Source organism: Streptomyces sp. NPDC041129, from assembly GCF_055592265.1.
Map to the genome: position 1 here is coordinate 167,683 of NZ_JBVIYV010000011.1, position 55,441 is coordinate 223,123.

General features: G+C 73.1%; 49 protein-coding genes and 2 pseudogenes (2 of these 51 running past the window's edge). 27 read left to right on the plus strand and 24 right to left on the minus strand.

The genetic code is table 11. From position 1 onward, the window contains the following. Nucleotides 1-173, minus strand: partial view of a cysteine hydrolase family protein gene (locus ACZ6B1_RS29615; RefSeq protein ID WP_468783320.1) — the beginning only. The gene continues 364 nt to the left of window position 1, outside the view; 173 of the gene's 537 nt are visible here — the first part of the coding sequence; the start codon lies at nucleotides 171-173; its stop codon lies beyond the left edge, outside the window. A gap of 102 nt (nucleotides 174-275) precedes the next feature. Between ACZ6B1_RS29615 and ACZ6B1_RS29620 the strand changes: the two genes are divergently transcribed. Next, nucleotides 276-1,232 (plus strand): hypothetical protein, encoded by a 957-nt coding sequence (locus ACZ6B1_RS29620; protein WP_468783322.1) that lies wholly within the window; start codon nucleotides 276-278, stop codon nucleotides 1,230-1,232. A gap of 18 nt (nucleotides 1,233-1,250) precedes the next feature. Here the strand turns inward: ACZ6B1_RS29620 and ACZ6B1_RS29625 are convergent, their stop codons facing one another. Then, entirely contained in the window at nucleotides 1,251-2,060 is an 810-nt protein-coding gene (locus tag ACZ6B1_RS29625) for an SGNH/GDSL hydrolase family protein (protein ID WP_468783324.1), read from the minus strand. A gap of 348 nt (nucleotides 2,061-2,408) precedes the next feature. Between ACZ6B1_RS29625 and ACZ6B1_RS29630 the strand changes: the two genes are divergently transcribed. After that, complete coding sequence (locus ACZ6B1_RS29630) at nucleotides 2,409-3,581, plus strand: S1 family peptidase (RefSeq protein ID WP_468783326.1); 1,173 nt, start codon at nucleotides 2,409-2,411, stop codon at nucleotides 3,579-3,581. Nucleotides 3,582-3,683: 102 nt separating this feature from the next. Here ACZ6B1_RS29630 and ACZ6B1_RS29635 read toward each other — a convergent pair. Further along, nucleotides 3,684-4,127 (minus strand): annotated as a pseudogene (locus ACZ6B1_RS29635) (carbohydrate ABC transporter permease); the annotation flags it as partial. An 88-nt stretch (nucleotides 4,128-4,215) separates the two neighbouring features. On the opposite strand from ACZ6B1_RS29635, the pseudogene ACZ6B1_RS29640 reads away from it, so the two are divergent. Next, a pseudogene (locus ACZ6B1_RS29640) lies at nucleotides 4,216-4,544 on the plus strand (substrate-binding domain-containing protein); the annotation flags it as partial. 216 nt (nucleotides 4,545-4,760) lie between these two features. On the opposite strand, the gene ACZ6B1_RS29645 reads toward ACZ6B1_RS29640, so the two are convergent. From ACZ6B1_RS29645 to ACZ6B1_RS29665, 5 genes are all read right to left on the minus strand, one after another. Continuing rightward, on the minus strand, nucleotides 4,761-5,768 hold the full coding sequence (locus tag ACZ6B1_RS29645) for an ABC transporter permease (RefSeq protein ID WP_468783328.1): 1,008 nt from the start codon (nucleotides 5,766-5,768) through the stop codon (nucleotides 4,761-4,763). A gap of 23 nt (nucleotides 5,769-5,791) precedes the next feature. After that, a complete protein-coding gene (locus ACZ6B1_RS29650; RefSeq protein ID WP_468783330.1) occupies nucleotides 5,792-6,754 on the minus strand; it encodes an ABC transporter permease in 963 nt (320 codons plus the stop codon). After that, complete coding sequence (locus ACZ6B1_RS29655; protein ID WP_468783332.1) at nucleotides 6,747-8,264, minus strand: sugar ABC transporter ATP-binding protein; 1,518 nt, start codon at nucleotides 8,262-8,264, stop codon at nucleotides 6,747-6,749. Before ACZ6B1_RS29655 ends, ACZ6B1_RS29650 begins: the two co-directional genes overlap by 8 nt. A gap of 1 nt (nucleotide 8,265) precedes the next feature. Next, nucleotides 8,266-9,363 carry an ABC transporter substrate-binding protein gene (locus ACZ6B1_RS29660; protein WP_468783333.1) on the minus strand — a complete coding sequence of 366 codons (1,098 nt, stop codon included), beginning with the start codon at nucleotides 9,361-9,363 and terminating at the stop codon, nucleotides 8,266-8,268. A 167-nt stretch (nucleotides 9,364-9,530) separates the two neighbouring features. After that, nucleotides 9,531-10,544 carry a LacI family DNA-binding transcriptional regulator gene (locus tag ACZ6B1_RS29665; RefSeq protein WP_468783502.1) on the minus strand — a complete coding sequence of 338 codons (1,014 nt, stop codon included), beginning with the start codon at nucleotides 10,542-10,544 and terminating at the stop codon, nucleotides 9,531-9,533. Nucleotides 10,545-10,703: 159 nt separating this feature from the next. Here ACZ6B1_RS29665 and ACZ6B1_RS29670 point away from each other — a divergent pair, with 159 nt between their 5' ends. Beyond that, nucleotides 10,704-13,307 (plus strand): PA14 domain-containing protein, encoded by a 2,604-nt coding sequence (locus ACZ6B1_RS29670; protein ID WP_468783335.1) that lies wholly within the window; start codon nucleotides 10,704-10,706, stop codon nucleotides 13,305-13,307. Between the two features lie 221 nt (nucleotides 13,308-13,528). Next, complete coding sequence (locus tag ACZ6B1_RS29675; RefSeq protein WP_358934114.1) at nucleotides 13,529-13,696, plus strand: hypothetical protein; 168 nt, start codon at nucleotides 13,529-13,531, stop codon at nucleotides 13,694-13,696. Between the two features lie 51 nt (nucleotides 13,697-13,747). Here the strand turns inward: ACZ6B1_RS29675 and ACZ6B1_RS29680 are convergent, their stop codons facing one another. Then, nucleotides 13,748-14,560 (minus strand): class I SAM-dependent methyltransferase, encoded by an 813-nt coding sequence (locus tag ACZ6B1_RS29680; RefSeq protein WP_468783337.1) that lies wholly within the window; start codon nucleotides 14,558-14,560, stop codon nucleotides 13,748-13,750. Between the two features lie 305 nt (nucleotides 14,561-14,865). Here ACZ6B1_RS29680 and msrA point away from each other — a divergent pair, with 305 nt between their 5' ends. Continuing rightward, entirely contained in the window at nucleotides 14,866-15,387 is a 522-nt protein-coding gene (gene msrA / locus ACZ6B1_RS29685; RefSeq protein ID WP_468783339.1) for a peptide-methionine (S)-S-oxide reductase MsrA, read from the plus strand. A gap of 255 nt (nucleotides 15,388-15,642) precedes the next feature. On the opposite strand, the gene ACZ6B1_RS29690 is transcribed toward msrA, so the two are convergent. Both ACZ6B1_RS29690 and ACZ6B1_RS29695 read right to left on the minus strand, forming a co-directional pair. Continuing rightward, nucleotides 15,643-16,635: an asparaginase gene (locus tag ACZ6B1_RS29690; protein WP_468783341.1), complete on the minus strand. Its 993-nt coding sequence runs from the start codon at nucleotides 16,633-16,635 to the stop codon at nucleotides 15,643-15,645. Nucleotides 16,636-16,837: 202 nt separating this feature from the next. Next, entirely contained in the window at nucleotides 16,838-17,452 is a 615-nt protein-coding gene (locus ACZ6B1_RS29695; protein ID WP_468783343.1) for a TetR/AcrR family transcriptional regulator, read from the minus strand. 275 nt (nucleotides 17,453-17,727) lie between these two features. Between ACZ6B1_RS29695 and ACZ6B1_RS29700 the strand changes: the two genes are divergently transcribed. Genes ACZ6B1_RS29700 through ACZ6B1_RS29715 form a run of 4 tightly spaced genes read left to right on the plus strand, consistent with a single transcriptional unit; the run spans nucleotide 17,728 to nucleotide 22,571 of the window. After that, complete coding sequence (locus ACZ6B1_RS29700) at nucleotides 17,728-18,312, plus strand: (2Fe-2S)-binding protein (RefSeq protein ID WP_468783345.1); 585 nt, start codon at nucleotides 17,728-17,730, stop codon at nucleotides 18,310-18,312. Continuing rightward, a complete protein-coding gene (locus ACZ6B1_RS29705) occupies nucleotides 18,309-19,301 on the plus strand; it encodes an FAD binding domain-containing protein (RefSeq protein ID WP_468783347.1) in 993 nt (330 codons plus the stop codon). Before ACZ6B1_RS29700 ends, ACZ6B1_RS29705 begins: the two co-directional genes overlap by 4 nt. Beyond that, a complete protein-coding gene (locus tag ACZ6B1_RS29710) occupies nucleotides 19,298-21,436 on the plus strand; it encodes a xanthine dehydrogenase family protein molybdopterin-binding subunit (protein WP_468783349.1) in 2,139 nt (712 codons plus the stop codon). The genes ACZ6B1_RS29705 and ACZ6B1_RS29710 overlap by 4 nt, the downstream gene beginning before the upstream one ends. Then, nucleotides 21,429-22,571 (plus strand): XdhC family protein, encoded by a 1,143-nt coding sequence (locus tag ACZ6B1_RS29715; RefSeq protein ID WP_468783351.1) that lies wholly within the window; start codon nucleotides 21,429-21,431, stop codon nucleotides 22,569-22,571. Before ACZ6B1_RS29710 ends, ACZ6B1_RS29715 begins: the two co-directional genes overlap by 8 nt. A gap of 18 nt (nucleotides 22,572-22,589) precedes the next feature. Here the strand turns inward: ACZ6B1_RS29715 and ACZ6B1_RS29720 are convergent, their stop codons facing one another. Together ACZ6B1_RS29720 and ACZ6B1_RS29725 are read right to left on the minus strand one after the other, a co-directional pair. Continuing rightward, nucleotides 22,590-23,276, minus strand: coding sequence for an HAD family hydrolase (locus ACZ6B1_RS29720; protein WP_468783353.1), 687 nt, complete (start codon nucleotides 23,274-23,276; stop codon nucleotides 22,590-22,592). 67 nt (nucleotides 23,277-23,343) lie between these two features. After that, a complete protein-coding gene (locus ACZ6B1_RS29725) occupies nucleotides 23,344-24,216 on the minus strand; it encodes a trypsin-like serine protease (RefSeq protein WP_468783355.1) in 873 nt (290 codons plus the stop codon). 245 nt (nucleotides 24,217-24,461) lie between these two features. Between ACZ6B1_RS29725 and ACZ6B1_RS29730 the strand changes: the two genes are divergently transcribed. After that, entirely contained in the window at nucleotides 24,462-24,662 is a 201-nt protein-coding gene (locus tag ACZ6B1_RS29730) for a hypothetical protein (protein WP_468783357.1), read from the plus strand. 19 nt (nucleotides 24,663-24,681) lie between these two features. Here the strand turns inward: ACZ6B1_RS29730 and ACZ6B1_RS29735 are convergent, their stop codons facing one another. Next, on the minus strand, nucleotides 24,682-26,748 hold the full coding sequence (locus tag ACZ6B1_RS29735) for a galactose-binding domain-containing protein (protein ID WP_468783359.1): 2,067 nt from the start codon (nucleotides 26,746-26,748) through the stop codon (nucleotides 24,682-24,684). 186 nt (nucleotides 26,749-26,934) lie between these two features. On the opposite strand from ACZ6B1_RS29735, the gene ACZ6B1_RS29740 reads away from it, so the two are divergent. Beyond that, complete coding sequence (locus ACZ6B1_RS29740) at nucleotides 26,935-28,065, plus strand: sulfite oxidase (RefSeq protein WP_468783361.1); 1,131 nt, start codon at nucleotides 26,935-26,937, stop codon at nucleotides 28,063-28,065. Between the two features lie 121 nt (nucleotides 28,066-28,186). Here the strand turns inward: ACZ6B1_RS29740 and ACZ6B1_RS29745 are convergent, their stop codons facing one another. Continuing rightward, entirely contained in the window at nucleotides 28,187-29,077 is an 891-nt protein-coding gene (locus tag ACZ6B1_RS29745) for a DMT family transporter (RefSeq protein WP_468783363.1), read from the minus strand. A gap of 393 nt (nucleotides 29,078-29,470) precedes the next feature. Between ACZ6B1_RS29745 and ACZ6B1_RS29750 the strand changes: the two genes are divergently transcribed. Further along, nucleotides 29,471-30,277 (plus strand): SDR family NAD(P)-dependent oxidoreductase, encoded by an 807-nt coding sequence (locus ACZ6B1_RS29750; RefSeq protein ID WP_468783365.1) that lies wholly within the window; start codon nucleotides 29,471-29,473, stop codon nucleotides 30,275-30,277. A gap of 67 nt (nucleotides 30,278-30,344) precedes the next feature. Beyond that, the gene (locus ACZ6B1_RS29755; protein WP_468783367.1) at nucleotides 30,345-31,112 is read left to right on the plus strand and encodes a polysaccharide deacetylase family protein; all 768 of its coding nucleotides are present in this window, start codon (nucleotides 30,345-30,347) and stop codon (nucleotides 31,110-31,112) included. Between the two features lie 16 nt (nucleotides 31,113-31,128). On the opposite strand, the gene ACZ6B1_RS29760 is transcribed toward ACZ6B1_RS29755, so the two are convergent. After that, entirely contained in the window at nucleotides 31,129-32,208 is a 1,080-nt protein-coding gene (locus ACZ6B1_RS29760) for an MGDG synthase family glycosyltransferase (RefSeq protein WP_468783369.1), read from the minus strand. 327 nt (nucleotides 32,209-32,535) lie between these two features. Between ACZ6B1_RS29760 and ACZ6B1_RS29765 the strand changes: the two genes are divergently transcribed. The 3 genes from ACZ6B1_RS29765 (at nucleotide 32,536) to ACZ6B1_RS29775 (ending at nucleotide 35,629) form a co-directional block, all read left to right on the plus strand. Continuing rightward, the gene (locus ACZ6B1_RS29765; protein WP_468783371.1) at nucleotides 32,536-33,447 is read left to right on the plus strand and encodes a DMT family transporter; all 912 of its coding nucleotides are present in this window, start codon (nucleotides 32,536-32,538) and stop codon (nucleotides 33,445-33,447) included. Nucleotides 33,448-33,729: 282 nt separating this feature from the next. Then, nucleotides 33,730-34,077 (plus strand): hypothetical protein, encoded by a 348-nt coding sequence (locus tag ACZ6B1_RS29770; RefSeq protein WP_468783373.1) that lies wholly within the window; start codon nucleotides 33,730-33,732, stop codon nucleotides 34,075-34,077. Nucleotides 34,078-34,261: 184 nt separating this feature from the next. Continuing rightward, a complete protein-coding gene (locus ACZ6B1_RS29775; protein ID WP_468783375.1) occupies nucleotides 34,262-35,629 on the plus strand; it encodes an alkaline phosphatase PhoX in 1,368 nt (455 codons plus the stop codon). 84 nt (nucleotides 35,630-35,713) lie between these two features. Here the strand turns inward: ACZ6B1_RS29775 and ACZ6B1_RS29780 are convergent, their stop codons facing one another. Both ACZ6B1_RS29780 and ACZ6B1_RS29785 read right to left on the minus strand, forming a co-directional pair. Further along, a complete protein-coding gene (locus ACZ6B1_RS29780) occupies nucleotides 35,714-35,887 on the minus strand; it encodes a hypothetical protein (protein WP_468783377.1) in 174 nt (57 codons plus the stop codon). A gap of 97 nt (nucleotides 35,888-35,984) precedes the next feature. Next, nucleotides 35,985-36,341, minus strand: coding sequence for a PRC-barrel domain-containing protein (locus ACZ6B1_RS29785; RefSeq protein WP_468783504.1), 357 nt, complete (start codon nucleotides 36,339-36,341; stop codon nucleotides 35,985-35,987). 111 nt (nucleotides 36,342-36,452) lie between these two features. Here ACZ6B1_RS29785 and ACZ6B1_RS29790 point away from each other — a divergent pair, with 111 nt between their 5' ends. Together ACZ6B1_RS29790 and ACZ6B1_RS29795 are read left to right on the plus strand one after the other, a co-directional pair. Continuing rightward, nucleotides 36,453-36,854, plus strand: a complete 402-nt coding sequence (locus ACZ6B1_RS29790) for a PPOX class F420-dependent oxidoreductase (RefSeq protein WP_468783379.1) — start codon at nucleotides 36,453-36,455, stop codon at nucleotides 36,852-36,854. 64 nt (nucleotides 36,855-36,918) lie between these two features. Then, the gene (locus tag ACZ6B1_RS29795) at nucleotides 36,919-37,272 is read left to right on the plus strand and encodes a hypothetical protein (RefSeq protein ID WP_468783381.1); all 354 of its coding nucleotides are present in this window, start codon (nucleotides 36,919-36,921) and stop codon (nucleotides 37,270-37,272) included. A gap of 5 nt (nucleotides 37,273-37,277) precedes the next feature. Here the strand turns inward: ACZ6B1_RS29795 and ACZ6B1_RS29800 are convergent, their stop codons facing one another. Continuing rightward, nucleotides 37,278-37,832: a L,D-transpeptidase family protein gene (locus ACZ6B1_RS29800; RefSeq protein WP_468783383.1), complete on the minus strand. Its 555-nt coding sequence runs from the start codon at nucleotides 37,830-37,832 to the stop codon at nucleotides 37,278-37,280. A gap of 496 nt (nucleotides 37,833-38,328) precedes the next feature. Between ACZ6B1_RS29800 and ACZ6B1_RS29805 the strand changes: the two genes are divergently transcribed. From ACZ6B1_RS29805 to ACZ6B1_RS29815, 3 genes are all read left to right on the plus strand, one after another. Continuing rightward, nucleotides 38,329-39,522: a carboxylate-amine ligase gene (locus tag ACZ6B1_RS29805; RefSeq protein WP_468783386.1), complete on the plus strand. Its 1,194-nt coding sequence runs from the start codon at nucleotides 38,329-38,331 to the stop codon at nucleotides 39,520-39,522. A 251-nt stretch (nucleotides 39,523-39,773) separates the two neighbouring features. Further along, nucleotides 39,774-41,558, plus strand: coding sequence for an N-acetylglutaminylglutamine amidotransferase (locus ACZ6B1_RS29810; RefSeq protein ID WP_468783388.1), 1,785 nt, complete (start codon nucleotides 39,774-39,776; stop codon nucleotides 41,556-41,558). Further along, nucleotides 41,531-43,843: a S9 family peptidase gene (locus tag ACZ6B1_RS29815; protein WP_468783390.1), complete on the plus strand. Its 2,313-nt coding sequence runs from the start codon at nucleotides 41,531-41,533 to the stop codon at nucleotides 43,841-43,843. Before ACZ6B1_RS29810 ends, ACZ6B1_RS29815 begins: the two co-directional genes overlap by 28 nt. A gap of 40 nt (nucleotides 43,844-43,883) precedes the next feature. Here the strand turns inward: ACZ6B1_RS29815 and ACZ6B1_RS29820 are convergent, their stop codons facing one another. The 4 genes from ACZ6B1_RS29820 to ACZ6B1_RS29835 all read right to left on the minus strand — a co-directional run bounded on the left by ACZ6B1_RS29820 (nucleotide 43,884) and on the right by ACZ6B1_RS29835 (nucleotide 49,862). Then, nucleotides 43,884-44,972 carry a hypothetical protein gene (locus tag ACZ6B1_RS29820; protein WP_468783392.1) on the minus strand — a complete coding sequence of 363 codons (1,089 nt, stop codon included), beginning with the start codon at nucleotides 44,970-44,972 and terminating at the stop codon, nucleotides 43,884-43,886. A 152-nt stretch (nucleotides 44,973-45,124) separates the two neighbouring features. After that, nucleotides 45,125-46,471, minus strand: coding sequence for an MFS transporter (locus ACZ6B1_RS29825; RefSeq protein ID WP_468783394.1), 1,347 nt, complete (start codon nucleotides 46,469-46,471; stop codon nucleotides 45,125-45,127). 8 nt (nucleotides 46,472-46,479) lie between these two features. Further along, on the minus strand, nucleotides 46,480-48,492 hold the full coding sequence (locus ACZ6B1_RS29830) for a PEP/pyruvate-binding domain-containing protein (protein ID WP_468783396.1): 2,013 nt from the start codon (nucleotides 48,490-48,492) through the stop codon (nucleotides 46,480-46,482). Beyond that, complete coding sequence (locus ACZ6B1_RS29835) at nucleotides 48,489-49,862, minus strand: ATP-grasp domain-containing protein (RefSeq protein ID WP_468783398.1); 1,374 nt, start codon at nucleotides 49,860-49,862, stop codon at nucleotides 48,489-48,491. Before ACZ6B1_RS29835 ends, ACZ6B1_RS29830 begins: the two co-directional genes overlap by 4 nt. Before the next feature lie 370 nt (nucleotides 49,863-50,232). On the opposite strand from ACZ6B1_RS29835, the gene ACZ6B1_RS29840 reads away from it, so the two are divergent. Beyond that, a complete protein-coding gene (locus ACZ6B1_RS29840; protein ID WP_468783400.1) occupies nucleotides 50,233-51,516 on the plus strand; it encodes a helix-turn-helix transcriptional regulator in 1,284 nt (427 codons plus the stop codon). Nucleotides 51,517-51,557: 41 nt separating this feature from the next. Here ACZ6B1_RS29840 and ACZ6B1_RS29845 read toward each other — a convergent pair whose 3' ends face one another. Then, nucleotides 51,558-52,517, minus strand: a complete 960-nt coding sequence (locus ACZ6B1_RS29845) for a GlxA family transcriptional regulator (protein WP_468783402.1) — start codon at nucleotides 52,515-52,517, stop codon at nucleotides 51,558-51,560. A gap of 531 nt (nucleotides 52,518-53,048) precedes the next feature. Here ACZ6B1_RS29845 and ACZ6B1_RS29850 point away from each other — a divergent pair. The 4 genes from ACZ6B1_RS29850 to ACZ6B1_RS29865 all read left to right on the plus strand — a co-directional run. Continuing rightward, nucleotides 53,049-53,348 carry a putative quinol monooxygenase gene (locus tag ACZ6B1_RS29850; protein WP_468783404.1) on the plus strand — a complete coding sequence of 100 codons (300 nt, stop codon included), beginning with the start codon at nucleotides 53,049-53,051 and terminating at the stop codon, nucleotides 53,346-53,348. A gap of 56 nt (nucleotides 53,349-53,404) precedes the next feature. Then, complete coding sequence (locus ACZ6B1_RS29855) at nucleotides 53,405-53,962, plus strand: PaaI family thioesterase (protein ID WP_468783406.1); 558 nt, start codon at nucleotides 53,405-53,407, stop codon at nucleotides 53,960-53,962. 84 nt (nucleotides 53,963-54,046) lie between these two features. Then, nucleotides 54,047-54,847 carry a thioesterase family protein gene (locus ACZ6B1_RS29860; protein WP_468783408.1) on the plus strand — a complete coding sequence of 267 codons (801 nt, stop codon included), beginning with the start codon at nucleotides 54,047-54,049 and terminating at the stop codon, nucleotides 54,845-54,847. 209 nt (nucleotides 54,848-55,056) lie between these two features. Continuing rightward, nucleotides 55,057-55,441 carry the 5' portion of a hypothetical protein gene (locus ACZ6B1_RS29865; RefSeq protein ID WP_468783410.1) on the plus strand. Its footprint extends 20 nt past the window's final position, so 385 of the gene's 405 nt are visible here — the first part of the coding sequence; it begins with the start codon at nucleotides 55,057-55,059; the stop codon falls past the right edge of the window.

Here is a 55,441-nt window from a genome sequence, read left to right on the forward strand (position 1 = left end):
CACTCGCCGAAGTTGTCGTTCACGTAGATCACCGGCACGTCCTCGCGCCGGGCCCGTCCCAGGAGGCCGGTCAGCACGGGCACGACGGAGGTCACCGAGGGGATCAGCAGCTCGGCGTCCTTGTGGTCATAGGTGTTGATCATGTCGATGACGATCAGCGCGGTCTTGCCCATGCCGGCAGAGTTCCACTCCGCGGGGGCGGCCAATCGGTCGGTGACAGATAACGATCTCGGCGAACACCTTGCGTAATCCACCAGCGCCTCTAGCCTCCGGCCATGGCTTTTCTATCGCGTCGCCGCCGAGGGGCACGCCTGGCGCCGGAGCTCGGCGACCAGGACCTGGGCAGGCTGCTGAAGTCCCTGCTGGCGACCACGAGGACCGGAACGATCGCGACGACGGACCTGTGCGCCGCCCAACTGTCCCGGCTTCTGGACCAGGAGCCGGGCGACTGGGACCGCCGGACGCACCGCATGAGTGTGCTGGGCGGTTTCCTGGCCGGATCGCATCTGGCGCGGTCCTGGGCCACGCGTGAGCCGCGCGACGCGAACGCACTCGTCCTGCACGCCTGGACCGAGGTCGCCCACGCCCGCACGCGGGGCGGCCTGGACGACGCGGCCGGCACCGTGGACCGCTGTCTGCGGGCCGCCGAACTCGTACCGGAGGATCCCACCCCCTGGGTCGCCCTCCTGGCGGTGGCGCGTCTGGAACGCTGGGCGCAGCCCCGGGTGTTCGGGGTGTGGAACGAGGTGCTCGCGCGCGACCGCTGGAACCGTGAGGCCTATCTGAGCATGCTGGGCTATCTGAACCCCGAGGAGGCCGGATCACGCATCCAGGTCCTGGAGTTCGTGGACACCCTGCGGGCCCGTATGCCCGCGAACGCCCCCTGCGCGGGGACGGAGCTCACCGCCCAGGTCCAGCAGTACCAAGCCGTGCTCGACCGGGGCGGGTTCGAGGCGCTGGTGGCGCGAAACCACTGGTCCCAGGCCATGGCGGCCCAGGCCCTCGACCGTGTCGTCCACACCTGGGTGCGGCCGGGGTTCCTGAACCACGCCGCGGCTGCGGCCGATCTCAACGTCCTCGCCTACGCGTTGCTGGCCGCCGACCGGCGGGTGGAGGCCCGAGCGGTCTTCGAGGTGCTCGACGGCACCGTCACCGCCTGGCCCTGGGAGGCCGGCGGCGACCCGGTCCACGAGTTCGAGCAGGCGCGGCGCAAGGCGACGGCCGGGATGTGACCGGCACCCGTGCCCGTTTCAGAGCGCGTCGGTGAGCAGGGGGAGATAGCCGAGGGAGTGACCGGTCGCCGTCGGGTGGTAGGACTCGCCGAGATCCAGCCAGTCGACGCTGTGCAGCCAGGGTTCGGACGAGCAGATCCCGTGCCCGTCGAACACGCGCCGCACGTCGACGAAGGTGAAGCCGTGGGCGGCGGCGCGCGCGGCGAGCACCTGGTCGAGATGGTCCGAGGCCTCGTTGAGCGCGGACCGCTCGGCGTCCGGCAGGCCGCCCGAACAACTGCCGTGCAACTGGTACAGGCGCGGATAGCCGAACACCACGACGCGGGCGGCGGGCGCCTTGCCGCGGATGGCCGAGTAGAGCCGGTCGAGGTCGCCCGGCAGCGTCTCGTCCGTGGCGGAGCGGGCCTTGGCCACGGCGGACAGGCAGGTGCCGCTGCCGCCCAGCACGCAGGCCGCCATCACGCTGGTGAAGCCCGCGTCCCGGCCGCCCGCCGTGATGGTGACCAGACCGGTGCGCGGGCCGAGCGGGCCGAGCTGCTTCTTCAGCACGTCGCCGGTCCTGGCGCCGTCGCAGGCGGTGAAGCTGAACGACGAGGGGGAGTGGGCCGCGGCCCACAGGGCGGGGAATGACAGGCTGCTGCGCAGGCAGCGCGGCGAGGCGGTGAGGTAGCTGCCGGCTCCGACCCCCGCCGAGTAGGAGTCACCGAGGGCCACGTAGCCCGTGGCCGCGATGCCGGGTGCGGCCGCCGTGGCCGCGGGACCGGCGAGGGTGCAGGCGGCCGCGAGGAGGAGGGCGGCCGCCCAGGGGGCTATGCGGGACTTTCTCATGACTCTCCTCTATCCCGGCCCGGGCCGGGATGCCCGCGCTGGATCCCCGTGCGGCCCGGTCCAGTTGACGGATGCCGCCGCCCGTGGCGCCGGCGGGACGCCCCGTGCGGGAAGGATTGCGGCCGGACGCGGGCACGTGGTGGTGCGCCGTCCCCCCCGGCGGACTTCACCCGATGAGCCGTCACCCGCCCGGCGGCGTAGCGGCCGCCGCTTGCATCGTTGAAACGAACCGTGCATTGGCATGGACCTGACGCGCGTATCGGGACTAGGCTCTGCCCGCGACACTTGAGAGCGCTCTCAGACATCGGCTGTTCCACCCCACTTCTGGAACGACGAAGGGCAACCCCCATGAGACGCACCGGACTTGCGCGTGCCGCCCTGGCCGCACTCCTCGTCCTCGGCGGACTGAGCGCGGCCGGCACCTTCCCCGCCGCCGCGACCGGCTCCGCCGCCGGACCCGCCCCTACCGCACGATCCGCCGAGCCCGCCTCCGAGGGGATCGTCACCGCCATGCGGCGCGACCTCGGCCTGACCCGCACCCAGGCGGTGGCCCGGCTCGCCGCCGAGAAGACCGCCGCCACCCTCGCCCCCAAGATGCGCCGCACGGCCGGCGCCGCATACGCGGGCTCCTGGTTCGACGCCCCGAGCGGGCGCCTGACCGTGGCGCTCACCCGGAACGCCCCGGCCGCCACGCGCCGGGCGGTCGAGCGATCCGGCGCCATCGTCCGCACCGCGAAGCACAGCGCCCGGCAACTGGACGCGGCCAAGGCACGCATCGACCGGCTCACCGCACCCTCGGGGATCAGCGGCTGGCACGTCGATCCGAAGGCCGACACGGTCGTCGTCGAGGTCGTGCGCGGCGAGCGGGCCGACAACGATGTCCAGCGCTTCCTGGCCCAGGCCCGCCGCACCGGGCCCGTCACCGTCGAGGCCACCGCGGCTCCGAGGACCCTGGCCGCCGGCACCGTGGGCGGCGACCCGTACTACACCGGCAACGTCCGCTGCTCCATCGGCTTCTCGGTGTACGGCGGCTTCGTCACCGCCGGGCACTGCGGGCAGCCCGGCGCCGCGGTCAGCGGCTGGGACCGCTCCTACATCGGCACCTTCCAGGGCTCCTCGTTCCCGGACAACGACTACGCCTGGGTCAGCGTGGGCAGCGGCTGGTGGACGGTGCCGGTGGTGCTCGGCTGGGGCACGGTGCCGGACCAGCTCGTACGCGGCTCGAACGTGGCGCCCGTCGGCTCCTCGGTCTGCCGTTCGGGTTCCACCTCGCACTGGCACTGCGGCACGGTGCTGGCGCTGAACGAGACCGTCAACTACAGCCAGGGCGCGGTGCACCAGCTCACCAAGACCAGCGCCTGCGCCGAACCCGGTGACTCGGGCGGCTCCTTCATCACCGGGGACCAGGCACAGGGTGTCACCTCCGGCGGCTGGGGCAACTGCTCCAGCGGCGGCGAGACCTGGTTCCAGCCGGTCAACGAGATCCTCGGCCGGTACGGTCTGACCCTGCACACCTACTGACCGCACGCGGCGGCTCGGGGGGTTCCGCGCCCGGCGCGGAACCCCCACCCGCGCCCCCTGGCACTCCCGGGGCGGCGAGCGCGTCCGCGTGACGGCGGTGGGTCACTGACCGCCGAGTCCGGTCGTGGCGACGGACTTGACGATGTGGCGCTGGAAGAAGACGAAGACCACGACGAGCGGGAGCGCCGCGAGCACGGCGGACGCCATGGTCTGCGCGTACTGGATGCCGTAGGCGTCCTTCACCGAGGTGATGCCGACCGGCAGGGTCATCAGCCGCGGGTCCGACGTCGAGACGCAGGGTCACAGGAAGTTGTTCCAGGCCCCGATGAAGACGAAGATCGCGACGGCGGCGAGCATGGGCCGCGACAGCGGCAGCAGCACGGACCAGAAGACGCGCCAGAGGCCCGCGCCGTCGATGCGGGCGGCCTCCTCCAGCTCCCGCGGCAGCCAGTCGAAGTGCTTCTTCAGGATGAACACCATGCCCGGCGCCACCGTCTGCGGCAGGATCACCGCCGCGTAGGTGTCGACCAGGTGCAGGGTGAACATCGGTGTTCAGGCGCCGCACCATCGCGCGCGCCGCGCGGTCGCTTCGACGCGCAGTTCTCCGACGGCGTCGTCCTCAGCCCGCTGTCCCGGCGCCCGCGCGGCCACCGCGCTACTGGACCGGCCCGCGCCGCCGGACGCCCTGCTCTGCCTCAACGACCACCTGGCGCTGGGCGCGTTGCGCGCTCTGCACGAGGCGGGCCGGTCGGTGCCCGGCGACCTCGACGTCATGGGCTTCGACGACGTCGAGGCCTCCCGCTTCAGCGTCCCCTCCCTGCGACCGTCGCCCCCGACAAGGAGGAGATCGCCCGCAGCGCCGTGTCCCTCCTGCTGGACCGCATCGACGACCCGGAGTCCGGCTCCCCCGAGGACCGGGTGGCGGGGCACCGGGTGATCGTGCGGGAGAGCACCGGGGGCTGAGGCGGTCCGCGGAGTGAACCCCCTCGTCACCCGCGGGCGGTACGCCGAACCCGGGGCCGGGCGCGGACACGCACTCCGTCGCTCAGGGGCAAGCGAACCCGGAGTGACCCGTAGGCCCGCGGGCCCGGTCGGTGTTCACGGGCGCGCGGGCCCACGGGGGATCCGGCAGGGCCCGACACACCGGAACAGGGCCGCGAGCGGCGTCGGGCCGGCGGTTCACAGCACCCGGCGCCGCCGTCCCAGCCATGTCTGGGCGATGACGACCACCGCCAGGAAGGCGCCGCTCACCACCTGCTGGTAGGCCGAGTCCAGGGAGCCGATCTGGTTGATGACGTTCTGGATGACCTTCAGCAGCGCCACCCCGACGAGCGAGCCGCTGATGAACCCGAACCCGCCGGTCAGCAGCGTGCCGCCGATGACCACCGCCGAGATCGCCTCCAGCTCCATACCGGAACCGAGGATCGTCACCCCCGACAGCAGCCACGCCGCGTTCAGCGCGCCCGCGAGGCCCGCGCACACCCCGGACACCGTGTAGACGGCGACCTTGGTGCGGGCCACCGGAGCGCCCATCAGCGCCGCCGCGTCCTCGTTGCCGCCGACCGCGTACACGTACTGACCGAAGCGTGTGCCCCGCAGCACCACCGCGCCCAGCACGAACAGCGCCAGCGTGATCCACACCGGCACGCCGACGCCGAGCAGCGACCCCTGCCCGAGCCGGGTGAAGAACGCGCCCTTGTCCACGAGATACGTCCGCGAGCCCTCGTCGGTCAGCGCCAGCAGGACACCGCGCGCACCGAGCATGGAGGCCAGGGTCACGATGAACGGGGCCAGCCCGGAGCGCGCGATCAGCAACCCGTTGAGCAGGCCGACCAGCCCGCACACCACGAGCGGCAGCAGCAGCGCCACCGCTGTGCCGTACTGCGAACCCCACGCCGCGAGCACCCCGCCGAGGGCGAACAGCGAGCCCACCGACAGGTCGATGCCGCCGGTGACGATCACGAAGGTCATACCCAGCGCGACGACGGCGAGGAACGCCGACGACAGTGCCATGTTCTCCAGGTTGTCACCGGTCAGGAAGGTGTCGAAGCTCAGCGAGGCGACGATCATCGCGAGCACCAGGGTGACCAGCGCGCCGTGCTGCTGGGCGAGCGCGCTCAGCCGCTCCGAGCGGCTAGCCCCCGGCGGCTCGGCGCCGGCCCGGGAGGCGGGGGTCTCTTTCCGCATGGTGGCTTCCCCGGCGTCCGTGGTCATCGCTTCCCCCGTTCGCGTGCCGCGTAGACGGCACCGACGATCACCACGGCCTGCGCGATCTGCGTCCACGACGGGGGCAGGTCGTGCTTGATGAGCGTGGTGGTGAGCAGTTGGATCAGTACCGCGCCCGCGACCGTGCCGCCGATGCGGACCCGGCCGCCGCTGAGCGGGGTGCCGCCCACGACCACCGCGGTGATGGCGGACAGCTCCATCAGGGTGCCCAGCGAGGTCGGGTCGCTCGCGGCGAGCCGGGCGGTCGCCAGCACGCCCGCGATCGCGGCCAGCGCGCCGGAGCACACGTACACCACGACCAGCACCCGGCGCACGGGCAGTCCCGCGAGACGGGCGGCCGGCCGGCTGTCGCCGATGGCCAGCAACTGCCGGCCGAACGTGGAGCGCCGCACGGCGAACGCCACGAGCAGCGCCAGCGCCGCCGCGATCAGCACCAGATAGGGGACGCCCAGCACGTCCCCGGAGCCGAGGGACGCCAGACCGGGGTCGTGTACGTCCTTGAGCTGGGGGAGCAGTACCAGGGCGAGCCCCCGGGCGGCGACCATCAGCGCGAGCGTGGCGACGATCGGCTGCACACCGACGAAGGCGACCAGCGCCCCGCTCGCGAGGCCGGCCGCCATGCCGCCGACGACCGCGATCAGCGCGCCGATCCCGGGCCCGTACCCGAGGTACAGCGACAGCAGCGAGGTGGACAGCGCCATCACCGAGCCCACCGACAGGTCGACGCCCTCGGTGCCGATGGCGAGCGCCATGCCGAGGGCCACGATCAGCACGGGCGCGACCTGCACGGCCTGGGTGCGGAAGTTCTCTGCGGAGGCGAAGTGCGGGGTGAAGGCGAAGTTGAACAGCAGCAGGACCACCACACCGCCGTAGACGCCGTAGTCCTGCAGCAGACGCAGCGTCCGGTCCCGGTCCACCGTGCCCCGGGCGAGGCTCAGTTCAGTCATCGTGCCCTCCGGCCGGTACGGCGGCGATCGCGCGCATCAGCTCGTCCTCGGTGACGGCGTCGCCGGTCAGCTCCCGCACCACGGCCCCGTCCTTGAGGACGATCACGCGGTCGCTGCCCTCGATCAGTTCCTCGGTGTCGGAGGAGATCAGCAGCACCGCCAGGCCGTCGTCGGCCAGTTCGTCGACGAGTGCCTGCACCTCCGCCTTGGCACCCACGTCGATGCCCCGGGTCGGCTCGTCCAGCAGCAGCACCTTGGGGTGCAGGGCGAGCCACCGGGCGAGCAGAACCTTCTGCTGGTTGCCGCCGGACAGTTCGCCCACCTTCTGGTGGGGTCCCGCCGCCTTGATGCGCAGCCGCTTCATGAAGGTGTCGACGATCCGGTCGACGCGGGCGTCGTCGACCAGGCCGAACCGGGACAGTCCCGGCAGCGCGGCGAGCGCGATGTTCTCCCTCACCGACAGGCCCGGCACGATGCCCTCGGTCTTGCGGTCCTCGGGGAGCAGGCTGATACCGGCCCGGATCGCCGCCGCGGTGGAGCCGCCGCGCACCGGTTGACCGGCCACCGCGACCCTCCCGCCGTCGACGGGCAGGGCGCCCGCGATGGCCTTCGCGGTCTCGCTGCGCCCCGAACCGAGCAGCCCGCCGAGCCCGACCACCTCGCCCGGACGCAGCGACACCGACACTCCGTCGAGCTGATGACGGATGCTCAATCCCGCAGCTTCGAGGACCGGTTGAGTCGTGGTGTCGTGGGAGCCGGTGAACTTGGTGAGCCCCTCCTCGCGCACCTCGCCGATCTCCCGCCCGAGCATGAGAGCGACCAGCCGGAGCCGGTCCAGCTCGGCGAGCCGGCCGGTGTGCACCACCCGGCCGTCCCGCAGCACGGTGACCGCGTCGCAGATCTCGTACAGCTCGTCCATGCGGTGACTGACGTAGATCACCGCGATGCCCCGCTCACGCAGGGTGCGGATCACCCGGAACAGTGTGCGCACCTCCCGGGGTTCCAGCGAGGAGGTGGGCTCGTCCATGATCACGACCCGGGCGTCGATCGCCACCGCGCGGGCCAGCGCGACCATCTGCTGGGCGCCGACGCCCAGTTCACGCAGGGGGCGGCGGACGTCGACCCGGATGCCCATCCCGCGCAGGGTGTCCTCCGCCTCCCGGTGCATCCGCCGGAAGTCGATCAGGCCAAGCCGGCCGCGCGGCTCGCGGCCGAGGAACAGATTGCGGGCCACGCTCATCAGCGGGACGAGGTTGACCTCCTGGTAGATCGTGGAGATCCCCGCCTGCTGGGCCTGGAGCGGCGTGGCGAAACGGACCGCGGAGCCGTCGTAGGACATCTCGCCGGCGTCGGGATGGTACACGCCGGTGAGCACCTTGATCAGGGTCGACTTGCCCGCGCCGTTCTCGCCCACCAGGGCGTGCACCTCCCCGGCGCGGGCGGTGAAGTCCACGTCGGACAACGCCCGTACGCCGGGGAAGGTCTTGCACAGTCCGGTGACGTCGAGCATCTCAGAAGGCCTTGCCCAGGTCGGACTTGGCATTGGCCTCGGTGTAGGAGCTGTCCTGGATGACGATGTCCTGGGCGACCTTCTCGCCCTGGGTGAAGCTGTCCAGGGTCTGGAAGGCCAGCGGCCCGAAGCGCGGGTTGGACTCGATCACACCGGAGATCCAGCCGTCCACGATGCCCTGCACGGCGTTGCGCGTGCCGTCGATGGTCACGATCTTGACGTCACCGGGCTTCTTGCCCGCGCTCTTGAGGGCGTTGACCGCGCCGAGGCCCATCTCGTCGTTCTCGGCGTATATGCCCTTGATCCCGGGCTTGGACTGGATCAGGTTCTCGGTGACCGACTGGCCCTTCTCCCGGGCGAACTCGGCGGTCTGCCGGAACACGATCTTCAGGCCCGGAGCCTTCTCCTTGACGCGGTCCTCGAAGCCCTTGGTGCGTTCGGTGGTGACGTTGTTGCCGGCCGCGCCGAGCAGGATCGCGATCTCGCCCTTGCCACCGGTCGCGGCGATCATCTGGTCGGCCGCCCGCTTGCCCTGCTCGACGAAGTCGGAGCCGATGAAGCTCACATAGTCCTTGCAGGCGGTGGCGTTGATCTTGCGGTCGACCGTGACGATCGGGATGTGCTTGGCGGCCGCCGTGCGCAGCACGGGTTCCCAGCCGTCCGAGTTGAGCGGGGCGATGACCAGGAGGTCGGCGCCCTTGGCGATGAGGTCCTGGACGTCGCTGATCTGCTTGGAGAACTGCGACTGGGCGTTGGCGGTGAGCAGTTTGACGCCCCGCTTCTGTGCCTCCGCCTTGATGGAGGCGGTCTCCGCGATCCGGAAGGGGTTGGCCTCCTTCTCGGACTGGGAGAACCCGACGGTGGCGGACTTCAGGTCCAGCTTCTTGCCGCCGTAGGCGTCGATGGCGCAGGCCGGTCCGGAACCGCCGCTCGGCGAGGCGACGACCTGGCCGGCGTCCTTGTCCTGCGAGGCGGCCTTGTCGCCGCCGGAGTCGTCCTCCGACTTCGCGCATCCGGTCATGAGGGCCAGGCTCGTGGCGAGTCCGGCGGCGATGAGGGTCCGCGCACAGGCGCGACGCAGTGGTGCTGTGGGCTTCATGGGAGTCCCCAAACGGCGTGGCCCCGGGGCGCCGTTGGCGCTCACGGGGGTAGGACGGCTTGCGGTCAACTCGGCGTGCACGTCGTTCAGGGGAGGTTTTTACATCGTTGGAAGAGCGCTGTAAACCCTCCCGTCCGAAATCCCGGCCGGGCGCCCTGGGTTCCGCGTCACCGTCGCCCGAGTGTGCTCTCCCGCTCCACCAGCCGGAATTCGGCGGTGAGTTCGCGCCCGCCGGGCTCCTCGCGTCCCGACAGACTGCGCAGCAGAGAGCCCACCGCCATCCGCGCGATGGCCTGCTTGTCCGGCGCGATCGTGGTGAGCGACACCGCGCCGAAACGGCCTTCGGCGATGTCGTCGAAGCCCACCACGGCGACGTCCCACGGCACCCGCAGACCCCGCTCGTGCAGCACCCGCATCGCACCGATCGCGATCAGGTCGTTCAGCGCGAACACCGCGTCCGGCCGCACGCCCGAGTCGAGCAACTCGGCCATGGCCCGCGCGCCGTCGTCCCGGTCCCAGCCGCCGACCGGGACCACCAGGTCGTCCGGCGCCGGCACCCCGGCCGCCGCCAACTCCTGCCGCCAGCCGACGAGTCGCAGGTGGGCCGGGCGGTTCGCGGAGTCCGTGCGGGCGCCCAGGTAGGCGATCCGGGTGCGGCCCCGGCCCAGCAGATGGCGTACCGCGGCCCGGGCGGCGGCCACGTTGTCGATGGCGATGTGGTCGTGCGGGGCGTCGTACTCGCGCTCACCGAGCAGCACCAGCGGAACGTCGTCGGACCGCCCCTGCAGGTCCTCGGCCTCCAGTTCCAGCGGGCTGAGGATGAGTCCGTCGATCACCCGGGCCCGGAAGCCCTGACTGACCAGCACCTCCTGCTCGCGCCTGCCGCGGGTGTGGTCCAGCAGCACGGTGTACTCGTGCTCCGCCGCCGCGTCGACCACCGCGCCCGCCAGTTCGGCGAAGTACGGGTTGCCCAGCTCCGGCACGGCCAGCGCGATGATGCCCGTGCGGCCCTTGCGCAGATGCCGGGCGGTCAGGTTCGGCCGGTAGCCGAGCTCGTCGATGGCCTGCTGCACCCGGGCCCGCATCCCGGGTGTGACGTGCGGATAGTTGTTCACGACGTTGGACACGGTCTTGATCGAGACGCCGGCCCGCTCGGCCACGTCCTTCAGGCTGACCCGCAAGGGGATCTCCTCGGCATCGATGGGAGCTCCGAAGGGCGGAGCCATGTCATGACTCTGGACAGCGGCCGGGAGCCGTGCTCTCATGCCAACTGCCGTGCTTCCAACGTTGTACAGACTGAAGCAGAGAGCCGCCACCCTTCCTCAGCCACAGGGAGATCCGTGCGCATCAGATCGTTCCGACATCGACTCTCACTCCTCCTGGCAGCCGCCCTCGGCGTGGCCGGACTGACCGCGGCGCCCAGCGCCACCGCGGCGGACGACCCCGTCGAGGTCCACGGCCTCAAGGGCGAGTACTACACCCAGTCCGCCCCCGGAGCCTTCGACTTCGACCAGCTCAAGGCCACCGGATTCGACCCGGAACTCGACTTCGACTCCCTGGAGTCCCGCCTGAACTCGGCCACCGGCCGGTCGGACGACGTCAGCGTCCGCTGGACCGGCCGGATCGTGCCCGAGAAGACCGGTGCCACCACCTTCTCGATCATCGGTGACAACGGATTCCGCCTCTGGGTCGACGGCAGACTCGTCATCGACCACTGGGTCGACGACTGGGACCGCGAACAGACCGGCGACCCGGTCGAGTTGACCGCCGGCAAGGCGTACGACATCAAGGTCGAGTACTTCGAGCACTACGGAGGCTCCAACCTCCATCTGCGCTGGACGCCGCCGGGCGGCACCAAGACCGCGGTACCGCAGTCGGCGTTCCTGCTGCCCGAGGGGTACGCCTACGACGGCGCCATCGCCACCACCGTCCTGAAGGACGGCCGCACCCTGCGGCTCGACTTCGCCCAGGCGCTGGCCAAGCCCACCGCCGCGCTGACCAGCCACCTCGGCGCCGTCATCGGCGGCGCCACCTGGCCGCTCGGCACCGCCCGGCTGGACCCCGCCGACCCCAGATCCCTGCTGGTCTCCCTGAAGGAACCGGTCGTCGGCAACAAGTCCGGCACGGCGCCCGGCCTGGCGGACGTCCGCTACGACGGCGAGGGCGGACTCACCGGCGAGGACGGCAACGTTGTCAGCGCGTTCTGGAGCAGTGGCGGCAACCACTCCACCTACGAGCTGCGCACCAAGTGGGCCGACGACGTCACCCCGGCCAACGCCCACCGCGAGTACCCCAGGCCGCAGCTGACCCGCGACGCCTGGCAGAACCTCAACGGGAGCTGGCAGTTCGCCGCGGCCAAGCAGGGCGAGCAGCCGCCGGTGGGCCGCACCCTGGGTGAGCGGATCCTGGTCCCGTACCCCGTCGAGTCCCAGCTCTCGGGCATCGAACGGCACGAGGACCGCATGTGGTACCGGCGCACCTTCACCGTCCCGGCCGGCTGGAAGGTCGGCGACCACAAGCGGCTCCAGCTGAACTTCGGCGCCGTCGACTGGCAGGCCGACGTCTACGTCAACGGCACCAGGGTCGCCGAACACAAGGGCGGCTACGACAAGTTCAGCGCCGACATCACCGACGTCCTGAAGCCCGGCCGCACCCAGGAGCTGATCGTCGGGGTCTACGACCCGACGGACGCCTCGGGCGGCGAGAACCCGCCCATGGGCAAGCAGCGACTGGACCCGAGCGGCATCTGGTACACCCCGTCCTCCGGTATCTGGCAGACCGTGTGGCTGGAACCCGTCGCCGCCGACCACGTCGACCAGCTGAAGCTGACCCCGCACGTCGACACCGGCACGCTCACCGTCGAACCGCAGGGCGCGCGCGACGGGGTACCGGTCACCGCGACCGCCTACGACGGCAAGCGCCGGGTGGCCACGGCCACCGGCAGCACCGGCCAGGCCCTCACCCTGAAGATCCCGAAGGCCCGTCTGTGGTCCCCGGACGACCCGTTCCTCTACGACCTCGAGGTGAAGGTCGGCGACGACCGGGTGGGCAGCTACTTCGGGATGCGCTCCATCGCCGTGGAGAAGGTGAACGGCGTGCCGCGCACCGTCCTCAACGGCAAGCCGGTCTTCATGATGGCCACCCTCGACCAGGGCTTCTGGCCCGACGGCCTGCACACCGCGCCCAGCGACGAGGCACTGGCCTACGACCTGAAGATGCACAAGCGGATGGGATTCAACTCCGTCCGCAAACACATCAAGGTCGAACCCGACCGCTGGTTCTACTGGGCCGACCGGCTCGGCCTGCTGGTGTGGCAGGACATGCCTGCCATGACGGCCGGGGTGAACCCGTCGACCGCCGCCCGCGCCGAGTACGAGCGGGAGATGAAGCAGATGATCGACGAGCACATCAGCAGCCCGTCGGTCGTCATGTGGGTGGTCTTCAACGAGGGCTGGGGCCAGTACGACATCGGCCGCGTCGCCTCCCAGGCCAAGGCCTGGGACCCCACCCGCCTGGTGAACAACATGTCCGGCCTCAACCTGGGGGCGGACGGCGGAGCCGGCGACGTCATGGACGAGCACGGCTATCCGAGCCCGGCCCTGCCACCGCATCCGGACGGCCGACGCGCCCTGGTCGCGGGCGAGTACGGCGGTCTCGGCCTCGCGGTGCCGGGGCACGCCTGGTCGGTGCAGCAGTCCTACGTGGACGTCGACCCCAGCACCTACACCGACGACTACCTGGACAAGCTCGGTGAGGTGCACGCGCTGGCCTGCAAGGGCGGCAACGGCGCCGTCTACACGCAGATCTCGGACGTCGAGGGCGAGCTCAACGGCCTGATGACGTACGACCGCAAGGTGACCAAGCCCGACGTGCGGCGACTGAAGGCGGCCCAGGACGCGCTGATCGACGACGCCTCACGGGCGGTCGTGGCGGGCTGCGCCTGACCTCGGGGCAGCGGCGGCGGCCGTCGCCTCCCCGCGAACCGCCGTACCGCTGCCCGGGGCCACTGCCGTGACCGTCCCCGGCCCGGTCCGTCCGCCGCTTCGACGGCGGGTGGGCCGGGCCGGGCCCGTACGGGCGAGGAAGGGGCGGTTCCGTGCGCCTGCTCCGGCGTTCAGGGGGCAGACGGGGCAGGGAAGGAACTTCCCAGGAGAGGAATCCACCCATGCTCGGCATAGGCGCGGCAGTACTGTTCTTCATCTCATTCCTGATCAACGCGGCGGACCTCAGCACCAATGACACGTTCTCCTCGGTCAACGTCATGCTGCTGGGCCTGACCCTGCTGGCGCTGCACGTGGCGGGCATCGGCTCCACCTGGTCCCGCAGACGCTGAGCCCCGACGCCGAACGGCCGGTGACGATCCGTCATCGGCCGTTCCGCGTTCTCAGGGCCGCCGCCCCCAGGCCATCACCATGCCCGGGCCCAGCTCGGCGAACCGGGGCGAGGCCAGGTAGGCCAGTGCCTCGTCGATGACGGCGCCGTCCACCCGCCCGGTCTCCTCCAGCCGGGGCCGCATCCGGTTCCACGTCTCGGACCAGAAGAGGGTGAGGGGGCTGCCCGCGATCATCGGCGGGCAGCAGAGCTCCGCGGCGACGTCGCTCAGACCCTCCTCCCGCAGGAAGCGCGGGTACGCCGGGACGGAGGTGGTGTCGGTGCCGATCGTCGACCTCAGCGCCTGCCACATGGCGTCCATGACCCGCCGGTACGCGGACGAGGTGTCCAGTGGATCCGGCACCTCGAAGGCATCGGCGAGCACCAGCCGGCCGCCGGGGTTCAGCCATCCCGCGAGCCGGGAGATGATTCCCCGCCGCTCGGGCAGGTGCATGAGCACGAACCGGGCGTGGATCAGGTCGAAGGTGCCGGGCCGAAGACCCTCGTCCGTGAGATCGGCGGTGAGCACCCGCAGCCGCGGGTCCGCCAGGGTGCTCAGACCGCTGGTGTCCCGGTCCAGCGCGACGACCTCCGCCGCCCCGGTCTCCTCCAGCAGCCAGCGCGTCACCGTGCCGGTCCCGGCCCCGACGTCCAGACAGCGGGCTCCGGGGCCCACGCCGAGCGCCCGGAGCCGCCCGGTGGTGACGGGGTCGTACGCCAGGGCGGCGGCGTCGATGCGCTCGGCCTCCTGAGGGTGCCCCGGCTCGAAGAGCGTTTCTCCGTAGTGGCCGTCGCCGACTGCTCCACCGGGCGGCGCACCGGTCATGACCGGGCCTCCCGCCGCTCGGCGGAGCAGGCTTCGTGCGGGGGGCCGAAGGCCTGGGGCGGAGGTGCCGGTCGTCCGGCGGGGGCGGTCTCACTCGGCATGCGGCGAGCGTCCGTCACGGTGCCGAGGCTGTCAATCGACACACCCGGCGGGGGGCGGACGCACCGCCGAACGGCTGTGACGGTGCGCCGCCCTCGCCCTTGTGATCGTCCCGGACCCGGCATCGGCACCGGCCGGGGAATATCCCGGCCGGGTGTGACCTTAGGCTGGACGAACGTAGAAGCTGCAGGGCGAGGGAGCGACCGATGACAGTGGGAACCCAGCGAGCCGTACTGGCCGGCGGTTGTTTCTGGGGCATGCAGGATCTGATCCGCAAGCAGCCCGGCGTCGTGTCCACGCGCGTCGGCTATTCCGGCGGAGACACGCCGAACGCCACCTACCGCGATCACGGCGACCACGCCGAGGCCATCGAGATCGTCTTCGATCCCGCGGCCACGAGCTACCGCGACATCCTGGAGTTCTTCTTCCAGATCCACGACCCGACCACGCGGGACCGCCAGGGCAACGACATCGGGCGCAGCTACCGGTCCGCGATCTACTACGCGGACGAGGAGCAGCACCGCGTCGCCGTGGACACGATCGCCGACGTCGAGGCGAGCGGACTGTGGCCGGGGAAGGTGGTCACCGAGGTCGAGCCCGTGGGCGACTTCTGGGAGGCCGAGCCCGAGCACCAGGACTACCTGGAGCGCTATCCGAACGGCTACACCTGCCACTTCCCGCGCCCCGGCTGGAAGCTGCCGCGCCGGGCCTCGTCCACGGCGAACTGAGGCGGGGCAACCGGCCGGGGATCCCGTCGCCGGCCGGAAGTCCCTTCACCGGCCGTGAGCCCGGTGGGCCGTCGGACCGTCAGGCGGCGGGGGCCGGCGCGTCGAAGTAGTGGCCCTTGCCGAGGTCGGCGAGGAGTCCGGGCTCGCCCGGTTCCCAGCCCAGCAGTGCGCGGGGGAGGGCGTTCGAGGCCGAGGGGCCGAGGCCGAGGAAGCCGCCCAGCCGGGAGCGGCAGGCGCACCCCCGGGCATTCGGCCTCAGAAGACCGGCCGCACCTCTCCCACCTCCCGGCCGCCGCCCAGCAGGGGCATGCGGCCCACGCGGTCGACCACGGGCGCCGTGACACCGGCCAGGCGCAGGGCGCGAGCCAGGACCGGTCCCAGGGCCCGGCCGCCGCCGTCCTCGATCTTGAGGGCCAGGGCGCGTCCGTCCGGCAGGGCGAGCCCCTGGACGGCTTCCGCGCCCACCTTCGCCAGCGTGCCCGGCAACTCCCGCATCAGCCAGGTGTCGTGACGGCGGGTGCCGGCGACGTACTCGGGGTGGGCGCGCATGGCGTCGGCGACCCGTCGCTCGGCCGTGCCGGGCTCGGCGAGGACGTGGGAACGGAAGGCGCGGGCGAGGCCGGTCAGGCTGATCGCCATGAGCGGTGCCCCGCAGCCGTCGGTGCCGACCGCCGCCACCGGCTCCCCGGCCGCCTCCTCCACCGCCGTCCGGATGAGCCGCTGGAGCGGGTGTCCGGGGTCGAGGTACGACTCCAGCGGCCACTCCCGCAAGGCGGACGCCGCGAGCATCGCCGTGTGCTTGCCGGAGCAGTTCATGGCCACCGGATCACGGCGGGCGCCCGCCGCCAGGTACCTCTCCTGCTCCTCCTGGTCCAGGGGGAGGGCGGGCGGACAGAGCAGGTCCTCGGGGCTCAGCCCGTGCTCGTCGAGCATCGTGCGGACCAGGTCGCGGTGAAAGGCCTCGCCCGAGTGGCTGCCGGCCGCCAGGGCCAGCCGTTCGCCCGCGAGCGGCAGTCCCGCCCGCAGCATGCCCGCCGCCTGCATCGGCTTGTTGGCGGAGCGAGGGAACACAGGGGACGTCACGTCGCCGAGCGCCAGCTCCACCGAGCCGTCCGCCGCGAGCAGCACCAGGCTGCCCCGGTGCCGCCCCTCGACGAATCCGGAACGGACGACCTCGGCGAGGACCGGAGCGGTGCGTGACTCGGCTGTGGCTGTGGCTGTGGCTGTGGTGGTGGCGGACTCGGACATGGGCGGTGACCTCCCGGACGCGGATCGGGGCGGCCCGCCCGTCCGGCCGCCCCGGATCGGCGGAGCCGCCGGCCGGCCGAGCGGGTCGTCCACCTGGGCTTCCGCGTCACGGTACCGGCGAGTGATCTCCGCGCCGCGGCCGGAGGTGCGGTGCCCTCGGGCCGTGATCCCCTGACGCCTGCCGTCACTGCCGTCACTGCCGTCACTGCCGGTCGGGGTCGAGGGGCGCCTGCCGGCCCTGCGCCCCGGGCGCTCCCGTGCGCAGGCCGTCCATGACGAGGTCGAGGAGCCTGGCGGCGCGTGACCGCCAGTCGTCGTGCGGGTCGAGCTGCCAGAGGCCCGCGATGGCCAGAACGAAGTCGTCCGCAGTGATGCCGGGGCGGATCGTGCCGGCCTCCTCGTTGGCGCGCAGCAGCAGTTCCGCCGCGGAGGTCACCGGAGTGTGCGTCGGCTTCGCCGGACTGCCCGGTGTGCCCGTGACCTGGCGGATCGCGTCGGCCAGGCCGGCCTTGGCCATGGCGAACTCGGCCAGCCGGTCCATCCAGGCGCGCAGGGCCTCCTCGGGCGGCCGGGTCCGCAGGAGTTGGGCGGCGCTGTCGGCGACCTGCTGTATCTCGTGCCGGTAGATCTCCAGGACGAGCGCCTCGCGATTGGGGAAGTTCCGGTAGAACGTGCCCTGCCCGACGCCGGCCTTCTTGGCGATCGCGCTCAGCGGGGCGTCCGCGCAGCGCGTCAGCTCAACGAGGGCGACCTCCAGGATGCGCTCACGGTTGCGCTGCGCGTCCGAGCGCCGGGGTGAGTCGTCTCTGAGTGGCACTCGTCCTCCTCGCAGGTCCGTGGCCGAACCTCGCCCTTGCTAACCGGACAGCTGTCCGTTAGGTTTTCCAGGTAGCGGACAGCTGTCCGGTTGTTGCGTCCACGATAGCCGGGGCCGGGAACCCGCGGCAGTCCGCGTCCGTCCTTTCGGTCCAAGCGCCCCGCACCTCGGTTCGCCCCCTGCGGCAACGGCCCGCACCAGGCACTCCCCGCACTGTCCGGCACTCCGTCGCCGGGCCACCCCCCATCTTCCTGGAAATGCGAAAGAAGCTGCTCATGGCCTCATCGACGTCCAGTGTCATCACCTTGAAGATCAACGGCGAGAAGTACACACTGCCCGTCGACCACCGCACCACCCTGCTCGACGCCCTGCGCGAGCGCCTCGATCTCACCGGTACCAAGAAGGGCTGCGACCAGGGCCAGTGCGGTGCCTGCACCGTCCTGGTGGACGGGCGCCGGACCGTGGCCTGCCTGCAACTGGCCGTGGCGGCCGAAGGCCGCGAGATCACCACCGTCGAGGGCCTGGCCGACGGCGATCAGCTCCATCCCGTGCAGCAGGCCTTCCTCGACCTGGACGGCTTCCAGTGCGGCTATTGCACACCGGGTCAGATCTGTTCGGCGATCGGAGTGATCGAGGAACACGCGGCGGGCTGGCCCAGCGCCGTCACCGGCGACATCAGTCCCGAAGCGGGACCGCCACCCCTGACCGCCGAGGAGATCCGGGAACGGATGAGCGGCAACCTGTGCCGCTGCGGCGCCTACGTCTCCATCGTCCGGGCGGTGGCCCGCGCGGCCGGGGCCGATGCCGACGCCACCGCTTCCACCAGGACGGCGGCGGGTACGAAGGAGGTTGTGGCATGAGGGAGTTCGGCTATCAGCGGGCGTCCGACGTCGCCGGTGCCGTCGCCGTGCTCGGTGCCGACCCGGACGCGCGCTTCCTCGGCGGCGGCACCAACCTCGTCGACCTGATGAAGACCGGTGTCGAGCGGCCGGCCCGGCTCGTCGACATCCGTGAACTGCCGCTGGACGAGATCGAGCCGACCGAGGACGGCGGCCTGCGGATCGGCGCGACCGTCACCAACGGCGACCTCGCCGCCCACCCCGCCGTCCGGCGCCGCTACCCGGTGCTGGCCCAGGCCGTGCTGGCCGGGGCGTCCGGGCAACTGCGCAACATGGCCACCGTCGGCGGCAACCTGCTGCAGCGCACCCGCTGCGGCTACTTCACCGACGTCACCAAGCCCTGCAACAAGCGCGTCCCCGGCAGCGGTTGCCCCGCCGTCCAGGGCGAGCACCACAACCACGCCATTCTGGGGGCGTCCGACCACTGCGTCGCCGTGCACCCCTCGGACATGGGTGTCGCGCTCACCGCGCTCGACGCCGTCGTTCACTTCGAAACCGCGGACGGGCCGGGCGAGTCGCCGCTCGCCGAGTTCTACCTGCCCGTCGGTGACACCCCGCACCGCGAGACCGCGCTGCCACCGGGCGCCCTGATCACCGGTGTCTCGCTGCCGCCCGCCCCGGTCGCCGCCCACTCCCGCTACCGCAAGGTGCGCGAGCGGGCCTCGTACGCCTTCGCCATCGGCTCGGTCGCCGCCGCGCTCGACATCCACGACGGAGTCGTCCGGGACGCACGCCTGGCCCTGGGCGCGGTCGCCTCCCGCCCCTGGCGGGCCCGTGCGGCCGAACGCGTCCTGACGGGTGCGCCCGCCGGCGCCGAGACCTTCGCCGCCGCCGCGGACGCCGAACTGGCCGCGGCCCGGCCGCTGCCCCACAACGGATACAAGGTGACCCTGATGCGCAACCTCGTGGTGGCCGTCCTGACCGAACTCGCCGAGGAGGCCGCCCGATGACCACCGTCACGACCGGCACTCCCGCGCAGGCGGCCTCCGTCGGCACCGCGCACACCCGCGTCGAGGGCAGGGACAAGGTCACCGGAGCCGCCCGCTACTCGGGAGAGATCCCCTTCGAGGGCCTGGCGCACGGCTGGCTGGTGCTCTCCACGGTCGCCCGCGGCCGCATCAGCGCCCTCGACACCGACGCGGTCCTGGCCATGCCGGGCGTCGTCGCCGTCCTGGACCACCGCAACGCCCCGCGCGTCAACACCGACTACGTCGGCATGCTGGGCACGCCCCCGGACCCCACCTGCGCCGTCTTCCAGCACGACCGGGTGCCGCACCTGGGCTGGCCGGTGGCGCTGGTCGTCGCCGAGACGTCGGAACAGGCCAGGGAGGCCGCCGAGTCGCTCGTCGTGCACTACGAACAAGAGCCCCACGACATCGACTTCGACGGCGAGCACCCGGACGCCTACCCGGTGGACGGCTTCATGCCGGCGGTGACGGAGAAGGGCGACCTCGACGCCGAACTGGCCGCGTCCGCGCATGTCGTGGACGCCGAGTACACCACCCCCGAAGAGCACCACAGCATGATGGAGCCGCACGCGGCGACCGCCCGCTGGGACGGCGGCCGGCTCGAGGTGGTCGACTCCAACCAGGGCGCCACCTGGGTCGTCGGTGAACTCGCCAACCTCTTCTCGCTCGACCCGGCCTCGGTGCGGGTGCGCTCCGAGCACGTCGGCGGCGGCTTCGGCAGCAAGGGCGTCCGCGCCCACCAGGTGGCCGCCGTGATGGCGGCGACCGCCCTGCGGCGTCCTGTGCGCGTGGTGCTGACCAGGCGTCAGATGTTCTCGCTGGCCGGCTACCGCAGCCCCACCACGCAGCACGTCAGGCTGGGCGCCGACGCCACCGGCCGGCTGCGCGCCCTCGAGCACCGCTCGGTGAGCGTCACCTCCACCGTGCACGAGTTCGTCGAACCCAGCGCCGGCGTGGCACGGGTGATGTACGACGCCGACGCCCACCACACCGCCAACCGCGTGGTACGGCGCGACCTGCCGACCCCGACCTGGATGCGCGCCCCGGGCGAGGCACCCGGCTCGTTCGCGCTGGAGGCGGCACTGGACGAACTCGCCGAGAAGTGCGGCATCGACCCGATCGAACTGCGCCTGCGCAACGAGCCGGAGCGGGGACCGGTCTCCGGCCTGCCCTTCGCCGGACGCAACCTGCCCGCCTGCTTCCAGGAGGGCGCCCGCAGGTTCGGCTGGGCGGACCGCGACCCGCGCCCCGGGCGGCGCCGCGACGGCCGCTGGCTGCTCGGTACCGGCACGGCCGCGGCCTCCTTCGGCGCCGGCGCCGCGCCGTCCACCGCCACCGCGACCGCCCACCCGGACGGCACCTTCACCGTCCGCATCGCGGCGGCCGACATCGGCACCGGAGCCCGCACCGCGCTCACCCTCGTGGCCGCGGACGCGCTGGGTGTCGCTCCCGACCGCGTCCGGGTCCGTATCGGCGACAGCGACTTCGGCCCGGCCATGATCGCCGGTGGCTCCATGGGCACCCGCTCCTGGTCCTGGGCGGTCACCACAGCCGGCGCCGAACTGCGTGAACGACTCGCCCTGAGCGGCGACATCCCGGCGGAGGGCATCACCGTACGGTCGGACACGACCGCGGCCATCGGCGCCCTCGCACCCGCCGAACGGCACTCCTACGGCGCCCAGTTCGCGGAGGTCGCCGTGGACGTCGCCACCGGCGAGGTCCGCGTGCGCCGCATGCTCGGCATCTTCGCCGCCGGCCGGATCGTCAACCCGCTCACCGCACGCGGCCAGTTCCTGGGCGGCATGATCTGGGGCATCTCCATGGCCCTGCACGAGGAGGCCGTCCGGGACCGCGCCAGCGGTGGTCATGTCGGCGCCGACCTCGCCGGTTACCACGTGGCCACGCACGCCGACGTCCCGCACATCGAGGCCGACTGGATCGAGGACACCGATCCCGACGACCCGGTCGGGATCAAGGGCATCGGCGAGATCGGCATCGTGGGCGCCGCGGCCGCCATCGCCAACGCGGTCTGGCACGCGACCGGCGTACGCCAACGCAACCTGCCGATCCGGCCCGACCGCGTCCTCACGGCCGCCGGAGGAGCGCCGGATGCTTGATCTGGCCGAGGAGCTGGACCACTGGATCGAGGAGGGCCGGGAGTTCGCCGTCGCCACCGTGGTGGCCGTCGCCGGCAGCGCGCCGCGCGGACCCGGCGCGGCCCTCGCCGTCGACCGCGAGGGCACCGTCATCGGCTCGGTCTCCGGCGGGTGCGTGGAGGGCGCCGTGTACGACCTGTGCCAGGAGGCGCTGGAGACCGGTGAGAGCGTGCTCCAGCGGTTCGGCTACAGCGACGAGGACGCCTTCGCCGTCGGCCTGACCTGCGGTGGCACCATCGACGTGCTGATCACGCCGGTAGGCGCGCCGGAGCCCGCCCGGACGGCTCTGGCGTCGGCCCTGACGGCGGCCGCCCGCGGCGAGCCGGCCGCCCTCGCCCGGGTCGTCCGGGGTCCGGCCGAACTCCTCGGCCACGCCCTGCTGGTACGGCCCGACGGCACGCACGAGGGCGGTCTGGGCGGCCACCGGGAACTGGACCGGACGGCGGTGGCGGAGGCCTCGGCGCTGCTGGAGGCGGGTCGCACCGGCACGGTGGACATCGCCGAGGACGGCTCGCACTGCCCCGGCGGCATCACCCTGCTGGTCGAGGCGAACGTGCCGCCCCCACGCATGATCGTCTTCGGTGCGGTGGACTTCGCGTCCGCCCTGGCCCGGGCGGGCAAGTTCCTCGGCTACCACGTGACCGTCTGCGACGCCCGGCCCGTCTTCGCCACTCCGGCCCGCTTCCCGGACGCCGACGAGGTCGTCGTCGACTGGCCCCACCGCTATCTGCGGCGGACGGAGACCGACGCCCGTACGGTGCTGTGCGTCCTCACCCACGACGCGAAGTTCGACGTACCGCTGCTGAAGGTGGCGCTCGCGCTGCCGGTGGCGTTCGTCGGAGCCCTCGGCTCGCGCCGGACCCACGAGGACCGTGAGCGGCGGCTGCGGGAAGAGGGCGTGAGCGCACCGGAACTGGCCCGGCTCCGGTCCCCGATCGGACTCGACCTCGGCGCCCGCACCCCGGAGGAGACGGCCCTGTCGATCGTGGCGGAGATCGTCGCCGCCCGGCGGGGCGGCACGGGCGTCCCCCTCACCGGCACGGACACCCCGATCCACCGCGACCGTCCGGACCACCAAGGGGCGACGGCGGCCTGAACCGGAACCGGCGCCCGCTCAGGCCGCCGGTTCCGGCTCCGCGGCCGGCGTCCCGTGCGCCCCGGCCGCGAAGGCGAGGATCTCCGGGACCGCCTCGCGCAGGGTGCGGAAGTGGCGGTGCGCACCGGCCACCGGTGCGGGGGAGTTGACGCCCCATACGGTCATGGCGGCGCGCCGTCCGGATTCCACCCCGGACGGCGCGTCCTCGACGACCAGGCAGTCCCGCGGCTCGGTGCCGAGCCGCCGCGCGGCCAGCAGATAGGGGACCGGCGACGGCTTCCCCTCCTCGACCGAGCCGGCGTCCACGAGCACATGTGGAACCGGCAGCCCGGTGCGGGCGAACCGCCCCCGCACCCGGTGCTCGTAGTTGGAGGTCACCAGCCCCCAGCAGCCGGCCGGCAGCGCGGGCAACAACTCGCTCGCACCGTCGAAGGAGGAGTACTCGCCGTTCCGAACGTCGTCGTCCTCCAGTTCGTGCAGCGCCGCCAGGCACTCCCGAGGGTCCTCGCCCGGCGCGACCACGGCGAACGTCTCCATCGGCCGTGTCCGCAGGGCGACTCGGTAGACCTCGGCGGGATCCAGTCCGTATCGTCCGGCCCAAGTGGCCCAGACCTGGCGCTGGTTCGTCACGGCGTCGATCAACGTGCCGTCGACGTCGAAGAGGACGTACTTCCGTACCCCGGTGCTGCTGAGTTCGCTGGTCACAGGGTGAATCATGTCAGCGAGCCGGCGGAAGGGAAGCGCGGTGAGCACTCCTGGCGGCGCGGTGCGGTTACGGCAGATTCACGAAGGGGGACAGGAAGGCCCGGGCTCCAGGGGTGTCGAGTCGGTAGGTGACGTTCGTGGCGTAGCAGGGGGTGTCGCCGGTGATGGTCGTGGAGGTGAGGATTCTCTTCCCGCCGAGCAGCGCGAAGTTGGGGCCGCCGGAGTCGCCGTAGCAGGCCCCGCCGTTGCCCTGGGGTGCCGTCATGCCGAGGCGGACCCATGCCTTGTCGAGGGCGTTGAAGCTCACGGGCGCCTTCATGCGGACCCCGCCGCCCGGATGCGTCTGGCCGCCCGCACCCCGAGCCGCCTCCTGTGTGCCGTACCCGGCGACGACCCAGTCGGCGGAGTTCAGATCCTTCGACGTGAGAGTGCCCAACTGGTTCGCGGCCGGCAGGGTGGCCGGGGTGAACGACCAGCGGGACGCGACCTTCGCGGCGGGCAGTTCGATCACCGCGATGTCGTGCGGGTCGGAGGACGGACCGGGGTAGTCGGGGTGCGTGTGCGCGACGCCTTCGACCGCGACGGCCTCGGCCTGGGCCGCCGGGTCACCCGGGTGCCGTTTCGCGGCGGCGTCGAGCCCGGCCTGGACGTCCTGGTCGAGGGAGACGTAGAACCTGACGCCGGCCGGCCAGTCGCTGGTGCAGTGCGCGGCGGTCAGGAAGGTGTTCGCGTCGATCATGGTGCCGGAGCACACCCAGTCGGTGCGGTCCGGGGTCGCCGGATCGCCGTCGGCGTCCCAGGTGGCCACGAGGGCGCCGACCTCGGTGCGTTCGGGCGCGGGAGTGGCGTTGTACGAGTTGATCGCGGAGGACGGCAGCGCGGCGGCGAGGACGAGGGCGCAGGTGGCCGCGGTGACGGCGGTGACGCGTATGGCGGTCAAGAAGAACCCCTTCACTGGGTATGTGGGACAGGTGTTCTCCTGTGGGGAGGTAGGGAGCATTGAAGTGGCTGGGGCGGCTCGCCACAAGACGGCGCAGCGTGAAGTGCGCGCCGGCGACCGGCCCGCCGCCGCACGTGGCCGGGACCCGGCCGGTCCGCCGGCGTGTGCGCTGCCGGTGCCGGGCCTGGGCGGCCCCGCGTCGGTGTGATCGAATACTCTGGGCGCAGTCGGCCAACGACTGGCCGATGTGGGCGATCCCGGCGATCTGGGGGTCGCTCACCCTGCTCGTGCTGGCCTCCATGGTGGCCTTCGCCATGGCGGCCCTGCGCGGCGACCTGGACGACGACACGCCGGCCGCCCCGTCGTCCGCCGGTCCGGTTCCCCCGCCGCCTCCGCCGTCGGGCGTGCCGGGCGGGACGGCGGGGTCCGGGAGCGGCCACCCCTGACGGGCAGGGGCCGCCGGCGTCAGCCGCTGTGGACGCCGACCTCGTACAGCGAGTAGCCCCACTGGGTCCCGCGCCCGGTGCCCGTGACGCGGACGTAGCGTGCCGGTGTGGCGGTGAAGCGGGCGGTGTCCAGGCCGCCGTCGCCGGTCGTGGTCGACCAGGCGGTCCGCCAGTTCACCCCGTCCGTCGAGAGTTCGATCCGGTACGACCTGCCGTACGCCCGCTCCCAGTCGAGCGTGACTCGTCCGACCAGATGGGTCGAGCCCAGGTCGATCCGCAGCCACTGGCCGTCGCTCCAGTCACTGGCCCACCGGGTGTCCCGCCGGCCGTCCACCGCCCGGCCCGGCGCGTAGCTGGTGAACGGGTTCCACTCGGACGAACTGGCTGTGGCCGGCGCCCCGTCGGCGAGGTCGACCGAGGCCTGGTGCCGCTCGGCCGCTCCCCAGGTGCCGAGGTAGGACTCGGCCCCGCGGAAGAGGTCGTTCACCGTGTCCTGGCCGCCCACCCGCCGGATGTCCTCGATCCAGTCCGGCACCAGGCCGTAGTGCGCGGCCCCGTCGGTGTTCAGGTCCCAGGTGCGTTCTCCCGTGGTCTGCCGGTCGATCAGCGAGCCGCCGTCGACGCTGCGGAAGGGGTAGACGACCTTGTCGGGGGCGTCCGCGCCACGGGGACCCGGCCAGCCGCCGACGCCGTTCATGTCCGTGCCGTAGCCGTAGCCGACGCCGTACTTCTCGCGCAGCGCCTTCGTGCGGTTCGCCTCGGCGACGAACCCTTGGGAGCCGTTCATGTACTGGGCGACGAAACCGCCGAGGCCGTAGACCCGCTCGGTCCAGTTCATGTCCATCCAGCTGTGCGAGGAGATCACACCGGGGTACGAGTCGGCCTCCAGGATGTCGAGCGCGCGGCCTGCGGCCTTGACGCTCATGTGGTCGATCTCCAGCATCATCTTGCGCTTCATCATGCCGCGCACGGCGTACTCACCGAGGTCGGTGAGACCGCGGACATTGCACTGGGCGTCCGTGCCGTACGAGGGGACGCTCACCCCGGCGGGCAGCTTCGCCTCGGCCCCGGGCGCCGCCGCCGAGCCGATGGGGTTGTCGTGCTGCGGGCCCGCGCACTTCTCGGTCCTCCAGAACGTGCCGGTCGACAGGAACTGCCCCACGTTGATGGCCGTTCCGAGCCCGCCGGAGTCGAAGCGCACCCCGCACAGCGCGTTGTCGAACTTGTGGCAGAGGAACATGCTGCGCACCCCGAGCGCGTACAGCTCGTCCAGGCCCGCGTCGATGTCGTGCCGGTCGCACTGCGGGACGTCCAGGATCTGCTTGCAGCCGAACGGCTCGGAGGTCTCCACGCCCAGCACGACCGCGAGTTTGCCCTGCTCGATGACCTCACGGGCCTGCGCGCTGTCGGTGACGATCCGGAACCAGCCCTTGCCGGGGCCGCCGTACATCCCGTCGATGTAGGACTGGAGGTCGTACGTCAGCTTCGCCTGCAGGCGGATGGACGTCATCTCGTCACAGCTTCGGTCCTTGAAGAAGTAGACCGAGCAGATCACGCCGTTGGTGACCAGGTCGTTCACGAGCACGCGCTGACCGCCGCGCCAGGCGCGCTCCACCCACGCGTAGTAGTTCTGCTGGTGGGTCAGCGAGTCATGGGCGGGCCAGTCCCTGAACGTCGGCCAGCCGACCGGGTCGTGCCTGCCGTCGCCGCCCCTCGTGATGAAGTCGAAGACGGCGAGCGAGCCGTCGGGGTAGTGCTCGGGGCAGTCCTTGAGCGCGTCGGCGATCCCGGCCTCGGAGAACACCTTGCCGCAGATGAGCCGGCCGCCGAAGGCCTCGTTGGCGAACAGGTGGTCGTGGGCGTCGGCGAAACCCCGGACCCGGCCCCGGGCGTCGGTGCCCTTGAACGGCTCGCCGGTGACATTGATCCGCGAGTCCGGAGCGGGCCGTGCCACGGGTGTCCACCAGTCGTTCCCGGCCGCCGCCGAACTCGGCGTGGGGCTCAGGACGACGGCCAGCACCAGGAGCAGCACCGAAAGGACGCCCGCGTCCCTGCGGTGGCGGTACGGGCTTCTGCGTACGGTCACGGCCCACGTCCCTCGGTCGGCGGGATGGCGCGGTATCGGATGCAGCTATTGTCATGTACGACACAATCTGCCCCGAGGATCGCCACTGCCGCGCGGAACGTCAAGACGAGGGGCGCAACCCCGCGAGCGCGGACCGCGCCGATCCAGCCGGTGCGTGAGCGCCGGCCGAGGCGAATAATCGACGGCATGGGGCGTCGACTCACCGACGTGAGCGCTCCTGCCCGGCTGGCCGCGACGGGCGAGGGCCTGGGGCAGGACGAACTGGCGCTGGCCGCCCGCAACCACGGCCTGCCGCTGGAGGCGCTGCGCTACGACCTGACCCCGCCGGGACTGCATTACGTCCTTACCCACTACGACATCCCGCACGTGCCGGACGACACCGCCTGGCGGCTGACGCTGGGCGGACGCGTGCGGCGCGCCCTCACCCTCTCGCCCGCGGAGCTGCGCGCCTTCCCCGCGGTCACCACACGCGTGACCCTGGAGTGCGCCGGAAACGGCAGAGCTCTGCTGTCGCCGAGGCCGGTGAGCCAGCCCTGGCTGCTGGAAGCGGTGGGCACGGCGGAGTGGACAGGGGTCCCGCTGCGCCTCCTCCTTGCCGAGGCCGGTGCCGCCTCCGACGCGGTCGACGTCGTCTTCACCGGCGCCGACCACGGGGTGGAGCGCGGTGTCGAACAGGACTACGAGCGCGCCCTCCCGCTCGACGTCGCCACCGGCGCGGAGCCCGGGGTGCTGGTGGCCTACGCCATGAACGGCGCGCCCCTGCCGCCCCAGCACGGCAGGCCGCTGCGCCTGGTGGTGCCCGGCTGGTACGGAATGGCCCAGGTCAAGTGGCTGCGCGCGGTCACCGTCGTCGACGAGCCCTTCACCGGCTTCCAGCAGTCCGTCGCGTACCGGATCAGACAGGACAGCGAGGAGGAGGGGCGGCCCGTCACGCGGATCGCCCCCCGGGCGCTGCTGATACCGCCCGGCTTCCCCGACTTCATGTCCCGCACCCGGGTCGTCGCGCCGGGCCCGGTCCGCATCGAGGGGCGGGCCTGGTCGGGACGCGCCCCGGTGACGTCGGTCGAGGTCAGCACGGACGGCGGTGCGAGCGTCCACCCGGCCGAACTCGAACCCGACCACGGACACCGGTGGGCGTGGCGCCGGTGGAGCCACGAATGGTTCGCCGAACCCGGCGACCATGTGCTGAGTGTCCGCGCCCACGACGGTGCCGGGAACAGTCAGCCGCTGGAACAGTCCTGGAACCGGGGCGGCTTCGCCAACAACCTCGTCCAGCGGGTACCGGTGTTCTGCCCGGACCCCGGCGACACCGCATGACTGCCCCCGCATCCCGCGCCCGTACCGCGGCGCCGGCCGCGCGGCACCCTCGCGCGGGCCACCGTTCCACACCCTGCTGCGGGCTACCCCGGCCCGGCTCGACGGCGCACCCCAGGGCCCGTCAGTGCCGGTGGATCAGGTGGTGCGGCGGCGGCTCGGGACGGCGCTCGCCGCTCGGCATGACCGGATGCCGGCCGAGCACGAAGACCCCGGTGAGCGCCGCCACCACACCGGCCGCCTGCCAGGCCAGCGCGCCCGGCGTCGTACGCAGCTCGTCGTTGAGGAAACCGATGCCACAGGCGATGCCGCTCAGCGGCTCGGCGGCGCTCAGCGCGGGCAGGGACAGCCGCAGCGGCCCTGCCTCGAAGGCGCTCTGCACCAGCAGCAGCCCCATCACCGCCAGCGCCACCACTCCCCAGGGCTGCCAGGAGGCCAGCAGACCGGTCAGCCCCTCGGCGCCGAAGATGCCGCCGCAGACCCGGGTGAGCGCGTCCTGCAGGCCGTACAGCGTTCCCGCCGCCGCGGCCAGAAGGGGCGGCCGGTGCAGCAGCCGCAGTCGCTGGGAGATGACGACAAGGATCCCGGCCACCCCCAGCACGCAGCCGATCACGATCCAGTGCCGCAGCGCGCCGACCTCGCCCTGACCGCTGTGCGGGCGCCCCGCCACCACGAAGGCCGCGACCCCACCGCTGAGGGCGAGCGCCCCCAGCCACCCCGACCAGCCCAGCGGCTGGTCGCCCATCCACCGCGCCAGGGCCATCGCGAAGAGCAGGTTCATGGTGAGCAACGGCTCCACCTGGGCCAGGCTGCCCTGCGTCAGCGCGAGCGCGCCGAGGACCTGACCGAGCACCATGCAGCCGATGCCCGCCAGCCACAGCGGCACCCGCATCAGGTCCAGCAGCAGCCGGAAGGACAACATCAGGGACAGCGGTTCGCGTTCGGCCGCGTGCTGCTGGAGCACGAAACCGAAGCCCAGCAGACACGCGGCGGGAAGGCCGAAGAGGTACACCACGGCGGGCCATCCTCCCGCCCGGACCGGGCGAAGGCTCCGGACGGCGGGACCCCGGCCGGGACCGTCCCGGAAAGAACACCCGCATGGCGCATCGCCGTACCCCCCGCGTGCGGCCGCCGACGCACCGCGGCGCCGAACGGCCCATGGGCGGTCACCTCATCGGTTCGGCGCGGACGGAATCGACCGCGCGGTGCCCGAGCGGCTCCCGTGCCCGCGAGCCGGCCCCGCCGCACGTTTGAAAGCCGTGAGCTCCGGCTATCCCTCGATGGTCGCCGGCACCGACGGGCGTACGGCGCACGGACGCACGGGGGCGGGCGGGGCGGAGAGAGTGCGGTCGTGAGCGGCCGGCGGACCCCCAGGCCGCACCGGGGCCACCACTGGAGGAGGTTCAGCTTGGGACGCGCCACGGCGGATCCGTATCCCGCCCCGTCCACCCTCCTGCCGGGCACCGTGCCGACGACGGGCGTGGCACTCGTGACGGGCGCGTCCTCCGGGATCGGCGCGGCGGTCGCGCGGGCCCTGGCGGGGGAGCGGTGGACGCTGCTGCTCTCCGGACGTGACCCGGCCCGGCTGGACGCGGTGGCGCGCGAGACGTCGGGCGTCGCGATCCCCTGCGACCTGGCCGGCGTCGACGGCGCCCGGCAACTGGCCGAGCGGGCCCTGCGCCGGGCGCCGGGCGTCGATCTCCTCGTCGCCGCGGCCGGAGTGGGCTGGGCCGGACCGTTCACCTCGATGCCCGACAGCGAGGTGGACCGGGTGCTCACCGTCGACCTGGCCTCGGTGGTGCACCTGGTCCGCCAGGTGCTGCCGCACATGGTGGCGCGCGGCCGGGGCCGGCTGGTGCTCATCGGCTCCGTCGCGGGATGCGTCGGGGTGCGCGAGGAAGCGGTGTACTCCGCGGCGAAGGCGGGCCTCGGCACCTTCGCCGACGCGCTGCGCTACGAGCTGAACGGCACCGGCGTCGGGGTGACCCATGTCGTGCCGGGCGTGGTGAACACCCCCTTCTTCGCCCGGAGAGGGGTGCCCTACTCCCGCCGCCGCCCGCGTCCGGTCCCGCCCGAGCGGGTGGCCGCCGCGGTGGTCGAGGCGGTGCGCGGCGGACGCCACGAGGTGTTCGTGCCCGGCTGGCTCCGCCTCCCGGTCGCGCTGCGCGGCCTGGCGCCCACGCCGTACCGGCGCCTGGCGGCCCGGTTCGGCTGACGAGCTGACGCCAACCCGTCCGAGCCCGGTGACCGGGGGTCACGGACGGACGTGAAGGGAGTTGCGTATGCGGGGCCGTGCCGACCGTGGCCGGCTGCTCACCGCGGCCGTCGCCGCCGTGCCCGTGCTGGCCGCCGCCGCCCACATCCTCCCGGCCGCCACCTGGCTGCCCGGACCGCGCCGGGCCTGGCTGCCCGCCCTCGCCGGCGTCGGCCGCACCGACCACGTGGCGCTGACCTTCGACGACGGCCCCGATCCCCGTTCCACCCCCGCCTTCCTCGCCGCGCTGGACGAGCTGGCGGTCCGCGCCACGTTCTTCGTGCTGGGCGAGCAGGTGCTGGCCCAGCGGCGGCTGAGCCACGAGATCGTCCGGCGTGGCCATGAACTCGCGGTGCACGGCTGGACGCACGACCGCCCCTGGCGGCCCGCGCCGCTCAGGGAGACCCGTCGGCTGGCCCGGGCCGCGGACGCCGTGGCGGAGGTGTCCGGCGCGAGCCCGGTCTGGTACCGGCCCCCGTACGGCATCCTGACCGGCGACCGCCTGCTGGCCGCGCGCCGCACCGGACTGCGCCCGGTCCTGTGGACCGCCTGGGGCCGAGACTGGGCGGCCGGCGCCACGGCCGCCTCCGTGACGGCGACGGTCCTGCCGGACCTGCGGGGCGGCGGCACGGTGCTGCTGCACGACACCGACCGTCACGCGGCACCGGACTGCTGGCGGGCGGCGCTGGCCGCGCTGCCCCGGCTGGTGGGCGCCTGCCGCGAGGCGGGCCTGACCGTCGGACCGCTGGGCGAACACGGCGTCGCGCCCCCGGCGGGCGCGGCCCGCGCGGGATGACCCGGTCGCCCGGACTTCAGGAGCAGAGACGTTCCAGCGGGCTCACGACGTCACCTCGGACGAGGCCGCGTGCGGCCGAGGCGCGGGGGCCGGGTCCCGGATCGCCGGAGGTGAGACGGTCCAGGCACTGCACGAGCCGCCAGGGGTCGGCGGCGTGCTCGGTCAGGCCGAGCGCCGCCATGCGGTGCACGCCCTCGGCGCCGTGACCGGGGATCGGACGGTATCCGACCACCGGCACGCCGACGGCCAGCGCTTCCAGCGAAGTCTGCCCCGCCGCGTTGTCGACCACCGCCGCGCACGCCGAGAGCAGGCCCGGCATGTCGTCCACCCAGGACAGCGCGAGGGCTCCGGGCACCTTCGACAGCAGGCGGCGCAGGCGCGCGTTGCGCCCGCACAGGACGACCGGCAGATAGCCGGCGCCGGCCAGCAGCCGGGCCGTCGCGCCGAGCCGGCTCCCCGCCCCCCACGCGCCCGCGGACAGCAGCACGGGCGGGCGGCCGTCGCCCTCCGTGAGCCGTCGGCGCCAGGACGCCTCACCGGCCGGGTGCGGGCGGAAGCGGTCGGCCAGCAGCGGACCGCAGGCGGTGGCGGGGCGCCCCAGACGGTGCCGCACCTCCCGGGCGATCTCCGGGGTGAGGCACAGATGCAGGTCGTTGCCCCGGTGCAGCCACTGCCGGTGGACGGCGAAGTCGGTGATGACCACCGCGCTCGGCACCGCCAGCCGCCCCCGCGCCCGCATCCCGCCGGTGAGCTGGGCGGCGAGGTGGAAGACCGCCACGACCGCGTCGGCACGCTCGCTCACCACCTCCGCCCGCAGCCGGTCGCCGGCGAGCGCGGCGAGCGGCGCGCTGCCCGGCCGCGGTCCCGCGCCGCCCCTGAAGAAGGCGGCGTAGATGCCCCCGTAGAGCGCGGGAACATGCCGGATCGTCGCGCGGTAGAAGCCGCGGAGCCCGGCCCCGGCACGGGCGGGCAGCAGCTCCAGCACGTCCCGGTGCACGGCCTCGTGCCCGCCGGCGCGCAGCCGCCGGGCCAGCTCACGGGCCACCGCGTCGTGGCCCGCCCCCATGCTCGCGCTGACGACCAGCAGCCGGCTCACGGCAGACGCCGCACCGGCGCGGCGGCGGACGTCCGCCCGGCCGGGCGGACCCGCGGACCGGGGCGGGCCGGAGGGCACGGGCACGGCCGGGGGCACATGTGCGGCATGGTCACCTCGCGGGAACAGTGAACGACAGGTACGACGGGCATCCGTGACACCGGCCGCCGAGGGGCGCCGACCGGTCTCCACCCTTCGCGCACGGGCGGTGTGAACAGGTTTATCACTGTGCACGGCGGATACGTCTTTGTTCGCTTTGGCTATCTTTGTCCGCCCACCGAGCGTGCGGTGGCCGCCCGCCGGGTGCTCCCGCGAACGACAGGCAGTCGCATGAACGTGCTCACCGTCATCACGGCGCTGCTGTCCGCGCTGTCCAACGGGGCGGCGTCGGTCCTGCAGCGGCGGGCCGCGGTCGAGCCCGACGAGGTCTCCGGCCACGGCGCCCGGGCGGCGGCGGCCCGCCTGGCGGGCCTGCTGCGCCACCCCTACTGGTGGGGAGGAGCACTGGCCATGGTGGCGTCCGCGGTCTTCCAGGTGGTCGCCCTCGACTCCGGGCAGCTCTCACTGGTGCAGCCCCTGCTGGCCAGCGAACTGCTGTTCACCCTGCTCATCGGCGCGGTCGTGTTCCGCCGCCGCCCCTCGGCGGGCACCTGGCGCTCCTTCGTGATGCTGGCCGGCGGACTGGCGCTCTTCCTGCTCAGCGCCGCCCCGGCACCCGGCGGCGACCGGACCTCCGACTGGCACTGGCTCGCCGTCGGAGGCGGGTTGACGTGCTGTGTCGCGGTGCTCCTGGCGGCAGCCCGGCGTATGCGCGGCCCCCTGCAGGCCGCCACCCTCGGCACCGCGACCGCCGCCTGCTTCGCGGTCACGGCAGCGCTGATCAAGGAGGTGACCGGCCGGTTCCCGGAGGGGGTCACCGCGGTCCTGACCACCTGGCACACCTACGCCGCCGCCCTCACCGGCCTGCTGAGCGTCCTGCTCCTGCAGTGGGCGCTGCGGGCGGGCACGCTGGCCGCCTCCCAGCCGGCCCTGACCCTGGGCGACGCCCTGATCAGCGTCATCCTCGGCGGACTGCTCTTCGGGGAGAGCATCGCCCTGGGCTGGCGGATGCTGCCCGAGATCGCCGGTGTCCTCCTCATGGCGCTGGGCATCATCGGCCTGACCCGGTCGCCCGTGATGTCCGCCGGACGGAGCTGGGACGCGGCGGAGCCCGAGCCCACGCGGGCCCAGCGGGACGCCTGACCCGCGAACCCGCACCCGCCCGCGTGCGGGCGGCGACCCGCCGGACCGAAGGGAGCGGACGCCGCGCAGGCCCGGTGATCCCTGTCCCGGGCCCCGCCGATCCGTGTCCAGGGCACGACGCCGAGGCGTGTCACGGGCGGCGATGGCGGGTCGGTCCGCCCCGAGGCGCCATCGCCGTACGGCCGATTGTCAGTGCCGTCTGATTAATTCCGGTGCAGCGAGATCGACTTGGCCCGAAGTGGGTAATCGGTCGTCAGTTCCTGCGGTAGGAGGCCGTTCTTGATGCAGATGATGCTCCCGCGTCACCAGAGGTCCCAGGGTGCCCGGCTCGGTCGCGGCGCCGCCGATCTCCTGCGCATCATCGCCGACCCGGGCACCACGGTCTTCCTGACGGTGCACGAGGGGGGACGCCGCAGGTACGCCTACTGGCAGCCGTTCGACCCGTCCACGGGCAGGGGCGGAGGGTACGTGGCCCTGCCCGTGGCCGAGTGCGACGCGCTGCACGCCGCCGGCCGCATCGTCCTCGGCGACCCGCTCGTCGACCCCGGCAAGGTCACCTACCGCGTCAGATCCGCCCCCGCGCGATCCGCGCGCGGGAGCGCCGTACGGCAGGTGGCACGGGCGGCCTGAGTGCCGGGCGACCGCGCGTCGGGACCACCGGGCCGCCGTCGCGCCGATCGCGTCCGCTCGGCGGTGCGACGCGAGCGACTCGGCGATGTGACACGTGCGATGGGCGTGGTTCCCGAGGCACGCACCAGGTGATAGACACAGCGGCGTCACAGTTCCTGTCCGCCAGCAGGAAGGTTGCTGCCGCATGTCCGCAACACGTCGTCAGATCCTGGCCCAGGCAAGTGCGGTGGGGGCGGGTATCGCCTTCACCGGGGCTCTGTCCGAACTCTTCGCGGGCACCGCCGCCGCGGGGAACCTGGGCGACACCGGCTACGGCCCGCTCGTCCCCGACCCGAACGGGCTGCTGGACCTGCCGAAAGGTTTCCGCTACACCGTGCTCTCCCGCGAAGGGGACCAGCTCCGTTCGGGAGAGGGCCCGGTGCCCTCCAACCACGACGGCATGGCCGCCTTCGCCGGCCGGGGAAGCCGTACGCACCTCGTCCGCAACCACGAGAACCGGGTCACGGCCAAGATCCCCGTCCCGACGGTCGGCGGCCTCACCTACGACCCCGCGGGCAAGGGCGGCTGTACGGCCCTGACGCTCGACGCCGAGCAGCGCGTGCTGTCCGAGCGGGTCGCCATCGCCGGCACGGCCGTCAACTGCGCCGGTGGCCGCACTCCCTGGGGCACCTGGCTGACCTGCGAGGAGACCGAGGACAGGGCCGGCACCAACGGGTACACCAAGGACCACGGCTTCATCTTCGAGGTCCACCCCACCGACCCGCGTCGCACCGGCGCCGTCCCGCTGACCGCGATGGGCCGCTTCCAGCACGAGGCCATCGCCGTCGACCCGCGCCACGGCGTCGTCTACGAGACCGAGGACGCCTTCGACAAACCCTTCGGCCTCTTCTACCGCTTCCTGCCGGAGAAGCCGCTGGGCGGTGTCGGTTCCCTGCGGGCGGGGGGCCGGCTCCAGGCGATGCGCGTGCCCGGCGTACCCGATCTGTCGACGATCCAGGAGACCGGCGCACGGTTCGACGGCATCGAATGGGCCGACGTACCCGACCCGTCGGCGGCCGCCACGCCCACCCGGCTGCAGGACTACGGCCCGGGGGGCATCACCCACGCGCAGAAGCTGGAGGGCTGCTACTGGGGCGGCGGTTGTGTGTACTTCGTGTCGTCCTTCGCCCGCAGCGCGGACGGCTCGGCGGCCGACCACTACGGGCAGATCTGGCGCTACGACCCGGCGCGCCGCCGGCTGACCCTGGTCGTCGTGTTCGGTCCGGACACCGATGTGCGACTGCCCGGCGAGTCCCCGGACAACATCTGCCTCGCCCCCAGCGGCGGCCTGATGGTCTGTGAGGACGGGAACGGCGCGCAGCACGTCTTCGGCGTGACCCGCGGGGGCGAGGTGTACGCGATGGCGCGGGGCCGCCAGAACATCGGGACGGCCCAGGAGCCCGAGTGGGGCGAGTTCGCCGGAGTCACCTTCGCGCCCGACGGCCGCACGATGTACGTCAACTGCTACACGCCCGGCACCACGTTCGCGGTGACCGGGCCGTGGCGCAGGTAGGAGCCGTACGGCCGGCGTCGTGGCGGGGCGGGCCACTCTCCCCGCCATGACGCGCAGGCCCGGGGCCTTGGGTCACCGGCGCCGCTACCGCACGATGCGGTGCCGCCGGCCTCCTCGGCGCAGGCGCACGGCGCCGTACACGAGGTCGGCGAGCAGCACGACGGCTCCGATGACCAGCAGATAGAACAGGCCGTGGGCGGCGTACCCGATGATGCCCAGGACGAGGGCCACAAGGATCAGGAGCAGAAACAGAATCATCGGCTCTCCGGGTGGCTTCGGCCGCTCGGCGGCGGTCGGTTCGGCGGTGGTGGGTTCGACGGTGGTGGGGACGCGGCGGCGGTGGGGGTGCGGGCGTTCAGCGGCGCCCGAGGCGGCGTTCGCCGCCGGCGCCCGGCGCGTAGTCGAGTTCGTAGTGCGCGAAGACCGCGGGTTCGTCCGATGCCGGCAGCTCACCGTCGGTGTCGATGGCGGGAGCCTTCTTCACGGTGTCCCTCGCGAAGGCGACCCGCAGATACCCCGGGCCGACGGTCGCGCCGGTGAGCGGCACGAACGCCAGCCGGCGGCGGGTGGGCAGGCCCACGGTCACCGTGGCGAAGAACGGCTTGTCGGTGGCGGTGTCGACGTAGACCGACTCCAGGGCGCCGATCTTGCGCCCGCCCGGGTCGACCACGTCGTGCCCACGCCACTCACGGATGTCGCCCGCCTCGAACATCATGAACCTCCACAGACCTGGTACCCGCCTTCGGACACCTGATGTCCTGCCGGCACCCGGGCCGACGTTACGTTGGTCCCAGCAGTCGCCGAACGACCCTGGAGAGCACCGGTGCCCGTACCCCTCGGTGAGGACGTGGTGGCGCTGCTGCGCCGCCCCAGCACTTGCTACATCGCCACGACGATGCCCGACGGCTCACCGCAGCTCACCCAGACCTGGGTCGACACGGACGGCGAGCACGTACTGATCAACAGTGTGGAGTCGCACCAGAAGACCCGGAACATCGCCCGTGACCGACGGGTGGCCGTCGCGGTGTCCGACCCCTCGGAGCCGGCCTCCTACGTCCAGATCCGCGGCCGGGTGGTCCGGGTGACCACCGAGGGCGCGGTCGACCACATCGAGGCGCTCTCACGGAAGTACCTCGGTGGCCCCTACCCGTGGTTCGGCGGCCGGGACCAGGTCCGGGTGATCTACGTGATCCGGCCCGACCGCGTCAGCTCCCCCTGCGGCTGACCAGGGCGCCGCGGCTCCGGGCGCGGACCGGGTCCGTGCCAGGTCGACGGCCGTCCACGGGCCGATGGGGCCGACTGCGGGCAGAATCGACGGTGTGGATGTGCAGCGGCCACCGGAGAAGACGCCCGACGGACACTTCGTCGTCATCGGCGGGCGGCGCTGGCGGGCGACCGATCCGTCGCTTCCCGAGGAAGCCGCCGCCCGCCTCAGACGTCATCTCATGGCGGATCGCCGCGCGGTACGGTCCGCGACCTCCGCGGGCGACCCGGATGCCGAACGGTCCGCACGCGCACGCGTGCACCACGCGAAGGTGGCGCTGGGCGAACGCGGCACACCCTGGTGGGAGCAGTCCGGGACCGAGCGCCGCCGCCGCTGGCGGGACGGACTCGCCCGGCTCGACGAGGACGGTCCGCGGTGACCTGCTCAGGACATGAGGCGCTCGCGGTCCCCCATCACGACCACCGGGTGGTCGCCGGGATCCAGGGTGCGCAGCAGGGTCCGCATGCCGGACTCCGGGACCGTGACACAGGCCGACGTACCGTCCCCGTGGTCCAGGTGCAGCCAGATACCGCCGCCCTTCTCCACCCCTTCGGGCCGGGACCAGTCGTAGGGCGGGGCGCCCACGAGGCGGTTGTAGTTGATGGCGATGACGTAGTCGAAGTCGTGGGCGTGGGCCTCGTCATCGGTGATCGTGGACGCGAAGGCGTGGTCGTCGTGCCAGTACGGCAGCCGGCTGCCCGGGTTCCCGAGCGTGCCGCCCGCGTCGGTCAGGCCGAACACGCCGACCGGAGTGCGCTCGTCGTCCATGTGGTGGTCCGTGGTCCAGCCCAGCCTGCCGTTGTGCGCGGGCCAGGCCGCCGTCCGCTGCCAGTCCGTGCCCCGCCTCTCGTAGAGCACGAGGAGGCTGTCGGGCGAGTCCCGGCGCTCACCGTAGACGACCACGACCTGACGGGAAGCGGCCGGCACCTGCTGCCACATCCGGTCCCCGACCCCCGGGAGGCGAGAGCCCACGGACGCCGGGGGAGAGGCCGACATCGCCGGGTTGTTCGTTCCCGGCGCGCCACCCGGGCTCCTCGGCTCACCGGTGCCGCACGCGTCCGTCGCCGCCAGCAGGAGGCCGCAGGCCAGAGCCGCGCATATGGCGTGCCGCGCACCACCGTGCCGCAGCCGCCGAGCAGTGGACCCCGGGACGGACCCGGTGACAGTGGATTTCCGCATGATCAGGATCCTGGGGCGGGCGAACCCGGCACGCATCCACACACGGCATCCGGCCTAACCCGGCCAACTCAGCGCCGCGACCGGTCCGACGGGCGCGCGACACACCTTTGTGCTCGTTTGAGATAAGGATGATTCAGGTGTGCGTAACGAGTTGATTGACACCGACTGATCAGGGAACCCGGGACGCGTCAACCGGCCGGTGCCGACCGCCACCTCGGCGCACCGGCGGCTGTGGTCCACTCGCAGGGGAGAAGCCGTGACACCACGCCTCGGAGCGGAAGAAGAGTTCCATGTGCTGGACGTGGAGAGCGGCCGACTCGTTCCACGCGCCGCCGAACTGATAGGACGCGTCGGCAGACCAGGCTTCACCACCGAGCTGCAGCGGTCGGTGGTGGAGAGCAACAGCGGCGTACACGGCACGCTCGAGGAGCTGTACACCGACCTCTCCTCGACCCGGGTCCGCCTGGACTCGGCGGCCGCCGGGCTCGGCCTCGCCGTCGTGGCCGCGGGCACCGTGCCGCTGGCCCGTGTGCGCCCCCTGGACGTCACCGCCGACGCGCGCTACCAGCGCATGGTCGACGACTACCGGATGGTCGCCGACGAACAGCTCATCTGCAGCGCGCAGATCCACGTCGACGTCCCCGACCGGGACACCGCCGTCCGCGCCATGTGCCTGGTCTCGCCCTGGCTGCCGCCGCTGCTCGCCCTGTCGGGCAGCTCCCCGTACTGGCTGGGGTCCGACACCGGGTACGCCAGCTGGCGGACCATGTTGTGGCAGCGGTGGCCGACCGCCGGTCCGGCCGGCTGCCACCGGGACGCCGCCGAGTACGACAGGTCGCTCGAGGAACTGATCCGCACCAACGTCATCAGCGACGCCGGCATGGTCTACCACGACGTCAGGCCGTCGGCCCACCAGCGCACGCTCGAACTGCGCATCTGCGACGCCTGCCCGCGGGTGGAGACCGTGGTGCTCGTCGCGGGCCTCTTCCGGGCCCTGGTCCGCGACGCCTGCGAGCGCCTGGCAGAGGCGGACGGCCCCCTGTGCGACGGCCGCCACGACTGGCTGCGGGCCGCCACCTGGCGGGCCGCGCGATCCGGCCTGGAAGGCCAGCTCGTCGACCCCGTCAGCCGCCGTGCGGCGCCGGCCGGCACAGTGCTCACCGGCATGACGGCCCGGCTGCGCCCGGCGCTGGAGGCGTCCGGCGACTGGGAGACCGTGCACGCGCTCCTGGAGGAGGCGCTGGCCCTCGGGAGCGCCGCACACCGGCTGCGCCGCGTCGCCCGGACCGGCGGTCTGCTCGCCGGCGTCGACATGCTGACGGCCGAGACCCGCGGCGAGCGGCCGGCGGGGAGGCCGTCGGCGCGGCCGGCCCGGCCCACCGCGTGGTGGGACCCCGTCGGAGCGCATGTCCCCGGCCACGGCACCGCCGCCCCGGCCCGGAGCGCCTGAGCCGCCCCGTCCACCGGCGGCCCCACGCGCACGGCCTCATGAGCCGATTCGGAGCCCCGGCCGACCAGGACGCCCCATCCGCCGACCTAGGAGAGTCACGTCCCCATGCACACCTCGCAGCATCCCCCGGCCCCCGAACACCACCGCCCCGGGCGTGCGACGCGCACGCGCGCGCCCGGGGCCCGGCACACGCGCGGCGCACGCCCGCCGGAGCCCGCTCGGCCCACCGGCAGGGGACGGAGGAGCAGCTGATGTGCGGACTCAGCGGAGAGATACGTCTTGACGGCGAGCGGCCGGACGTCGCCGCGGTGGAGCGGATGACCGACCGGCTCGCGTCGCGCGGCCCCGATGGGCGAGGGGTGTGGTCCCAGGGGGCCGTCGCGCTCGGTCACCGCCGGCTGAAGATCATCGACCTCTCCGACGACGGCGCCCAGCCCATGACGGACCCGCGCGCCAGGATCGCGGGAGTCTTCAACGGCTGCGTCTACAACTACCGCGAGCTGCGCGACGAACTGCGGGCGCTCGGCCACCAGTTCTTCTCCGACTCCGACACCGAGGTCGTGCTCAAGGCCTACCGGGAGTGGGGCACCGACTGCGTCCGGCACTTCCACGGCATGTTCGCCTTCGCGCTCGTCGAGCTGGACAGCGGACGGGTCGTACTGGGCCGGGACCGGCTCGGCGTCAAGCCCCTGTATCTGACGCGGACCGCCGACCGGCTGCGGTTCGCCTCCTCGCTGCCCGCCCTCCTGGCGGGGGGCGACGTCGACACCTCCCTCGACCCGGTGGCCCTGCACCAGTACTTCAGCTGGCACGCCACCGTGACCGCGCCCCACACCGTCCTCAACGGCGTACGCAAACTGCCTCCGGCCACGGTGCGCGTCATCGAGGCCGACGGCACCGAGCACGACCACCGCTACTGGCAGCCGTCCCACACCCGCCGGCCCGAGCTCGCCGCCCTGGACGCGGAGGACTGGACGGACGCCGTGCTGGACGCGCTGCGCACCGCCGTGCGGCGCCGGATGGTGGCCGACGTCCCGGTCGGCGTGCTGCTGTCCGGCGGGCTGGACTCCAGCCTCATCGTCGCCCTGCTGGCCGAGCAGGGACAGCGCGATCTCGCGACCTTCAGCGTCGGGTTCGAGGCCGAGGGCGGCGAGGAGGGGGACGAGTTCCACTACTCCGACCTGGTCGCGCGCCACTTCGACACCGCCCACCGCCAGCTCCTGGTGGCGTCGGACCGCATCCCGGGCGCGCTGGAGTCGGCGGTCCTCGCGATGAGCGAACCGATGATGAGCCACGACGTGGTCGCCTTCCACCTGCTGTCCGAGCAGGTCGCCAAGGAGGTGAAGGTCGTCCAGAGCGGCCAGGGCGCCGACGAGGTGTTCGCGGGCTACCACTGGTACCCGGCGATGTCCGGCGTGCCCCGACGGCAGGCCGCCGAGGCGTACATCGACACCTACTTCGACCGGTCCCACGCCGAGCTCGCCCGCATCCTCGAGCCCGGACTGCTGACCGGGCGGGACGTCTCCGCCGAGTTCGTGCGTGCCCACATGTCGGCCGAGGGCGCGGAGACGGCCCTGGACGCCGACCTCCGGCTGGACACCCAGGTGATGATGGTCGACGACCCCGTCAAACGCGTGGACAACATGACGATGGACTGGGGTCTCGAGGCCCGCGTCCCGTTCCTCGACCACGAGCTGGTCGAACTGGCCGCCGCCTGCCCGCCCGGGCTGAAGCTCGCCGACGGCGGGAAGGGGATCCTGAAGGCCGCCGGACGCAGAGTGCTCCCGGCGGAGGTCGTCGACCGGCCCAAGGGCTACTTCCCGGTCCCGGCGATCAAGCACATGGCGGGCCCGGTGCTGCAACGGGTCCGCGAGGCCCTCACCGCGCCGGAGGCGAAGGAACGCGGCGTCTTCCGGCAGGAGTACGTCGCGGAACTGCTCGAGGCACCCGACGCGCACCGCACCAGGCGAGGAGCGAACACACTGTGGCAGGTAGCGCTGCTGGAGATATGGCTGCAGACGCACGGAATCCGCTGACCGCGACCGACCCGGACACGTGGGTGCCGGCGCCGCCGGGCGCGGGCACCACCACGGCGACCGGGCCCCACGGCGGTGAACACCGGCCCGCGGGGGCACCTCCGGCGGGCTCCGCGAGCCTGCTCGCGGACACCGAGGCCGACCCGTCCGGCGGCGCCGCGGCGACGGCGGCCCGCCCGGCGCCGGAGCCGGTGCTCCTCACCGACGCCGCCGCCGCGCACGACGTACCGCAGCGGCTGACCGCGCACGGCTGCTGGTACCCCTCCGTGGACCCCGGTGGCCGCAACGTCGCCTTCATCTGCGACCGGACGGGGGTGCCGCAACTGTGGACCGGCCCGGTCGACGGCGAGGAGGCGCGCCTGCTGGACGCCGACCCCGACCCGGTCACGGAGGTCTCCTGGTCGCCGGACGGCCGCTGGATCGCCTACACCACCGCCCCCGGCGGCGGAGAACTCACCCGGGTCCTGTGCGTACGACCCGACGGCACCGGGCGCCGTCTGCTGGCCGGCGGCGAACCCGGTGCCTCCGCCTACCTGGGCTGCTGGACGCACGACGGCTCGGCGATCGCCGTGACACTCACCGAACCCGCGCCCGCCGGCCAGATCCGGCCCGGCCCCGAGGGGCCGGTGACGGACCTCCCGGAACCCGCCCACACCGGCGGCTGGGCGGGCCGCGACGGCCGCGCGGTGCTGCTGGGCGGACCGCCGCTCGGTGCCCTGCGGGGAACGGACGTGACCGTGATCCGGGGGCCCGGCACGGCGCCGTCGCGGGAACCCGGTCCCAGGGCGCTGGCGGCCTATCTCGTGGACCCCGAGGGCGCGACCGCGCCGGTGCTGGTGGCGAGCGAGGCGGGCGCACCGACCCTGCGCGTCTGCGGGCTCAGCCGGGACGGCAGGCTCGCCCTGCTGCGCCGGGGTCCGCGCGGCCGGCGCGAGGCGCTCGTGGTCCGCCGCCGGGACCGGGCCGTCACCTGCGCCGTCCGGGTCGCCGACGGCGATCCCTGGATCGGGGGCTTCGCCCCGGACGGCCGCACCGTGTGGCTGCGCAGCGACAGCGACCGCGAGTTCGCGGCACTCCTCGCGGTGCGGCTGGGCCCGCGGGGGCAGCGGCTGGCGCAGTGGCCGGTCTCCGCCCGCCCGGACTGCGACCTGGAACTGCTGAGCCTGCACCGGGACGGGCGGCACGCCGTCCTGTCCTGGAACGTGCGCGGGGTCAGCGAGCTGGAGACCACCAGGCTGCCCGCGACCGCCCCCGACGGGGACGGCCCGGCCGCCCTGCGAGGCTCCGCCGTGCCACCGGCCGGGACCTCCCGCGGCATCCCGCTGCCCCACGAGGTGGTCACCCGGCTCGCACCCGCCCCCGACCCGGACGGCCCCGTCGTGGCCCTGTCGGGATCGCGGCGGCGTCCCGGCGTGTGGTGGCTGCCGCACGCCTCGGCCCTGCGCACCCCCTGGTCCTCGCGCGACGAGGACGCGGTTCCCGACGCCGGCCACGCACCCGTACAGCCCTTTCCGGTCCGCCCCGTCGCCCGGGACGGACTCGCCCTCGGCGGCTGGTACTACAGGGCGCCCGGCCGCTCCCCGGGCGAGGCGGCCCCCTGCGTCCTGCATCTGCACGGCGGCCCCGAGGAACAGGAGCGTCCCGTCCTGCAGACCCTCTACCACGAGCTGCTCGGCCGTGGACTGGACGTCTTCGCCCCCGACGTACGCGGCTCGTCCGGCTACGGCCGTTCGTTCGTGGACGCGGATCTCGGCACCAGCCGGTTCGCCGCGATCGAGGACGTCGCCGCCTGCGCGGCCCATGTCGTGGTGGCGGGCCTGGCCGACCCCCGGCGTCTGGCGGTGATGGGCCGCTCCTACGGCGGCTATCTGACGATGGCGTCCCTCGTCTGGCATCCGGAGCTCTTCCGCACCGGTGTGGCGGTCTGCGGCATGTCCGACCTCACCACGTTCTTCGCCGGCACCGAACCGTGGATCGCCGAGTCGGCCGCCCACAAGTACGGGCATCCCGAACGCGACCACGAACTCCTGCGGTCCCTGTCACCGATGAGCCGTGTCGACGCCCTGCGCGTACCGGTGCTCGCCGTGCACGGAGAACACGACACCAACGTGCCGGTGGGGGAGTCGCGGCAGTTCGTGCGGGCGGCGAGGGAACGCGGCCTGGAGGCCGAGATCCTGATGCTGCGTCAGGAGGGCCACGACTTCCGCCGGGCCGACAACCGGCGCCTCTTCCGCAGGACCGCCGCCGACTGGATCCAGCGGCATCTGACGAGCCGGCCCGCCTGACCCGCCCCACCGGGAAGGCCTTCGCGTCGGGCCGCCCGGGTCACGCGATCGACGGATCGGACTCCTCCCGCACGGTCCAGGAGGGGCCCTCGGGAAGGGACTGGGAGGCGGCACCGGCTCCGCGCAGCGGGAACACGACGACCGCGACCGCCGCCAGCGCGCACAGGAGCCAGTCGAGCGCCCAGGGCATCCCGTCCGGGCCGAAGTACAGGACGGGCGTGGCGATCAGGGCCGCGAGCAGGGCTCCGCCGAGGACGGGGCCGTGCACGGCCGCGGCGAACCGCGTGGTGCGGGGCAGGCGCCGGACCGGGCGCCCGGAGACGGTGGGACGGTGGGAGCCGTCGAGGTACGGGCGTGCCTCGTCCGGGTCCGCCAGACCCATGAGCACCTCGCCGGTGTCGGCGACGAACGCGGCCGGCAGCTCGTCCTCGATCAGCTTCCACCGCTCCGGCCAGCACAACCAGCCCTCCCGCCCGCCGAGACACAGCGCCGCCCGGCCCACCTCCCCGGGAGGGGCGGCGAGTTTCAGCTCGCGGCCGTCGGCCCGCAGGACGAGCCAGTGGTACTGGGTGACGTTCAACTCGCCCGGCTTGGAACCGCGTTCGCTGTACCGCATCCTCACGGGTTCCCCGGCCCGGACCCGGACGGCGTGCAGCTCTCCCCGGGCGGCGTCGTCCACCAGCACCCGCAACTTGGCCCGGACGGCGGCCTGGCTGACCTGACGGCGTGCGAAGAGGAGGGTCTTCACCGTCAGGACGAGAACGAGGATGATCACCACTCCGGAGAGCACCCCGCCCGAACCAGCGGCCAGCCGGCTGAGCACCAGCGGAGTCAGCAGGAGAAGAACGGCGCCCGTCGTGCGGCCCGCCTGACGCGCGGGGAGGGGGAGCCGGCGGGGCGCCGGCGGAACCTGTTCCGGCGTCGGCGGCGCGTCCGGGCCCAGCCTCGGCGCCGCACGCCCGGCGAGCGCCCATCCTGCGGCGGCGACCGCGGCCGCCCCGAGGGCCGACAGTATGTCCCAGCGCGGCGCGGGAGCGTCGTAGCGTACGAAGACCAGGGACAGTGCCACGGCCGCGCAGGCCAGGGCGGCGCCGCCGAGGGCTCGGGTGATCAGGGTGGAGCGTCGCATGGGCGTCCTTCACCGGATACGTGGAGCCGGGGTGGGGGCACCGTCTCGCGAGGCCGAACAGGCACGGGCGCCCCATTTTCTTACATGATCGGCAACGAAGTAAAGGCATCGCCGGCCGCGCGGTCCGGCCGGCTCCCGGTGCCGGGCCCGGCTCAGGGGCGGGGCGCGGCACCGTCGTCGACGGGCAGCGGGACCGGCTCCTCCGCCGGTGGTGCCGCCGGGGCGTCGACGGCATGTTCCCTGTCCCGGAGGCCACTTCGCCTGCGCGTGCGGCGCAGCGCCAGCAGGAGCACCGGAATCAGCACGCAGGTGACCGCCGCGCTGTGCCACAGCAGCGCGTCGAGTCGCCCTGCGGCCAGATAGGCACCCGCGGCTACCGCGGCGAGCGCGCACACCCCGCGGTCCACGATGCTCTCGACCGACAGCAGCGTGGCCCGCGGCGCGTCCGCAGGGATGGCGTCGTTGACGAGCTTGCGCTGCACCGGATACACGAACCCGGTGATCGCGGCGAAGGCGCACAACAGCGCCGCCACGGCCCAGGGCCCGCCGACGGTGGTGCCCGCGAGCGTCGCGGCGAGCGCAACGCTCAGCAGGGACACCCACACCACCGGTGGCAGCCGGCGGCCCAGCCACTGGGGACGGGCCGAGGTCACCGCCTCCGCGACCGTCATCGCCGCGAGCACCCCGCCGTGCGCGCTCTCCTGGATGCCGTGCTCCAGCAGTACCGGCTGGAACAGGTTCACCTGGCAGATCCGGGACAGCGTGAAGACGGCCACGCCCTGCACCATGAGCAGGGCCAGCCACGGTGACGACCGCAGGGCGCGCAGCGCCGCCCTCATGTCGCGCGACAGGGTCCTGTCACGCCCTGCCCGGGCCTTCGGGCGGACCCGCCCGCCCCCGGGCGCGGCGAGCCGTGGCAGGGCGAGCGCGCAGCCGAGGGAACCGGCCGCGCTCGCGGCACTGAGCACGTACGGGGTCTGCGGGGCCAGTGTCATCAGGGGCCCGACCAGCGGCCAGCACACCACCTTGGCGCCGAGCCCCAGGGCCCGGGCCGTACCCTCGGCCCGCAGATAGTGGGCCTGCGCCCCCTCGGCCCGCAGACCGTCGTACAGATAGGCGCTCGCCGCCCCGGACGTCAGCGAACGCCCGGCGGCGATGGCGAGGAAGTGCACCAGGAAGCCCGTGTACGACGGGGACAGCACCGGCGCCATGTTCGCCGCGGTCATGACCACCGCGCCGGCACACAGACAGTTGCGGGCGCCGATACGGTCGGCGACGACTCCGGTCGGTATCTCGAAGAGGCAGAAGGCGATGTAGTAGATGCTCTGGATACCGAAGATCTGGTCGTCGGACAGGCCCGCGTCCCGCTGGTAGGCGTAGAAGACGGGCATCCACCACAGCAGGTTGAACAGGAGCTGGAACCCGTTGTTCAGGCGGATGACGCGCCGCGCGGCCGGACTCGGGACCGGTGCCGGTGGGGTGGACCGCAGCAACGGCATACCGGGCCTCACCGCGAGTAGGGGCGGACCTGGACCAGGCGGAACGCCCCCTCGGCGGTCATGAGCCACTCGATGTCCAGGGCGCCGTCGGGGTCGTCCGCGCCGAAGTGCGACTGCAACAGCCGCCCGGCCAGCGCCAGTCGGGCCAGCGCGGCGCGCGTCGCGGCCGGCAGGTCCTCGCCCGACGAGCCGACGTCGACCGTGCGCCCGCCGCCCTCCACGGTGTTGTAGAGGTACTGCTGCGGCAGGACCGTGCCGTCGACCACCCGCTCGGGCGAGCCCGGCGCGCAGTTGATGTACACGTTGCGGAAGTCCTCGCGACGGGTCGGATTGCAGGTCACCAGCACACCTCCGAGCCCGGCCGGCACGTACTCCTGGACGATCACCCCCATGTATGTGTCGTCGAGCGGGATACCGGCCTGGTGCCGGAGGCGGACACTGCGCGGCGACACCAGCGACGCCCACACCTGCCGTACCGCGTCCATGAGCTGGTCCGTGCCGCGCACCGTGGTCACCGAGTCGTAGATCCCGGCGGCGGAGAAGCCCGGCAGGTCCTCGGCGTTGGAGGAGGAGCGCACCACCAGCCGGCGCCCGTCGGCCGACAGCGGCGCCACCGACGCGGTGATCGCGCGCTCCACCTCGTCGGGCATCGGCGTGGTGCGCGTCAACTGCTGGAGGCTGAGCGCGAGGGAGTCGATCACGTCGAACGCCTCCAGTTCGAGCGCCATCTTCAGCTTGCCGATGCCCTGTTGCAGCGCGGGCGACGAGGTCAGGAAGAGATGGTGCAGCCGGAACGGCAGCGCCACGCCCTCGGGCGCCCGGACCGTCTGAGCCACCCGTGCCGCCGCCGCGGCCCGCAGCCGCTCGGGTGACGCCCCGGGCTCGCCGAGACGGGCGGCCAGGTGGCCGAGCAGATCCGGCCGAGGCGGACGTGGACGCGCGTAGAACGCGGTCAGGTCCGCGGTGCGGCTGTCCAGGACGTGGTGCAGCTCCCCGAGGCTCGCCGCCTTGGTGCCGTAACTGTCCCGGTCGGCGCTCCGCAGCCGGTGCAGCGCGAGGACCGGCGCTTCCTCCAGGAACGGCGCCTCGAGACGGATCCGCTGCTGGTGCCAGGCGGGCTTGGTCAACGCCGGTGCGCGGGACAGCCGTTCCAGGGTGACGGCGTCCTCCTGGGCGCGGTAGCGCACCCACGCGCCGTCGAGCCCGTCACGCCGTACGAGGTCGTCGAGGTCGCGGACGATCGCGTTCGGGATGCCCCAGCCCGAGGCGAGGACGTTGGTGTGGGAGAGCGGTGTGATGGGGGCCGTGTTGATGATCCCGGCGACGCGTGGCACGTCGTCGGGCGGACAGGGCATCGCGACGATGTCCGACCAGCCCAGTTCCCGGGCCGCGCTCTCGTACTCCGCCAGGGTGCGGAAGTAGCGCAGCCGGCCCCGCGCCTCGCCCGGGTTGAGGCAGGTGCGGGTCCGGTTGCCGAACAGCTCGTGGCTGAGGATGCGCGGTACCCGCGTCTCGCTGACGTGGGCCAGTTCGTGCTCCTGCCCGTGGTTCGCGGGCTTCAGCAGCAGCGGCAGGCGTCCGTCCACCCGCCCGCGCACATAGCCGTAGAACTCCTCCAGCAGCGCACCGTGCATGGTGTCCGCCTCGGTCGTCTCCAGTACCAGGAAGGGCCGTTCGGCGCCGTCGGGCTCCTCGTCGGTGTGCAGGGACAACACGCCCAGCAGGAAGCGGCGTTCGGGGTCCGTGTAGACGGAGGCGTTGAACGCGTCCAGGTCCGCGTCGAGTTCGTCCAGCGACAGGCCGAGAACGCGGGTCGCGATGTAGTTGACGTGGAAGGGGTGCACCCGGGTGTCCAGCAGGTGCCAGGTGTCCTCCGCGCGGTCCACCACGACTTTCAGGTAGGGGTGTCCGGCCAGCACCCCGGACAGGGTGCGGAACAGCGGCAGCGAGAGGTTGGCCCCGACGACCGTGCGGTCACCGGCCGCGTCGGGCACGCCGGTTCCGTCGAGTGTGAGCGTCATGCCCGCACCCCCTCGCCGGCCTGTGCGGGCAGGATGCGCGGCAGGGCGTCCACCAGCGCGGTGAGGTCGCGGACCACGGACTGCGGCCGGTCGGCCGACAACAGACACAGCCCCGCCATGGTGTTGGCCCCGGCGGCCGGGTCGTAGACCGGTACGGGGGTGCCCTTGGGCAGCGAGTTCTCGTGGACGACGGAAAGCGAGCTGCCCGCGCCGATCGGCGCGCCGCGCAGGACCGCCGCCGGGTCCCACAGATGACGGCGGTCCCACGGGGCGCCGTCGCCGTCCACCGCGAGAACCACCAGGGAGCCGGCCGCGCCCTCGGCGTCCTCGCCGGTCAGGGCCCGTGCCGGCCACGCGGGGGAGCGGCCCAGCAACTGATCGGTGAACATGCCCACCAGGTCGAGCCCGAAGACCTCCTCGATCTGCGGCACCGTCATCGCGCCGCCGAACCGCGCGGCCGTCTCGATGACCCACATCCGGCCGTCAGCGCCCAGCTTGATCTCCGTGTGGGTCCCGCAGTTCTCCAGCCCCAGGGCCTCGACGGCCAGCCCGGCCAGCTCCACGATCCGGTCCTGGGCGTCGCCGCCGAGCGCCGCCGGGGTGATGCCGGCGCGCTCGGTGAACGGCGCCACCGTCGGCATCCGCCCGCTCACGCAGACCGGGCGGAACACGCCGTCCACGACCACGCCCTCGACACTGACGTAGTCACCCCAGCCCGAGCCGTCGAACCACTCACCGGCACAGCCGCTGACGATCTCCTCGACGATGAAGTCCTCACCGGCGCCCGCCACATGGAGCTCCGCGAACCCCAGCAGCGCCGATTCCGTCATCACCGCCCGCGACCGCTGCCAGGCCTCCCGCGCCAGTTCGGGCGCCTCGATGATCTGGTGCGCCGTCGAACCGGCGCTCCAGGCGGCCTTCAGCAACAGGGGGTACGACAACTCGGCCGCCGCACAGTCCAGTTCGGCGGCGTTCGCGACCGGGCGGAACCTCGGCTGGGGTATCCCGCGGCGTTCCCAGGCGGCGCGCATCAGCCGCTTGTCACGGGCCAGCGCCGCGGCGGGCCCCGCCCCACGCAGCCCGAGCCGCCGGGACGCCTCGGCGACCGCGACCACCGCGTACTCGGAGAACGTGACGACGGCGTCCGCGCCGACCTCACGCGCCCGCCCGGCGATCAGCCCGACGAGGTCCGAACCGGGAAGGTCCCCGGCCGTGACGACCGACTCGCACAGCCTGCCGGCGTCCGCCGCCACCGCGGCGGGCAGCTCGCTGAGTGCCAGCAGGTGCACCGCGGACCTGGCGGCCACCCGCGCCAGGGCGTGTCCCACCGGGGGACCGCCCTTGGCATGCACGTACAGCACCCTGCTCACGAATACCCAACTCCTTCGATGTCGCCGTTGGTCGAGGCGCGTGCCGCGCCCTGCGCGTACGGCGGGACCGCGGCCGCCCAGAACGCGCCCGCCGTCTCACCGCCTCCTTCAAGCGAACCAGCCCCGACCCCCGGCCGAGGGCCCGTGATTCGCGAACGGCTCAGGCAAATGCCCGACTGCCGAAGGTGTTCGCCGTCCCGTGCGGGGCCGGCGGTGCGCTAGGGCCTCTCGTTGGGATCGATCGAAAGACCCCGGGCCGGTTCCGCCCCGGAGGCGGCGCTTCCGGCCGCCCCCGCATGTCTGCCGCGCTACGGGAAACGCATGATGTGTTACGCAAAGTAACGTAGTAGACGGTTGAAGGAGTTGGGCCGTGGACGAGGCGGATTTCAAGGCGCTGCTCGAGACCCTTCCGGTGTCCTGGTGGGAGGCCGACGGCGGACTGACCGTCACCGACAGCGGGGGCGGCGCGTTCGGCGACCAACGCACCGCCCGCCGCTTCCTGGAAGCCCTCTGCGCCGACCGCTGCGGCACACCGCTCCCCTCCGGCACCGGCTCGTACCAGGCGTCCTTCGAGGGCCGGACCTTCGACGTGAACTGGCCGGCCGAGGACGTGGGCCCGGACCGGCACGGCAGCAGGGGAGTGGCGGTCGAGGTGGGCGGCGCCGAGGGGAACCCGTACGCCTCGTTCGCCGACCTCACCCCGGCCGCCGCCTTCGTGCGCGACGCGGGGGGCCGCTACCTGTGGGCCAACCACGCCTACGCCCACCTGTACGGCACCACGCGCGACGACGTGATCGGCCGTCATCTCACCGATGTCGACGAACCCGACGACGTCGAACGGTTCCTCGCCCTGGACCGGGAGACCCTGTCCTGCGGCACCCCCGTCCGGCACACCCTCACCTACCGGCGCTCCGACGGGTCACCGGGGCACGCCGCCGGATACCGCTTCCCCGTCCGCTGGGGCGCCGCGCGTTGCGTCGCCGGCATCTACGTCGACGTCACCGAGCACACCCGGGCACTGGACCAACGGCACCGGGCCGAGGAGGACTTACGAGCTCTGCGCGACCACAGCGGCCTGCCCTGCGTCCGCCTGTCCGCGGACGGACTCGTCGAGGAGGCGGGCACGGCGGTCGCCGAACTCCTGCGCGTCCGTCTCTCCGACCTCATCGGCCGGCCCGCGGACTCCCTGCTGGCGGACACCCCCGAACGTAGCGGCCTGCACCGGATCTGGAACGACCTCGTCGGCGGCCGGCGCCGAAGCGCGCGCACCTGCGCCGTACTCGTCGACGCGGACAACCGGCAGCGCCGGGCCCTGATCCAGCTGAGCGCCGTGTGCCGTGTCCCGGAGCGGGTGGCCGGAGTGTGGGCCGTCCTGACACACCTCGGCCTGCCCCACGAGGCGCGACCACCCCTGACCGCGGCCCAGGTCCGCATACTCGCCCTGCTCGCCGCCGGGCGCAGCAACGCGGAGATCGCAAGGACACTGCACCTCTCACGGCAGACGGTGGACTACCACCTCAGCCGGCTGCGCGACCTCCTGGACGCCGCCACCCGCCCGGCCCTGGTGGCCCGCGCCTACGTGCTCGGCATCCTCTCCCCCCAGGCCTGGCCCCCGAGGTCCGCCACGGCGGCGCACCCACTGAGCCCGGTCTGAGTGCGCCGTCCGGCCGGGCCGAGTGCGCCCGACGGCGCCGCTCAGCGGCCGCGCAGACCCGCGGTGGTGGTACCGGTGCGCTCGCGCAGCAGGGCGCGCAGGGTGGCGGCGTGCTCGTAGCCGACCCTGCGCGCGATGGTCTCCAGGGACAGGTCCGTCGTGCGCAGCAGATGCGTGGCCTGCTCGACGCGCAGATCCTGCACGAACCGCACCGGCGTGGTGTCCAGCACCCGGCGGACGGTGCGCTGAAGCGTGCGCTCGCTGACACCGAGGGCGCGCGCCGCGGCGGCCAGGCTGTCCGGCGCGTCGAGGTGCCGGCGAGCCCACCGCTCGAAGGCGGCGACGAGCGGGTCGCTCTGGGCCAGGGCGCTCGGGATGGTGTAGGCGGACTGCGAGGGCCGTTCGTCTACGACGAGATAGCGGGCCACCAGGTCGGCCAGGGCCGGGCTGGCCGCGCGGACGACGGCGAGGGCGAGGTCGACGTGCCCGAACGCGGCTCCCGCCGTGGTCACCCCCCTCGACGTGATCACCATGCTGCTCTCGTCGAGCGCGACGTCCGGGTAGCGGCGGCGGAAGACGGGCGCCAGCCACCAGGTGGTCGTCGCCCGGCGGCCGGCGAGGGCGCCGGACTCGGCGAGCAGGAAGGTGCCCGTACAGGCGGAGGCGAGGGGCTTGCCGCGGTCCCGGCGGTCGGCGACCAGATCCCGGACGCCGGCCAGGTCCGGGCCCGCCACCCGTTCCAGGAGGGCGTCCGGCCGGCGCTCGGCGAGCGCGGGAACCAGCAGCAGCCCTGCGGTGCCCCCGGCGGAGGCCGGCTCGGCCGTGACCAGGTGTCCGGCGCCCGTGCGGACCTGACGGCTGAAGCCGATCGTCGTCACGTTCCAGGCGGGTGGCGGCTGGGGGAGTTCACCGCGCATCGCGTTGGCCGCCTCCAGGACGTCCAGCACGGCACAGAGCCCCGAGTCGAACACGCCGTCGTACACCAGCACCGAGACGTCCATGCCGGAAACGCTAACAGGCGCGTCGTTTCCGACAGCACGTCCCGTGGGGCCGTAGGGAGGCCGGCAGCGCGGGCATCGACGAGGAGGGGGCGCACCGGCGCTGCCCGACAGCGGCACGTCGCGCGCCCCGGCCGACCGAAGTGTCTGCCGTGACCAGGTATTTGGCCCCCGCGCGGCCCGCCGTCCCGGGACCGGCGGGCCGACGCCTCGGTGGACGCCGACGCGGGGTAGTCGGAACCTACGCGCCCGTCGATTGAAACGGAAGCCCCAATTCCTGTTGACCTTCGGTGCGCGTGCCGACCACCGGTCGCGTACTGCGGGCGGGCGCCGCGAAGGCTGTCGGAAACGATGCCAGGTGTGTCGTTTCCGACACTGGGGCCGGATGCGGCGCCGGCCTAGCGTGGATGGTGTTCCCGCAGGGAGGACCCGGGACCGGCCGGCGCCGGCACGCATGCCGCGCCGTCACTCCGGAACACCCGCCCAGGCGCCCGTCACCGAGGCGCCGGACCCAGAACCAAGGAGCCCGCCATCATGAACAACATCGGTCTGCTCGCCCGTATCGAGGCCAAGCCGGAGCACGCCGACGACGTCGCGCGCATGCTCACCGAGGCCGTGCACCTCGCCGAGGAGGAGAAGCGGACCGTCACCTGGTTCGCCTTCCGCGAGGACGTCACCACCTTCGGCGTCTTCGACACCTTCGAGACCGAGGAGGACCGCACCGGGCATCTGCGCGGCCGGATAGCCGCCGCCCTCATGGGAGCCGCGGACACCATGCTCGCCGCGGCGCCGGACATCCGGCCCGTGGACCTGCTCGCGGTCAAGCTGCCCTGAACGACCCCGTCGCCCCCGCATCCCGCAGTTCCCCCAGCTCAGGAGGCCCACCGCCCATGACCCCCACGACGCCCGCCCCGGCCCCGGCGTCCCAGGCGCCGCACGACCCGGCTCCGGCCGCCCGTTCCCGCACCCACACCTGGGAGCCGCCGACCAGCTACGCCGACGGTGCCGGACGCTCGGGCCTCGAGGTGCTCCGCATGTGCCTCGACGGCCACCTCCCCCAGGCGCCGATCTGCGGCACGCTCGGCTTCCGCCTGGTGGCGGCGGAGCAGGGCCGGGCCGTCTTCGAGGGCGATCCCGCCGAACACCTGCTCAATCCCATGGGCACGGTGCACGGCGGCTTCCTCGCCACGCTCCTGGACTCCGCCCTCGGCAGCGCCGTGATGTCCACGCTCCCCGTGGGGCGCGCCTACACCACCGTCCAGCTCGGTGTGCACATGGTGCGCCCCGTCCTCGCGGGCACTCCGAGGCTGCGCTGCGAGGGCACGGTGGTCCACGCCGGCCGCACCACCGCGACCGCCGAGGCCAGGATCACCGGCACGGCAGACGGGAAGCTCTACGCGCACGGCACCACCACATGCGCCGTCTTCACGCTGCCGGAGGGAGTCTGACCGTCCATCATGGCCGCGACCTCCCTGGGGTGAGCAAGCGCTTGGTAAGGTGCTGAGGAGTCCGCGGGACAGGGAGGACGCACCATGCCGTCGTCGCAAGCAGAGGCCTTCTACGAGCGGGAGGCGGCCGACCGGTTCCTCCCCACCGGCTACACCCGGGGTCCCTGGGCCGCCGGCTCCCAGCACGCCGGGCCGCCGGCCGCGCTGCTCGGGCTCGCCGTCGAGCAACGCCCGGGCGGACGGCCGGACATGCGGATCACCCGGCTCACGTTCGAGATCACCCGGCCCGTCCCCATACAGCCGCTCACCGTCACCACCCGCGTACTCCGCGCCGGCCGCAGCGTCGAACTCGTGGAGGCCGCCCTGACACCAGAAGGCGGGACGGAGGTGATGCGGGCGACGGCTCTGCTGATGCGGACGGCGCCCGAGTCGGTACCGGAGGTGTCGCCGGGCCCGCAGGTGCCCGGGCCCGGAGCCGTGGCCCCGCAGGCGTTCTTCCCCGTTCCCTGGGACCAGGGCTACCACACCGCCATGGACGTGCGCTTCGCCGCGGGATCGTTCCTCGAACCCGGCCCGGCCACGGCGTGGATGCGGATGAGGGTGCCCCTGGTCGCGGGGGAGGAGATCGCACCGCTCAGCCGGGTGCTGACCGCCGCCGACTCCGGCAACGGCGTCAGCTCGGCACTCGACTTCCATCGCTACGTCTTCGTCAACGCCGATCTCACGGTGAGCCTGCACCGCCACCCCGAGGGCGAGTGGGTCTGCCTGGACGCGCGGACGATGGTGGACGGCGCGGGCATCGGTCTCGCCGAGTCCGCCCTGCACGACGAGAAGGGCCCGCTGGGTCGCGGCACGCAGAGCCTGTACGTGACCGAGCGCGGATGACCGGGCCGTGTGCCTGCCGCCCACGGCGACGCCGGGCGAGCGCTCTGCGTGCCGCCGTCCACCGCACCCCCGAGCCCGCTGCCGCGCCGACGGCCCCGGCTCTGCGCCGACGGTCGCGGCGCCACGCCGTACGGCCCGCAACTCCTTTGCCACGCACGTAACTTGCTACCTACACTGACCCATCGAACAACGGGTAAGGAAGGTAAGGAATGCGCCGACTCCTGCAGACCGCGTTCGCCGTCTCCGCGGCCGCGCTGCTGAGCGTGGGTCTGACCACGTCCGCACACGCCGACGGCTCGAACGTCAGCATCTACACCTACAACCAGGCCGGTATGGCGACGTTCAAGCCGTACGGCGAGCACCTCCTCGTCAACGACCTGTCGGCGGACGGCTGGTCGGCCGTGGCCCGCCTCGAGGTGGAGGGCTACGGCACCTACTACTACTGGGACCGGCAGGGCGCGGACGCTCCGGCGCGCGACGTCGACCTGTCGTTCGCCGAGGGCCACAGCGTCGCCCTGACGGCGTTCCTGGGCAAGTGGCAGGGCACCGCGGACGGCGGCATCGACTGGTCCAGCTACGACCACATGACCGACT

Excerpts from the sequence above, each read along its gene's own strand:
- ACZ6B1_RS29765 (WP_468783371.1), top strand. The coding sequence starts at position 32,536 with ATGAACGTGCTCACCGTCATCACGGCGCTGCTGTCCGCGCTGTCCAAC.
- ACZ6B1_RS29625 (WP_468783324.1), bottom strand. The coding sequence starts at position 2,060 with ATGAGAAAGTCCCGCATAGCCCCCTGGGCGGCCGCCCTCCTCCTCGCG.
- ACZ6B1_RS29650 (WP_468783330.1), bottom strand. The coding sequence starts at position 6,754 with ATGACTGAACTGAGCCTCGCCCGGGGCACGGTGGACCGGGACCGGACG.
- ACZ6B1_RS29815 (WP_468783390.1), top strand. The coding sequence starts at position 41,531 with ATGGCTGCAGACGCACGGAATCCGCTGACCGCGACCGACCCGGACACG.
- ACZ6B1_RS29690 (WP_468783341.1), bottom strand. The coding sequence starts at position 16,635 with ATGTCCGAGTCCGCCACCACCACAGCCACAGCCACAGCCACAGCCGAG.
- ACZ6B1_RS29845 (WP_468783402.1), bottom strand. The coding sequence starts at position 52,517 with ATGGACGTCTCGGTGCTGGTGTACGACGGCGTGTTCGACTCGGGGCTC.
- msrA (WP_468783339.1), top strand. The coding sequence starts at position 14,866 with ATGACAGTGGGAACCCAGCGAGCCGTACTGGCCGGCGGTTGTTTCTGG.
- ACZ6B1_RS29620 (WP_468783322.1), top strand. The coding sequence starts at position 276 with ATGGCTTTTCTATCGCGTCGCCGCCGAGGGGCACGCCTGGCGCCGGAG.
- ACZ6B1_RS29710 (WP_468783349.1), top strand. The coding sequence starts at position 19,298 with ATGACCACCGTCACGACCGGCACTCCCGCGCAGGCGGCCTCCGTCGGC.
- ACZ6B1_RS29705 (WP_468783347.1), top strand. The coding sequence starts at position 18,309 with ATGAGGGAGTTCGGCTATCAGCGGGCGTCCGACGTCGCCGGTGCCGTC.
- ACZ6B1_RS29800 (WP_468783383.1), bottom strand. The coding sequence starts at position 37,832 with ATGTGGCAGCAGGTGCCGGCCGCTTCCCGTCAGGTCGTGGTCGTCTAC.
- ACZ6B1_RS29680 (WP_468783337.1), bottom strand. The coding sequence starts at position 14,560 with ATGACCGGTGCGCCGCCCGGTGGAGCAGTCGGCGACGGCCACTACGGA.
- ACZ6B1_RS29780 (WP_468783377.1), bottom strand. The coding sequence starts at position 35,887 with ATGATTCTGTTTCTGCTCCTGATCCTTGTGGCCCTCGTCCTGGGCATC.
- ACZ6B1_RS29825 (WP_468783394.1), bottom strand. The coding sequence starts at position 46,471 with ATGCCGTTGCTGCGGTCCACCCCACCGGCACCGGTCCCGAGTCCGGCC.
- ACZ6B1_RS29830 (WP_468783396.1), bottom strand. The coding sequence starts at position 48,492 with ATGACGCTCACACTCGACGGAACCGGCGTGCCCGACGCGGCCGGTGAC.
- ACZ6B1_RS29755 (WP_468783367.1), top strand. The coding sequence starts at position 30,345 with ATGCGGGGCCGTGCCGACCGTGGCCGGCTGCTCACCGCGGCCGTCGCC.
- ACZ6B1_RS29785 (WP_468783504.1), bottom strand. The coding sequence starts at position 36,341 with ATGTTCGAGGCGGGCGACATCCGTGAGTGGCGTGGGCACGACGTGGTC.
- ACZ6B1_RS29715 (WP_468783351.1), top strand. The coding sequence starts at position 21,429 with ATGCTTGATCTGGCCGAGGAGCTGGACCACTGGATCGAGGAGGGCCGG.
- ACZ6B1_RS29795 (WP_468783381.1), top strand. The coding sequence starts at position 36,919 with ATGGGGCCGACTGCGGGCAGAATCGACGGTGTGGATGTGCAGCGGCCA.
- ACZ6B1_RS29855 (WP_468783406.1), top strand. The coding sequence starts at position 53,405 with ATGACCCCCACGACGCCCGCCCCGGCCCCGGCGTCCCAGGCGCCGCAC.
- ACZ6B1_RS29860 (WP_468783408.1), top strand. The coding sequence starts at position 54,047 with ATGCCGTCGTCGCAAGCAGAGGCCTTCTACGAGCGGGAGGCGGCCGAC.
- ACZ6B1_RS29820 (WP_468783392.1), bottom strand. The coding sequence starts at position 44,972 with ATGCGACGCTCCACCCTGATCACCCGAGCCCTCGGCGGCGCCGCCCTG.
- ACZ6B1_RS29645 (WP_468783328.1), bottom strand. The coding sequence starts at position 5,768 with ATGCGGAAAGAGACCCCCGCCTCCCGGGCCGGCGCCGAGCCGCCGGGG.
- ACZ6B1_RS29660 (WP_468783333.1), bottom strand. The coding sequence starts at position 9,363 with ATGAAGCCCACAGCACCACTGCGTCGCGCCTGTGCGCGGACCCTCATC.
- ACZ6B1_RS29655 (WP_468783332.1), bottom strand. The coding sequence starts at position 8,264 with ATGCTCGACGTCACCGGACTGTGCAAGACCTTCCCCGGCGTACGGGCG.
- ACZ6B1_RS29810 (WP_468783388.1), top strand. The coding sequence starts at position 39,774 with ATGTGCGGACTCAGCGGAGAGATACGTCTTGACGGCGAGCGGCCGGAC.
- ACZ6B1_RS29700 (WP_468783345.1), top strand. The coding sequence starts at position 17,728 with ATGGCCTCATCGACGTCCAGTGTCATCACCTTGAAGATCAACGGCGAG.
- ACZ6B1_RS29675 (WP_358934114.1), top strand. The coding sequence starts at position 13,529 with ATGCTCGGCATAGGCGCGGCAGTACTGTTCTTCATCTCATTCCTGATC.
- ACZ6B1_RS29730 (WP_468783357.1), top strand. The coding sequence starts at position 24,462 with ATGTGGGCGATCCCGGCGATCTGGGGGTCGCTCACCCTGCTCGTGCTG.
- ACZ6B1_RS29740 (WP_468783361.1), top strand. The coding sequence starts at position 26,935 with ATGGGGCGTCGACTCACCGACGTGAGCGCTCCTGCCCGGCTGGCCGCG.
- ACZ6B1_RS29770 (WP_468783373.1), top strand. The coding sequence starts at position 33,730 with ATGCAGATGATGCTCCCGCGTCACCAGAGGTCCCAGGGTGCCCGGCTC.
- ACZ6B1_RS29775 (WP_468783375.1), top strand. The coding sequence starts at position 34,262 with ATGTCCGCAACACGTCGTCAGATCCTGGCCCAGGCAAGTGCGGTGGGG.
- ACZ6B1_RS29630 (WP_468783326.1), top strand. The coding sequence starts at position 2,409 with ATGAGACGCACCGGACTTGCGCGTGCCGCCCTGGCCGCACTCCTCGTC.
- ACZ6B1_RS29850 (WP_468783404.1), top strand. The coding sequence starts at position 53,049 with ATGAACAACATCGGTCTGCTCGCCCGTATCGAGGCCAAGCCGGAGCAC.